This window comes from Butyricimonas synergistica DSM 23225 (genome assembly GCF_000379665.1).
GTDB lineage: Bacteria > Bacteroidota > Bacteroidia > Bacteroidales > Marinifilaceae > Butyricimonas > Butyricimonas synergistica.
In genome coordinates this window covers 230,687-288,357 of record NZ_KB903367.1, presented here as the reverse complement: position 1 = coordinate 288,357, position 57,671 = coordinate 230,687, and the positions used below count along the sequence as shown (strand labels likewise).

42 protein-coding genes and 1 riboswitch (2 of these 43 running past the window's edge) are annotated in these 57,671 nt (G+C 45.9%); of the genes, 16 read left to right on the top strand and 26 right to left on the bottom strand.

Features of this window, described 5'->3' with window-relative positions:
- The 3 genes from A3CY_RS0113635 to A3CY_RS0113625 all read left to right on the top strand — a co-directional run.
- Positions 1–506: the 3' portion of an indolepyruvate oxidoreductase subunit beta gene (locus tag A3CY_RS0113635; protein ID WP_026207664.1), read on the top strand. 82 nt of this gene lie to the left of the window's left edge; only the last 506 of its 588 coding nucleotides appear in the window; its start codon lies off the left edge, out of view; its stop codon occupies positions 504–506.
- A 274-nt stretch (positions 507–780) separates the two neighbouring features.
- Positions 781–1,083, top strand: coding sequence for a GNAT family N-acetyltransferase (locus A3CY_RS0113630; RefSeq protein ID WP_018338486.1), 303 nt, complete (start codon positions 781–783; stop codon positions 1,081–1,083).
- Positions 1,084–1,094: 11 nt separating this feature from the next.
- Complete coding sequence (locus tag A3CY_RS0113625; protein ID WP_018338485.1) at positions 1,095–1,310, top strand: (4Fe-4S)-binding protein; 216 nt, start codon at positions 1,095–1,097, stop codon at positions 1,308–1,310.
- 72 nt (positions 1,311–1,382) lie between these two features.
- Here the strand turns inward: A3CY_RS0113625 and A3CY_RS0113620 are convergent, their stop codons facing one another.
- The 9 genes from A3CY_RS0113620 to A3CY_RS0113580 all read right to left on the bottom strand — a co-directional run bounded on the left by A3CY_RS0113620 (position 1,383) and on the right by A3CY_RS0113580 (position 9,669).
- Positions 1,383–2,183, bottom strand: a complete 801-nt coding sequence (locus tag A3CY_RS0113620; protein ID WP_018338484.1) for a metal ABC transporter permease — start codon at positions 2,181–2,183, stop codon at positions 1,383–1,385.
- A gap of 60 nt (positions 2,184–2,243) precedes the next feature.
- A complete protein-coding gene (locus A3CY_RS0113615) occupies positions 2,244–2,999 on the bottom strand; it encodes a metal ABC transporter ATP-binding protein (RefSeq protein ID WP_018338483.1) in 756 nt (251 codons plus the stop codon).
- Between the two features lie 3 nt (positions 3,000–3,002).
- The gene (locus A3CY_RS0113610; protein ID WP_018338482.1) at positions 3,003–3,881 is read right to left on the bottom strand and encodes a metal ABC transporter solute-binding protein, Zn/Mn family; all 879 of its coding nucleotides are present in this window, start codon (positions 3,879–3,881) and stop codon (positions 3,003–3,005) included.
- On the bottom strand, positions 3,878–4,360 hold the full coding sequence (locus tag A3CY_RS0113605; RefSeq protein ID WP_018338481.1) for an S-ribosylhomocysteine lyase: 483 nt from the start codon (positions 4,358–4,360) through the stop codon (positions 3,878–3,880). Before A3CY_RS0113605 ends, A3CY_RS0113610 begins: the two co-directional genes overlap by 4 nt.
- Positions 4,361–4,363: 3 nt before the next feature.
- A complete protein-coding gene (locus A3CY_RS0113600; protein ID WP_018338480.1) occupies positions 4,364–5,059 on the bottom strand; it encodes a 5'-methylthioadenosine/adenosylhomocysteine nucleosidase in 696 nt (231 codons plus the stop codon).
- Positions 5,060–5,065: 6 nt separating this feature from the next.
- A complete protein-coding gene (locus tag A3CY_RS0113595) occupies positions 5,066–5,704 on the bottom strand; it encodes an MBL fold metallo-hydrolase (RefSeq protein ID WP_018338479.1) in 639 nt (212 codons plus the stop codon).
- 100 nt (positions 5,705–5,804) lie between these two features.
- The gene (locus tag A3CY_RS0113590; RefSeq protein ID WP_018338478.1) at positions 5,805–6,878 is read right to left on the bottom strand and encodes an MBL fold metallo-hydrolase; all 1,074 of its coding nucleotides are present in this window, start codon (positions 6,876–6,878) and stop codon (positions 5,805–5,807) included.
- Between the two features lie 186 nt (positions 6,879–7,064).
- Positions 7,065–7,961, bottom strand: a complete 897-nt coding sequence (locus A3CY_RS0113585; protein ID WP_018338477.1) for a YitT family protein — start codon at positions 7,959–7,961, stop codon at positions 7,065–7,067.
- A gap of 4 nt (positions 7,962–7,965) precedes the next feature.
- Positions 7,966–9,669: a glutamine--tRNA ligase/YqeY domain fusion protein gene (locus tag A3CY_RS0113580; RefSeq protein ID WP_018338476.1), complete on the bottom strand. Its 1,704-nt coding sequence runs from the start codon at positions 9,667–9,669 to the stop codon at positions 7,966–7,968.
- Between the two features lie 80 nt (positions 9,670–9,749).
- Here A3CY_RS0113580 and A3CY_RS0113575 point away from each other — a divergent pair, with 80 nt between their 5' ends.
- Positions 9,750–11,732 carry a putative porin gene (locus A3CY_RS0113575; protein ID WP_018338475.1) on the top strand — a complete coding sequence of 661 codons (1,983 nt, stop codon included), beginning with the start codon at positions 9,750–9,752 and terminating at the stop codon, positions 11,730–11,732.
- Between the two features lie 192 nt (positions 11,733–11,924).
- Here the strand turns inward: A3CY_RS0113575 and A3CY_RS22750 are convergent, their stop codons facing one another.
- The 8 genes from A3CY_RS22750 to A3CY_RS0113540 form a co-directional block, all read right to left on the bottom strand.
- Positions 11,925–12,908, bottom strand: coding sequence for a hypothetical protein (locus tag A3CY_RS22750; protein ID WP_018338474.1), 984 nt, complete (start codon positions 12,906–12,908; stop codon positions 11,925–11,927).
- Between the two features lie 36 nt (positions 12,909–12,944).
- Positions 12,945–14,975 (bottom strand): hypothetical protein, encoded by a 2,031-nt coding sequence (locus A3CY_RS22745; protein ID WP_155828336.1) that lies wholly within the window; start codon positions 14,973–14,975, stop codon positions 12,945–12,947.
- A gap of 6 nt (positions 14,976–14,981) precedes the next feature.
- A complete protein-coding gene (gene fimD, locus A3CY_RS0113565) occupies positions 14,982–17,267 on the bottom strand; it encodes a fimbrial tip adhesin FimD (protein ID WP_018338472.1) in 2,286 nt (761 codons plus the stop codon).
- 38 nt (positions 17,268–17,305) lie between these two features.
- Positions 17,306–18,772 (bottom strand): hypothetical protein, encoded by a 1,467-nt coding sequence (locus A3CY_RS0113560; protein WP_018338471.1) that lies wholly within the window; start codon positions 18,770–18,772, stop codon positions 17,306–17,308.
- 11 nt (positions 18,773–18,783) lie between these two features.
- Positions 18,784–19,653 (bottom strand): FimB/Mfa2 family fimbrial subunit, encoded by an 870-nt coding sequence (locus tag A3CY_RS0113555; RefSeq protein ID WP_026207661.1) that lies wholly within the window; start codon positions 19,651–19,653, stop codon positions 18,784–18,786.
- 99 nt (positions 19,654–19,752) lie between these two features.
- Positions 19,753–20,835, bottom strand: coding sequence for a hypothetical protein (locus A3CY_RS0113550; RefSeq protein ID WP_018338469.1), 1,083 nt, complete (start codon positions 20,833–20,835; stop codon positions 19,753–19,755).
- 57 nt (positions 20,836–20,892) lie between these two features.
- A complete protein-coding gene (locus A3CY_RS0113545) occupies positions 20,893–22,164 on the bottom strand; it encodes an OmpA family protein (RefSeq protein WP_018338468.1) in 1,272 nt (423 codons plus the stop codon).
- A 10-nt stretch (positions 22,165–22,174) separates the two neighbouring features.
- On the bottom strand, positions 22,175–22,717 hold the full coding sequence (locus tag A3CY_RS0113540; protein WP_018338467.1) for a DUF3575 domain-containing protein: 543 nt from the start codon (positions 22,715–22,717) through the stop codon (positions 22,175–22,177).
- An 841-nt stretch (positions 22,718–23,558) separates the two neighbouring features.
- Between A3CY_RS0113540 and A3CY_RS0113535 the strand changes: the two genes are divergently transcribed.
- The 7 genes from A3CY_RS0113535 to A3CY_RS0113500 all read left to right on the top strand — a co-directional run bounded on the left by A3CY_RS0113535 (position 23,559) and on the right by A3CY_RS0113500 (position 35,561).
- Entirely contained in the window at positions 23,559–24,950 is a 1,392-nt protein-coding gene (locus tag A3CY_RS0113535) for an MltF family protein (RefSeq protein WP_026207659.1), read from the top strand.
- 48 nt (positions 24,951–24,998) lie between these two features.
- Positions 24,999–25,201, top strand: a riboswitch (cobalamin riboswitch).
- Positions 25,202–25,324: 123 nt separating this feature from the next.
- Positions 25,325–26,434 carry a YncE family protein gene (locus A3CY_RS0113530; RefSeq protein ID WP_018338464.1) on the top strand — a complete coding sequence of 370 codons (1,110 nt, stop codon included), beginning with the start codon at positions 25,325–25,327 and terminating at the stop codon, positions 26,432–26,434.
- Between the two features lie 13 nt (positions 26,435–26,447).
- The gene (locus tag A3CY_RS0113525) at positions 26,448–28,175 is read left to right on the top strand and encodes a PKD-like domain-containing protein (RefSeq protein ID WP_018338463.1); all 1,728 of its coding nucleotides are present in this window, start codon (positions 26,448–26,450) and stop codon (positions 28,173–28,175) included.
- Between the two features lie 8 nt (positions 28,176–28,183).
- A complete protein-coding gene (locus tag A3CY_RS0113520; RefSeq protein WP_018338462.1) occupies positions 28,184–30,241 on the top strand; it encodes a TonB-dependent receptor in 2,058 nt (685 codons plus the stop codon).
- Positions 30,238–32,250: a hypothetical protein gene (locus A3CY_RS0113515; RefSeq protein ID WP_018338461.1), complete on the top strand. Its 2,013-nt coding sequence runs from the start codon at positions 30,238–30,240 to the stop codon at positions 32,248–32,250. The genes A3CY_RS0113520 and A3CY_RS0113515 overlap by 4 nt, the downstream gene beginning before the upstream one ends.
- A gap of 10 nt (positions 32,251–32,260) precedes the next feature.
- Entirely contained in the window at positions 32,261–34,540 is a 2,280-nt protein-coding gene (locus tag A3CY_RS0113510; protein WP_018338460.1) for a leucine-rich repeat protein, read from the top strand.
- Positions 34,541–34,808: 268 nt separating this feature from the next.
- Positions 34,809–35,561: a hypothetical protein gene (locus tag A3CY_RS0113500; RefSeq protein ID WP_018338458.1), complete on the top strand. Its 753-nt coding sequence runs from the start codon at positions 34,809–34,811 to the stop codon at positions 35,559–35,561.
- Positions 35,562–35,583: 22 nt separating this feature from the next.
- Here A3CY_RS0113500 and hydG read toward each other — a convergent pair whose 3' ends face one another.
- Both hydG and A3CY_RS0113490 read right to left on the bottom strand, forming a co-directional pair.
- On the bottom strand, positions 35,584–37,089 hold the full coding sequence (gene hydG, locus A3CY_RS0113495) for a [FeFe] hydrogenase H-cluster radical SAM maturase HydG (protein ID WP_018338457.1): 1,506 nt from the start codon (positions 37,087–37,089) through the stop codon (positions 35,584–35,586).
- 165 nt (positions 37,090–37,254) lie between these two features.
- The gene (locus A3CY_RS0113490) at positions 37,255–37,704 is read right to left on the bottom strand and encodes a GatB/YqeY domain-containing protein (RefSeq protein WP_018338456.1); all 450 of its coding nucleotides are present in this window, start codon (positions 37,702–37,704) and stop codon (positions 37,255–37,257) included.
- A gap of 138 nt (positions 37,705–37,842) precedes the next feature.
- On the opposite strand from A3CY_RS0113490, the gene A3CY_RS0113485 reads away from it, so the two are divergent.
- The 5 genes from A3CY_RS0113485 (at position 37,843) to A3CY_RS0113465 (ending at position 43,456) form a co-directional block, all read left to right on the top strand.
- Positions 37,843–39,174 carry an MATE family efflux transporter gene (locus A3CY_RS0113485; protein ID WP_018338455.1) on the top strand — a complete coding sequence of 444 codons (1,332 nt, stop codon included), beginning with the start codon at positions 37,843–37,845 and terminating at the stop codon, positions 39,172–39,174.
- A gap of 82 nt (positions 39,175–39,256) precedes the next feature.
- Entirely contained in the window at positions 39,257–40,183 is a 927-nt protein-coding gene (locus tag A3CY_RS0113480; RefSeq protein WP_018338454.1) for a lytic transglycosylase domain-containing protein, read from the top strand.
- A gap of 59 nt (positions 40,184–40,242) precedes the next feature.
- The gene (locus A3CY_RS0113475; RefSeq protein WP_018338453.1) at positions 40,243–41,913 is read left to right on the top strand and encodes a nucleoside kinase; all 1,671 of its coding nucleotides are present in this window, start codon (positions 40,243–40,245) and stop codon (positions 41,911–41,913) included.
- Between the two features lie 172 nt (positions 41,914–42,085).
- On the top strand, positions 42,086–42,928 hold the full coding sequence (locus A3CY_RS0113470) for a helix-turn-helix domain-containing protein (RefSeq protein ID WP_018338452.1): 843 nt from the start codon (positions 42,086–42,088) through the stop codon (positions 42,926–42,928).
- A gap of 66 nt (positions 42,929–42,994) precedes the next feature.
- Positions 42,995–43,456, top strand: coding sequence for a DUF4405 domain-containing protein (locus A3CY_RS0113465; protein ID WP_018338451.1), 462 nt, complete (start codon positions 42,995–42,997; stop codon positions 43,454–43,456).
- Positions 43,457–43,522: 66 nt separating this feature from the next.
- Here A3CY_RS0113465 and A3CY_RS0113460 read toward each other — a convergent pair whose 3' ends face one another.
- The 7 genes from A3CY_RS0113460 to A3CY_RS0113430 all read right to left on the bottom strand — a co-directional run.
- On the bottom strand, positions 43,523–44,941 hold the full coding sequence (locus A3CY_RS0113460) for an alkaline phosphatase (RefSeq protein WP_018338450.1): 1,419 nt from the start codon (positions 44,939–44,941) through the stop codon (positions 43,523–43,525).
- A gap of 331 nt (positions 44,942–45,272) precedes the next feature.
- Positions 45,273–47,933 (bottom strand): zinc-dependent metalloprotease, encoded by a 2,661-nt coding sequence (locus tag A3CY_RS0113455; RefSeq protein WP_018338449.1) that lies wholly within the window; start codon positions 47,931–47,933, stop codon positions 45,273–45,275.
- Positions 47,934–47,955: 22 nt separating this feature from the next.
- Positions 47,956–50,574, bottom strand: coding sequence for a zinc-dependent metalloprotease (locus A3CY_RS0113450; RefSeq protein WP_018338448.1), 2,619 nt, complete (start codon positions 50,572–50,574; stop codon positions 47,956–47,958).
- Positions 50,575–50,584: 10 nt separating this feature from the next.
- Positions 50,585–53,164: a zinc-dependent metalloprotease gene (locus A3CY_RS0113445; RefSeq protein WP_018338447.1), complete on the bottom strand. Its 2,580-nt coding sequence runs from the start codon at positions 53,162–53,164 to the stop codon at positions 50,585–50,587.
- Positions 53,165–53,292: 128 nt separating this feature from the next.
- Complete coding sequence (locus A3CY_RS0113440; RefSeq protein ID WP_018338446.1) at positions 53,293–54,231, bottom strand: hypothetical protein; 939 nt, start codon at positions 54,229–54,231, stop codon at positions 53,293–53,295.
- Positions 54,232–54,259: 28 nt separating this feature from the next.
- Positions 54,260–55,741: a RagB/SusD family nutrient uptake outer membrane protein gene (locus tag A3CY_RS0113435; protein WP_026207657.1), complete on the bottom strand. Its 1,482-nt coding sequence runs from the start codon at positions 55,739–55,741 to the stop codon at positions 54,260–54,262.
- A gap of 11 nt (positions 55,742–55,752) precedes the next feature.
- A protein-coding gene (locus tag A3CY_RS0113430) for a SusC/RagA family TonB-linked outer membrane protein (protein ID WP_081619470.1) crosses the window boundary here: on the bottom strand, positions 55,753–57,671 show its 3' portion. Its footprint extends 1,744 nt past the window's final position; 1,919 of the gene's 3,663 nt are visible here — the last part of the coding sequence; its start codon lies beyond the right edge, outside the window; its stop codon occupies positions 55,753–55,755.

Sequence of the window (57,671 nt, the reverse complement as noted above, 5' to 3'; positions counted from 1 at the left end):
ACAATAACCTGTACATGAAACAAGCGGAAACTCACGGAATGAGCCAACGCGGAGGTGATGTACAGTCTTTCATGAGAATCTCCGACAAACCGATATTCTCTGACCTGATCGCCAAAGGAACTGCCGACATCATCCTTTCGGTAGAGCCCATGGAAGCGTTGCGCTATTTGCCCTTCCTGAAACAAGGCGGATACGTGGTAACCAACTCTACCCCATTTATCAATATCCCGAACTACCCGGAAGAAGCTACTTTGATGGCAACATTAAAAGCACTTCCCCACCAGGTAATCATCGACGCAGACAGTATCGCTAAAGAGGCTGCCGGAAACGTTCGTGCCAGCAACTTCGTGATGTTGGGTGCCGCTTCTCCTTTCATCGAAATTCCTTTCGAATACCTCGAAAAAGGTATTACTGCCATCTTCGAACGCAAAGGAGCCGATATAGTGGAAATGAACCTCAAGGCATTGCGTGCCGGACGTGAATTCGCACAAAACTACATTAAATAATCGGATCAATGATGGGGTGCCAAATCAGTTTGACACCCCATCTATTTTACAAAAGCCCTCCCCCTTCCCGGTTAGCAACATTTTTTCTTTATCACTCCTGCTTACAGGAAATTTCAGTTGTCGCAAAATTTGCACCAACCGCTACTGACGGTAAAACATATCAGGTAGAACACTATACTCTTGAGATGTCAAACACCATAAATTCGCAAGCGAAACTAAAACAAAATCCACATCTCACACGTTTAATTTACATTAAACATTAAAATTCAAGGTTATGACAGAGGATTATGAATTAAAAGATGATGTACACCGTCAACAGTATGAGTTCCGCATCGGTAATTATACACCCAAAATAGAGTATATAAAATCAATCAACGGAGAAATTTATCTCACCCACACGGAAGTACCGCACGAACTGGAAGGCAAAGGCATTGGAAGCCAGCTTGTAGAAAAAACGCTTCAAGATATTGAACGCCAGGGATTGCGTCTGGTACCACTTTGCCCCTTCGTGGCTGCCTATATCAAAAAGCATCCCGAATGGAGGCGCATTGTCATGAGAGGTATAAACATCAAATAAATCAAAACAACATGGACAAGAAAATTGAATACACGAACGGAGAGTTAACTATCATCTGGCAACCCAGTATTTGCCAACATTCAGGTATTTGCGTCAAAACACTACCCAAAGTATATAACCCGCAAGAACGTCCCTGGATAAAAATTGAAAATGCAACAACGGAAGAACTAATCGCACAAATCAAAAAATGTCCTTCCGGCGCATTGAGTTACCGGATGAATAAATAAGGTGCCAGAAGTCCATAAAGTCTATTGTTCAAAGCCATAACAACACGATAGACTTTATAATCTAATTCAGAATTATTTACGTCGCCGCAGGACATAACAAACAATAAAAATCAACAGGAAGCAAAGAACAATCGTTGCCCCAGAAGGTAGTTTCAATGCCGCAGATGCAAAAAGTCCGATGATAGACCCCCCGCAACTGACGATCGTGGAGAGTACCAACTGCTTCGTGAAGTTCTTGTAAAACATTCCGGCTATCGCTTGTGGCATTGTTAAGTAAGAGATCACAAGAATAATCCCCGCCAATTTCATGCATACTACAATACACAAAGCTATCAATGCAGTTATACCAACCTCCAATCCATTTAAAGCTACAAAATGAGTCCGGCTGTATTCTTTATCAAAAGCGACATAAAACAAGGGGCGATAAAACTTCGCAAAAAACAAGATAATCGCCAAGCATAGGACTCCGGACAAAATCACCTGTTCTCCCGTCACCGTGAGTATATTACCGAACAAGTATGATAGTAAATTAGGAGCGTATCCCGGAGTTAAATAAATGAACAACACTCCTATCGCCATTCCTGCCGACCAAAAGATCCCGATCAATGAATCTTCTTTAAACCGCTTATTATCCGAAAGGTACAATATACAAAATGCGGCAGCTAAAGCAAACACGGCAGCCCCAAAAAGAGGTGACAAACCCAAGAAATAAGCCAAGCCCAAGCCCCCAAAAGAAGCGTGCGTGATTCCCCCACTGATGAAAACCATACGTTTCGCAACAATATACGTCCCGATCAATCCACAACTCACCCCGATCAATATCGTGCACAATATTGCATTCTGAAAAAAATCGTATCTTAATAATTCAAACACTTTGGTAATTTTAGATTTACAATTTTAGATTCCTATCACACGAAAACCTGCTTTTCTTTTTCAATTTTCAATTGATTTATCGTGATTCAACAGCACCCTATGTGGTACCGTTCCATGAGAGATCAGTTCTATCGGGCAGTTGTATAACTTCAACTGTTCCGGAGTAATCAAATTCGACTCGTGGTAATGCAATCCCCGGTTCACGCAAGCAATGGTCTTCACGTAAGAACAAATAGTTCCCAAATCGTGCGAAACCATCACGATGCTCATTCTCTCATTCAATTCTTTTAACAAAGAATAAAACTCAATCTCGAAATTAGAATCCACGTAAGTGGACGGCTCATCCAATATCAGTATTTTCGGGGAGGATATAATCGCCCGACACAAGAACACCCGCTGCATCTGTCCCCCGGAAAGTTCCCCGATCGATCGGTTCTTATACTCTCCCATTCCATACTTTTCCAGAATCTCTTCCACCTTCACCCTGTCTGCTTTCGTGTAAGAACGAAATATCCCTTTCTCGGACATCAACCCCGACATCACGACTTCCTTCACGCTGATCGGGAAACGGGCATCAAACTTACTATTCTGGGGCAAATACCCAAACAGTGATTGTTTTGATGTATGATAAACAATTTTTCCGGAAAAAGGTTTTATCAACCCGAGTATAACCTTCAATAACGTTGTTTTCCCTCCCCCGTTCGGTCCGATAATCCCGATAAAGTCTTTCTCCCGAATCGCCACATTCACTCCCTGCAACACGGTTGTCTGCTCGTACCCCGCCGAAATATCCTTCAATTCCAGAATTTCTTTCATCGGTTATTTCATTTTTTGTTCTATAATCTGAAGCAACGATTCCATCTCTTTTTTCCAATCCGCATTCAACGGATCGATAGCAATGACCTCTCCATCAATCTCCCGGGCAACCGATTTAGCATTTGCCACGTCAAACTGATTTTGAATAAATACAATCTTTATGCCTTTTGCCCGACAGGTATCGATCACCGATTTGAGATGTGTCGGGTTAGGTTCTTTTCCTTCATCCTCGATTGCGATCTGTTCCATCCCGTAATCTTTAGCAAAATAGGTAAGTGCCGGGTGGTATATCAAAAAAGTCTTATTCTGCTTTGCCGGAATAATCCGCCGGGCTTCTGCGTCAACGCTGTCAATCTCTTGCTTGAACTGCATGAGATTCTTCTCAAATTCAGCCTTCTTCTCCGGGAACTTTTCAGACAATACTTTACATATCGTCTGAGCCATCATCTCCGCGTACTTTGGCGACATCCACACGTGAGGATCAAAATTAGCCGCGTGGTCATGCTCATGGCTACCATGATCGTGGTCGTGGTCACAAGCCCCTTCTTCCAGATTCATCCCTTCGGATTGCTTCACAAGTTGAATATGTTTCTCCTGCTTCTCCAAAAAAGGATACAAGTTGCTTACCTCGAATGGCAGGTATCCCACGGCAAAATAGATAGAACTATTATGCAAAGCCTTCAATTGCTCGGTATTCAGGTCACTCACGGCAGGATTGGCTCCTGGGGGAATCATCACGTTCACATTCACGAGATCCCCCGCAATACGCTCCACGAAATAACGCTGAGGCAAAATGCTCACGCTGATCGTTTTCTCCCTATCCTTGTTCTCTCCACAAGCCCACAACAAGACTACCGAAATCAAAAATATTCCTATTTTCATTCTGCCGGGTATATCAAATTTTTCTCCTCAATCACATCCAGTACCTCTGTCAGGTATTTTGCCGCCTCGTATTTCGCCATCGGCAAATTATGTAACAAATAATTTCCACAATCCTTTGCTGCCACACCGGGCACTTCGCCTTCAAAATCACGAATAAAACGGAAGGTCTCCCGCATCAATTCCACGATATCACGAGAGGTCAAATTCCCTTTCATCAAAAAATAATTGCCCGTGCAGCATCCCATTGGTCCCCAGAAGATAATCTTATCGCCCCACGTCGGGTGATTTCGCAAATAAGTAGCGGCAAGATGCTCTATCGTGTGCAACTCACCCTGCCCCAGCACGGGTTCCCGGTTAGGTTCTTTCATGCGTATATCAAACGTCGTGATCACGTCATCCCCCACGTAATCTTTACGGGACACGTAAATTCCTCGTAACAGGCGAAGGTGGTCTATTGTAAAACTAGGTATCTTTTTCATATTCTATTCTTCAGACAAAACGGTAATTAGCTTTCTGATCATCTCGAAAGAACGCTTGGGTGCCTCTTCCCAGAAATTCAAGTATTGATTGTAATGATCTTTCACTCCCGGCGTGTCGCTGATAATACGATAACTCAAGAACGAGACACCACACAAGTAACACACTTGCGCGATAGATGTCGATTCCATGTCTACCGCCAGACCTTCCGGGAAACGCTTTTTAATTTCGATCAACTCCTCCTTGTCCGTCACGAAGCGATCTCCACTGCAAATCAATCCCCCGTAGACATTCCCGTCATGCTCGACGGATAAAGCCTGTTCGTACAACTTCTTATCCGAAACAAAACGAGCTGGCAATCCCTGCACCTGCCCGTACTCGTTTCCCTCGCCGCACCACACGTCGTGGTAAACCATATTCTCCCCGATCACGATATCCATTACCCGAGTCAACGGATCAATTCCTCCGGCAACTCCAGTGTTTACAATCACATCCGGGGCATATTCCCGGATCATCTCTATCGTCCCGACTGCTGCGCATACCTTACCGATACCGCTTTTCGCCAGCACAACTTCGACCTCTCCCATACGTCCTTCCGTGAAAGGGATACCCCGCAGTAAACGTTCTTTTCCCCCGCTAAGTAAAGATTTTACCAGACCGTATTCTTGGGTCATGGCTACAATTATACCGATCTTCTTCATCTTCTTTTATTGAAAAAATGGATTCATACGCTTCTCTTCTCCTATCGTGGTAAAACCTCCGTGTCCCGGAATTACCCGAACATCATCCGGCAACACGAACAATTTCTCCCGGATGCCATTGAGCAACTCGTTCATATCTCCCCCGGGCAAATCTGCACGTCCTATACTTCCCTGGAACAGTACGTCTCCGGCTACAAGCAATTTATCCCGCTCGCTATAAAAACAAATCCCGCCCGGGGAATGTCCCGGCACGTGGATCACTTTCAAGTCCGAATGTCCGAATTTCACGGTATCCCCGTCACGCAGGTACTCGCCCAATGCCGGAGGAGGCGTTATACCCCGTATTCCTAACATGGCAGCATACTTCTCCGCATCTTCCACCCAGAAAGCATCTGCCTCATGAGCCCGTGCCGACAACCCGTACTCGTCCAGCATAAAATTATTCCCGAAAATATGGTCTATATGCAAATGCGTGTTCAACAACGCCACCGGCTTCAAATGATTTTCTTCCAGAAAACCTTTCAACCGTTGTCCTTCCTCTTTCGTGAAACAACCGCAGTCAATGACCACTGCTTCCCCCGTCTCGTCATATAACACAACCGTGTTCTCCTGCCATGCATTATTAGCAAATACTTTTATCTTCATCTCTCGTGTATTTTATCTATGCAAAAATAGTACAAAAACGCGAGATAGAGAAAAAAATGCAAAGCTCAGTAATCATGAAATATACATGATAAACTTGCCATCATTCCACGTCAGAATCCCGGATAATTTCCCCGATCGTCGGGACAATCACCTCGCTAGAAGTATGCTCTTTCATTTTCAAGGCATTCTTCACGGGTTCATCCCAAGGGTGTTTCGCCAGAGCGTATTTCGAATGATGTACAGTCAACACTTTTTTCGCTCCTAAATCTTTGGCAATCTGCGCCAAGTACAACGGCATCACGTGAATATACTTCCAATCTTCATTATACTGCCCGTTCTCGATAACGGCGAGATCGATTCCCGGGAAACGCTTGCCAATCTCGGCAAAATGGGTATCATATCCCCCATCCCCGCCCATGTATATCTTCCGCGACGGACTTTCCACGAGAAAAGATGCCCATAGCGACTGGTTGGAAGACATTCCCCGCCCCGAGAAATGGCGTGCCGGCAGACAATGAATCGTAAACCCTTCGTCCAACCGGGCATCTTCAAACCAATCCAGTTCCACGATACGTTCCTTGTCAAATCCCCAGTACTCGAAATGTTCCCCAACTCCCAACCCGCAAACCACCTTTCCAATCCGGTCTTTCAACGCCACCACGGTATGGTAGTCCAAATGATCCCAGTGGTCATGCGAGATTACCAGATAATCAATATCCGGCATATCTTCCGGTTTATAAATATCCGTTCCTTGAAAAGGCTTATTAATAAACGACACGGGCGAAGCCATACAAAACACCGGGTCGACCAATATTCTTTTCCCGTCCGTTTGAATAAGATAAGAAGAATGCCCAAACCACACAACCACGTTCTCCTCCAAAGGAATAGCCCGCAATTCTGTCTTCACGGCTGGGACTGCTTTTTCCGGTCGCAACCCCTCTATTCTACGGAATAAAAAATCAATCATCGCCCCGACACGTCCATTGTCGGAGGTAATCATAACGGTTTCGTGCAAATTTTGGAACTGCCCGTCCCGGTAATGAGGCGAACGCTTGATCCGTTCCAAACGTTCTCCCCGGGGAAGCCTGCCAAAACTCGGTTGATTCACGAAAACCAATACACCTGCGACAATAACCGCAATAACAACCAATACAATCCAAATTATCATACGCATTCTATATCTTTTTAATGACCTCATATCATCCCTTCTGAACTACAAACAATATGCCATTTGTCATTCTTCCCCGACAATCTCCACCTCCTCTAGAAAAAGAGTATAAAAAACAAGGTCCATAAAGAAGCTTCTCCGCAAAGGCAGCCACTTTATAAACCTTATGAACCTTATAAACTTTACGAACTCCTACGTTCGCAACGTGTCGAATCCCCGACCGTACACTCCCATAACGGTATTCATCGTGAGGAAGGCATCCGGATCTGCCAATTTCGTTACACGCATGATATTTTGCATTTCACTCTTTCGAGCCACCACGATCAACATCTTGCGAGCCTCTCCCGTGTACCATCCCTGGCAATCGACCACGGTAACACCCCGCTTCAAATCACGAGTAATCAAATCGGCAACTTCCTTGTACTTCATCGAAAAAATTAAAAACTGCACGGACTGCATTTGTCCCGTGAACACGAGGTCAATCGTGTACGAGTTGACTCCCATCACCACGTAACCGTAAATGATCGTGGCGATCTTTGCCGTCGGGTCTACCGTCGTATTTTCCCCGATAAAATAACTACAACCGATAATAAACACGTCGATGTACATGATAATCTTACCGGGACTGATATTCCGGTATTTGTTGATAATCATTGCCACGATATCCGTACCCGCCGTACTGCCTCCGTTGGTAAGCGAGATACCGATACCCGCACCGCACATGATACCGGAAAGCACCGCGCACATGAATTTATCTTCCAGCAACGGCTCGTGTATCAAATTCTGGAACACGCTCAACAGGAACGAACTCATGAAGATCGCGTATATCGTCTTGAAGCCAAACCGGGGTCCCAGAATCTTAATTGCGATCGCCACCAACAGAAAGTTGATCACGAAATAGCTATACCCGATAGGAATCACCTCCCCGGAAAGGAAATAAATAATTGTCGAAATACCGGTCACGCCACCGCCTACCATACGGTGTGGCGCTAAAAATGCGGTAACGGCAAAAGTATAAATCAGCAAACCGAACGTGATCAACAAATACGCCCGGACTTCCGCTGCAAACTTATCCCTAGTAATTTTCATTGTATTAATTATTTTGCTTTGCCCATGTATCCTTTAACCCCACTGTCCGGTTGAACACCAGCGCGCCGAGCTTAGAATCCTTATCCACACAGAAATATCCCAAACGCTGGAACTGGAAACGATCGCCTTCTTTGGCATCCTTCAAACTCGGTTCCAACTTACACCCTTTCAAAACCCTCAATGAATTCTCGTTCAGGAACTCCTTGAAATCGATATCCTTGTGTCCGGCAGGATCCGGGTCTTTGAACAAACGGTCGTACAAACGTACCTCCGCTTCTATCGCATCAGGAGCAGACACCCAATGAAGCGTTCCCTTCACCTTCCGGTTACTTGCCGCACCGGTACCACTACGAGTTTCGGCATCATACGTGCAATGAATCGTGGTGATATTCCCATCCGCATCTTTCTCCACGCTCCCGCACTTCACGATATACGCACCTTTCAACCGTACCTCGTTACCAATCGTCATCCGGAAGAACTTCTTCGGGGCAACCTCCATGAAATCATCCCGCTCGATATACAACTCCCGGGAGAAAGGCACCATTCTCGTTCCGGCAGCCTCATCCTCCGGGTTATTCTCGATCTCCACCTGCTCGGTCTGTCCCTCGGGGTAATTATCGATGACCACTCGAACCGGGTCGAGCACAGCCATGACACGAGGAGCGATCTTGTTCAAATGCTCCCGCGCACAGAATTCCAGCAATGCCATATCCACCACGATCTCCCGACGCGCCACACCGACCTTCTCGGCAAAAGCACGAATGGATTCCGGCGTGTACCCGGCACGGCGCAAAGCCGTGATTGTCGGCATACGGGGGTCATCCCACCCGGCAACAATACCTTTCTGCACCAACTCCAACAAACGACGTTTGCTCATCACCGTGTAACTCAAATTACGGCGGGCGAACTCGATCTGGCGAGGACGATAGTCTGTGTCAAACAACTGATCCAAAAACCAATTATATAACGGGCGATGCACCTCGAACTCCAAAGTACAAATAGAATGGGTAATTCCTTCTAAATAATCGCTTTGCCCATGTGTAAAGTCATACATCGGGTAAATACACCATTTATCTCCCGTGCGATGATGTGCCACGTGCATAATCCGGTACAGGATAGGATCGCGCATCAACATATTGGACGAAGCCATATCGATCTTGGCACGCAACACTTTCTCGCCTGCCTGAAACTCGCCTGCCTTCATCCGGCGGAACAAGTCCAAATTCTCTTCCGGCGTCCGATCCCGGTAAGGACTGTTTACTCCCGGCTCTGTCGGTGTCATACGCTGCGCACTAATCACCTCTGCCGGCTGATCGTCCACGTAAGCCTTCCCGTCCATAATCAACTTCTCCGCCCAATCATACAGCTGCTGGAAATAATCTGAAGCGTAATGCGTCTCGCCCTCCCACTGGAAGCCCAACCATTGAATATCTTGTTGTATGGAATCGATATACTCTACATCCTCCTTCGAAGGATTTGTATCATCAAAACGCAGGTTGCACTTGCCGTTGTACTTGGCAGCCAACCCGAAATTCAAGCAAATAGAGGTCGCGTGCCCGATATGCAAATAGCCATTCGGCTCCGGCGGGAAACGCGTGTGTACCCGACCGCCGTTCTTTCCCTCGGCCAACTCCTCCTCAATAATCTGTTCGATGAAGTTCAACGATTTACCTTCACCTTCTTCTTCCACGAGATAATTCTTATCCATACTGAAAATTTTATAACATATTCGGCTGCAAAGGTAATTAATTTATGAGAGTTTTAAAAGTTTCCGTATATTTGCACGCCATGAAATATATATTTTACACCATATTATGCTGCTTCATATCGCTCACGTCGTTAGCACAGAGCGATTTTGGCTACGAGAATCCGGACGAAGAGGATCCCCGGCGTAGCGTTTTTGACCAAGATAGCACGAGAGGAGAACAACGATACGTGAAACCGCAACGGGTAGCCTGGAAGTGGATGCACGACGGGGTATACAAGAAATATATGCCTATGACGGACACCCTCACGGACGGCATTCACAACACGAATCCCATATTCAAACACAGCGTGTCCAACACCTACCTGGGAAACCTGCCCTCGCCTTATATTTCCAACATTTTTATCCTTCGCCCGCTAGGAGAAGATTTCCTGCCGCTCGACCGGATTCGGGATTACATTTTCCGTCCCGAGGATGCGTTGGACTACAATACAGCCACGGCTTTCACCCAAATAAGCTACTTCAACGGTGGTGGTCGGGGCAAAACGGAAGACCGGGTAGACCTGTGGTATATGCAAAATATCAATCCCTTTTGGAACGCCGGATTCCGGTACAACCTCATGTCCGCGGACGGAGCCTACTCTTACCAGAAATCAAAAGCATACAACTTCTCCGTCTTCAGTTCATACGAGAAAGAACGGATTGCCGTTTCCTTCTTTCTGAACCAAAACATGGCACACTTTACCGAGAACGGAGGTATCGAGAACCTTGCCGACATCCGGGACACAGTCCTCGATGCCAAAATCGTCAGTACCAACCTCGCCCTTACCCCCCGCAACAACCTCATGAATTTCAACTTCAGCACGCTGGCACAATACAACCTCGGGAACCCCAAAGCGGTCGTCACCCCGATAGATTCCGTTAAATTCGATACCACGTACACCTACCCGATGAAATTCGCCGTCGCCTTGAAAATAGAGGACAACCGCTACCGTTTCCGGGAAGAAGACGGGGTGGAAACAGCTTTTTGGGATACCACGTATTTGAATTCCTCGAAAAACCAGGACATCATTAATAATCAAAAGTACGAGATCGACGCTAAATTCGTGTTGAACGAGCATCCAAAATACAAATACCTACCGGGCGTGTATGCCGGGTTGAAATTCAAATACCTGAAATACGACCAGCGTGTATCCTTGGATACTGTCAACAACCGGGCAACAAACCAATACACGGGTACCTACCTCACAGCGGGCACGTTCAACATGGATTCGACTACCCTATTTAACTTTGATATCTGGGGAAGTTTCTGTCTGGCGGGAGAATATTCTGCAGACTATGCCCTAGAGGGAAGAATAATCCAATACCTGAGCCGGAATAGAAATTCATCCGTGACGGCATATGCCCTATTGGAAAGCACTACCCCAAACCACTACTACAACCAATACGTGGGAAACCATAATAAATGGGAAACAAATTTTTCCAAGGTACACGCCTACAATATAAAAGGACATTACAACAACAAACGCCTCCGCACGGAAATCGGGGTAGCCTTGAATAACACCAAAAACTATATTTATTTCGACACGACAGCTTATCCCCGCCAGTACGACGGCAATTTAGTGGTTTTCACGGCATGGGCAAAACAAGTCTTCAAACTGGGAAACTTCTACTTTGACCAAAAAGTGTATTACCAGATCTGTAACAAGGACGAGATATTGCAACTCCCACAAGTAGCCTTGTACTCGCACAACTATTACCAAAACCGTTTGTTCAAAAAAGTACTGGGTCTGCAATTCGGTATAGACTTGTTCTATAACACCGCATTCTATGCCAATGCTTATGACCCGAGTATTATGCAATTCTACAACCAGGATATCGAGAAAACTGGTAATTACCCCAAACTAGACGTATTCCTCACGTTAAACATCAAACGAGCCGACCTGTTCGTGAAATACGAGCACTTTAACGACTTTTTGGGAAGCCGCAACTTCTTCTCCGCCTATACCTACCCGATCAATCCCGCTAAAGTGAAATTCGGTATCCGGTGGAATTTCTTCGATTAAGGATTCCTTATCTATATCCCGATCATTTCCGCGTCACTACCCCATCATCACCTCGCACATACGGTAATGATGGGGTAGTGACGCGGAAATGATCGGTTTTCAATCAAGCCTATATCCCCGTAAAAAGGCTGTGCCGTGAATCCTTAATCACGGCACAGCCTCTTTACATTAATAATGTTTACAAATCGATCGTCACTGTTCCTGCACCGCTTTCAAATCCGGATTCCGGAACAAATCGGATAAACTTACCACATCGGCATGGTAAATCTTGCCCCCCTCCGAACGGTAATGTACCCAAATTCTCGTTCTCTCCCAGTCGTAACGATACTCCTTGCGCAAACGTAACGTGTATTGCCCGTTCTCCCCGATGGTCATGCTACCGATACGCGGCGAACCGCCCTCCACTTCAAACGTCACGAAAGCGCCCGCCGGGACATTAGCGTACGAGATGCCGTCCTCGCTGTATTGAATCCTTCCCGTGATCGGCTCGTTGTCAATCGTGAAAGACTGTTGCTCGAAAGCCACCACATCAGCCTCCGCCGACAACGTGATCTCCCCGGCACTCACGATAGACTTCGTTTTAAAAGCCAACACCTTGTGTTCGCCTTGCTGGTCTGCATCCGGTTCGTCGGGATTCAACGTCACGTTCGGGTTACGGACATCCTTGATGGCCACTTCATCCGTTCCGATCCGGTTATCATCCCGATCGGCTTTCACGACCAGCACGAAGCATCCCGCTTTCTCGTCGTAATAGAAAATATCCCCGGTGTAAGCACCTCTCCGCTCCTCGTCGATCTCTAGCATCGGGGCATCGATATATACCTTGAATTCGGTACCGAACGGATCTGCCGATTTATTATCCGTCCCCCGGAAACTCGTCACGTCAAACTCCACGTTTACGGGCTGCCCCACCTCGTAAGTCCAACTTTCCGACTCCACGAAATTTCCAGCGCCATCGCCAATCGAAACCTTGCCCGAGAAACGGAACGGGTTATAATTTGCCAACTCGAAAGTGATTGAACGGTAATGGTTGCCGTTGTACTCGTAATGCTCCTCCGGGTTTGCCTCGTTCGAGGCTACTCGAATCACCTCCGCACTATTCGCCCGGTTGGTTTTCAAGTATATCTTATATTCGCTCCGGTTCTTTTTTCCGTCTATCGGGGTGAACGAGAACACGCGTCCGCCCGTGCCCCAGCTGCTTGCGCCCGCTTCTTAGAAATCACACTCCTTATTGCCGGCACCCCCGGGGATCTCATCGTCATCCAAGCGGGTCAGGTACTGCGAGTAAAGCAAAAACGCATCGTCATTGCCGGATGCCACCGGCTGTCCCGTGCTCCCGTCCCTCAACTGAATTTCAAAATTCACTGGCGCATTTTTTTTCTGCGGTACCAGACAATAGTAAACCGTCTCGCCATTAGGCATCTCGTCGTCCAAAGTACTGCCATCCACGCTAATCAACCCGTCAAGCGTGATGTAGTAATTATTCTCGCTAAAAGGGAACACTTTCTCCAGCCGCGTGAAGTTATCTGCCTCTATCGTGATCGTGCCGCTCTTGTACCCGCCTTGCCCGTCGCTCTCGGGTTTTAACACAGTATTAAAATACACCCGCTGTACCCCCGTGTGCGTAGCCTCGTACACGAACTTGAAATTCCAATCGTCCTCCCCGTTGAAATCGCCCGGGCTATTGATCGGCGTGACGGTGGACAATTGCTGTCCGGTGGATTGGCGCACGTTCAACCAATCGGCACCGATCTTCACGCGTAACGGGAGCAATTCCCGCGGGAAATCCTCCGGGATTGAGAACATCAAGGTCACCGGTTGCCCTTCCATGTCGGCATAAATCTGGGTGGATACCCACGCCGGCGAAAAAGTAAAGTCGCGCAACGTGATCACTTTAATCATACGCTGCAATTTACCCGCTTTCACCCGGATAATCCCCTCGCGTTTCGCCTCATTTGCGCTCAACTGGTTCAACGAGATGGTCAAGGTACCCACGCCCGTGTTTCCGTCATACTCGGTGCGAATAGTTTCCCCGGCTACCGTCGTGGCTGTCACCCATTGCACGTCGGGTACCTCGCTTGCGGACACCGGCTCATACACCCCGCTTGCGTTCTTCTTCTCGTATTTGTAATTCACCGTCACCGATTGCGGCATCGTTCCCGGGAATACCACAAAAGTTTCGTCCACGCTCAAGCGGTACGTCCCATCCGAAACCTCGTTAATATCATCGGGAATGGAGATCCACACGTTGTTGGTGGGCGTACCCTCCAACGCCTCCCCGAAAGTCGCGTAACCGTTTGTGAGCGGTCCCATGATCGTGATATTATACGAGTGGTTGCGACGCACCGGAAGCGTCTCGGCATTATCATCCAACAACAACACGCGGTAATACAAGGCGTTCCCGCCTCCCGCGGGAATCCCGTGCAATATCACGCTCAACGGGTTGGAAATATCATTCAGGCACTCCACGGCATACTCGGGGTTCAGGTTCAACGAACCGTCCTCTTCTCCTTTCAGCGTCTGTTGTTCTGAGGCAGAAGGCAAAGAAAGATACCCGTCCGCTCCTCGCGACCACTCGAAATTTCCGGCTTCCGCGTTGTAGGGAGCCACAGTCCCGAAAGCGTTCGTGTTGTGCAACGTGTAACCGAGCACCTCGACATACCCGTTGTTTTCCGGGTCCATGACTTGAATCCGGGCTTGATTGCGCACCATCTCTATCTTGTCGCCCAATCGCCCTAAAGCCGCAGCCATATCTTTTTCTCCCGGCTGACACTCCACGCGCTGCCAATAGATCATGCGTCCCGGAGAAGCCACCAACGTCGCCATCAACTCCGTCTCGTGCTTGCCTCCCATTTCTATCTCGTTGAAACCTGTCAAGTTCTGGTTCGCCACGAAATGAATGATCCGCGTATAATCGGGCACATTCGCCGAGAACGTTCCGGTCAGGGAAGCGTTCACGCCCGGATCCACAACCCCCGGCACGATTTCCGCCTTTACCGTCGAGATAAAAGCCCCCGATTCCGAGAAACAAAAAAGATACATGTCTTGAATACCTCCCCCGTCCGAGTCCACGCTCCGGGAAACCACTTGCTGCATCTCCGGCACGTCTGTCCCGAACCGGATTGCCACGTACCCGTCAGGCACGCGTGCCCCGCTATCCCCGTCCAACTCGTCGCGGGAACATGCCGTCGCCAGCAACACCAGCAGGCTCACGACCATTCTCCATATCAATCGTTCTGTCATAACCGTTTATTTTTTAGTCTCTTTATTTTCATAATGGTCTCGCACGCAACGGATAGCTGTTGAGCTAGAACTTGTGCTATAATAAGGATTAAATACTTTTCCTTCCGCACTCATATAATATCCCCAGTTCAAGAGATAATCCATTGCATCGGTACCCTGGTTCGAAGTCCCCTGGTAACGCATAATAATCAACAACTCTGCCTTGGTCGGTAAACGCCAGTCATCTAAAACGACAGCCGGCAATAAATCTCCATTCTCGTCTCTCAGCCTGTTCCCTTTTTCATCCCGGGGATAGTACACCTCCACGTACTGTTCACACTGGTCTGCCGCAATTTTATAAGCCACTTCATCAGAATAATTTGACAAATTTCCAGAAACAGCCCCCAAACGCGAAGCAATCATAAAGGACGGAGATACCAATTTATTATTCGCTTCATCCCTTGCCGTAAGCCCGTTCTCTTTTCGAGGAATACCCAATTCATATGTAAAATCTTTATATTCCGCATCAAACTTAGCATCTGCCGGAAATTCCGGTAAAGCAGAAGAATTTATCTGCACATGGTACATTCGAGGATTAGCCGTTTCACTTCTAGTCGTTCGCATACCATTATACAACCAATAGTAGTAGTTTATAGGATAGTCCGTTGTATTATCATAGCTACTAGGCTGATTTTCTACTACTTTAGATGTAAAAAAACCACCTGTTGATGTATTGAGTGTTTTATTTCCGTTGCGATCATACGATACCGATACATTTCGAGGGGTTTGATTCCGATTCTCGTAATGGAATCCGAAATCACTCCGGTAAGAATAATACCCAAAATACGACGTGATATACTCCTGCGGATACTGCTTGACAGTCACGGTAATCGGATCGCACTCGTCATCACCGTTCCATACCTCGAACTCGATATACCGGATCAGGTTATTGGTCGGGACTGGGCTGTAAATATCGAGCTTCCCGTTTAAAGTCTCATCGGGAGTAATCTTGATCTCGTTTGAAATATTAGTCGGGACCGCCGTTTCTACCCCATATTTATTATAGAAATAAGCTCTTACATTACGAACCTGCACCTGGCTCGAGGAAGAAAACATCAACGAGGTTCCATCTTCCGCCAAGTTAAACATCTCCAGTTCGTTCTCGTTCAAGGTCAAATAGTGCGGCTCCACCGAACCGCCGATTTCCAACCCAACCTCTTCCCACGGCACCACGGAATAGTCGATATCTTCCAAAGGCGTTTCCCCGCCGGGCGTGTCCGCTCCGGCACCACGTAAAGTCACCCTCACGCGGTAAAAGTAATTCGGTTTCAAAAGCGTGCCGTTCGTCACGGGAATCGTGTAATAATTACTTACCGTCGGTTCCGTCGCATAGGAGCGCGAAGCATTGTCGTAAGCCAAGTAAGGCACTTGCACCACCAAGTGAGTCATGTTCCCGTACAAACCTCCCCCGTCAGTCCAGTTATTCGAGTAAGAATACGTTGTGAGCGTGATGGTACGGGCATCCCCTTCCCCTGTCGGTCCGAAGACAATGTTTCCCGCGTAAGGCGCCGCTTTCCGGGGTGTCGCCCCGGCGGGCAAGGTAGCGGCATTCACCTCCGGAAACACAAAAGAGGTCGCCAACCAATTGTTCAATCGAAAAGTATTAGAAGACGAGCGGTCGGCAAACCGGAAACGGTAATCATCTCCCTCGTCATCCGTGCCATTCGTATTCATCCCCTCCACCAGCGTAACCTCGATCTTGGCTGCGGCACGTGCTAAACCGATCTCCACCACGGTATTCTCGTCCGATTCATCGTTCAAGACCACACTCTCCGCTTTGCCACTCATCAAGAAAGAACCGTTCTCCCCCAAGGGGTCGAGCTGGTACAAGAGACTGTTCCCCGCCGAAGTCTCCGTCACGCGCAACAAGTCGGACAACGTCGTCACTTCATTCAACGAGGTACTCGGGTTCACGCTGTTTGCCACCAGGTAAATAGAATACTGCTCCCTGACGCCGAAGTCCGACTTCGCCTTGTCCAACACCGCCGTGCCTCCCGCGGGAGCCACCGACTCGTGGTAATCCCGTTTGCCGTCTGCCGTGAAGATGAAGACATCCAGTTTTTCCAACTTGCTCTCGAGAGACGTGCCCTCCTCCTTCACCGCCCGGGCTATTTGCTCTCGCTCCGAGGCTATGCGCAGGACGATTCGGTCCCTGCCCTCGTCCGGGACAGCCAATTCACCATCCCGGCTACATCCAGCCAACAGCAACACTGCCAGCAGTACTCGAATGATACGATTATTAATTCTATCCATATATCTTTCCTAATTCGTCATACACTATCATTGTTATCCTACGGCTGCTGGGATACGCGTTTTATCGTGATCTCGGACTGGCTATCATCAGTCGCTGGCCATTTTCTTTCCGGGTTTATTAATAACGGTTCAAACTCCCCGGTCAAAGAACGCGAGGTGACCTGCAACGACACTTCATCTCCCTCTCCGGATTGGTCCGTCGGCCACACCGTGATATAATACGTTCCTTTCGGGAGCGCCCCGCTCGGCATCACCTCGTTGTCGTCTCTACGCATTACCGCCATCTCGAACTTGTTGCCCCCGCCCACCAGTGTCGGCGTCCACGAGTGGTTGCTCTGCATGTCGAACACGAATGTTACGGACCCTTCCCGCTGGTAGGGATAATTCACCTCCACGTCCGAATACCACACGTCCGTGCTATAGTCGCCTTCCGTGTAGGGTGCGCTTGAATACGTGGGATGCGCCCCGCCGTCCAACTCGTACACGTCCTCCGCATTCCACGGCAACACGCTATACGCGATCTCTATCACCCCGCGGTAATCCACCCAGCAGAATACCCGGTAATTACGCCCTCGCTCAACCGGCGGCAAATAAATGTCTTTCGTCTTTTCTGTCCCCCCGTTCACGGAATAGACCACACGCACCACGTTGCCCCCGGCATCACCTTGCACATCGGGGTTTTGGGATCCCCGGTTATTCTCGAACAAAAACACGTTATCGTTCATCAAGTCGTAATCGCCGGCGTCGGTCGTCCGTGCCGCTAAACTTTTTGTCACCTTCCCCTCGTTCAATAACTCGACCGGCATATCCGTGCCGAAAGAAGGAATATCTTGCAATTTACCGGGTTCAGGCGGGAACACGTAATTCTTCTCCAACAACCCCGCTCTCAACAACGTGGCGGAACGTACGACCAGACCGTCCGCCGTTACGTTAGGTCCCTTGGCAAAATAAAGCTCCAGTTTCCCGCAAGGATACTTCAGCAGAAAGGGCGTGTTGTCCCGAACGAGCCAATGCCCCTCGTGTCCCGGGACCGTATTCTCTTCATAATCGTCCATGGACAATGTCCTGCTATCCTTGCAAACCATAGGCAATTTGTTATTATTCACCACAAGCCCGAAAGCGATATCGTCCAACTCCCCAGCGGTCATTGTTTCTCGAAAATTCAACGGACGATTGTTCATCGTCACGGCACCTTCATCCGCAACCAAGTAATACGTCATCGTCTGCTCCCCGCCTACCACGACTTGCTTGATATCCACCAGACAACTCCCGGCGGCGATCTCTTCCCCCGTGAATTGCTTGTAACCGATCCTTTGGCCCGCGGCGGAAAAAACATACACCCGCAGCGATTCAAACGCCGTTCCATCCGGATGGGCGGCACGCGTCCCCACGTTCATCTGCACGGTCACGTCACGAGTCTCCTTACCTTCCGGCTCCTCGTCCGCGCAACCGGAGAAGATACCAGCGAGCAACGCCGCTAAAAATATTCGTTTCATATTCTGCATAATCGTCTCGTTTAAAATTCAGGTTTCACCATCTCGATATACCACTCTGGTACACTCACTTCCACGTCGGCATTCTTAAACTCGAAGCGAATGGCTATCAGTACCTCGTTCCTCGTGCAATCGATCATGAGATTGGCAGCCAGGAAGTCGGCGAGATTCACCTTCGCCATCTCTTTCCCCCCGGCATTGCGCACGCAAACGTCCACCTCCGAGTGATCCTTGTGGCGCATTATATGGGATAGAGCACTTTGCAGCCCGTCTTTATAATCACAGTCCAACACGTAAGTTGTCGCTTCACCTCCCGCCACGTTCTCGAAAGTCGTGTAAGGCAAAACATTGCACAACTCAATCGTCAAATTTGATTCGGCAGGAACTCCCGCCACTTCCACCGACACTTTGTAGTGAGCACTCTCGAACTCCTGTGTCCAGTGTTGATCCTCCTCCGTCACCACCACTTCCAGCGACGCGTAATAAAGCGGATCATTCCCGGAAATTGTCTTCCGGGTAAAATACTCCTCGGCAGCGCAATACATCTTGTCGCAATCACCGCACGTCAAATCATTCGTTTGCGTGTTCCGCATATTTCCGAAACACACCACGCGATACCTCCCCGGAGCCAAGTCCGGCATCGTCACGCCACGTTGAGCAACCTCCTCTTTCGTCAACTCCCTCGTCGTTACAAGTTGTTCGTTCTCGTCGAAAACATACATAACCACTTTCTCGATCTTCTCGTTGAAGATCTCGGTAGTTCCGTCGCCCTTGTAACTCAACGACAAGGTGTTCACGCTGTACTTCGGGCAATCATCCAAATCCTCCTTGATACAACTACCGAACATCCCTACCGCCAGTAGCATGAATAAGACATCCTTTATTAATTTCATACCTGTATGTTTTTCTTTTTTTAGTTGGAGAGAACGGGAGGAGTCTTTACCTCCCGCCTCTCGCCATCAATTATTATTTCCGCTCTCGAAAGAACTTTATCAGAATGCCGGGGTTACGGGAACGATTTCCCACGCAACAACATCAACTGTCACGTTAACGCATTTTTGCGGTTGCTCAAACACGGTATCATCAAAAGTGAAATTTAACTTGTAAATCTTTCCGGCAGCGAAGTCGGTCAACACCGCATTCTCTCCATTTTTTATAAATCCTTTGGTTACAACAAAAAGAGGCATATTGTCACCCACAACCTGCAAAACGAATTCCGGTTGGACATCACCATATACATGATAGTAGAACGGGGCATTCGCATGATCATCCGTGTTGCTCGTCGAAGTCAACGTTGCAGCCAAGACATCATGACTCCATCCCGGTCTGGTTCCGTCTACCAAGAATTTCATGATATTCCCCTCATCCGTATCTGCTTTGGACAAATCAGCAGATGTAATTGCACCCGAGATTGTTGCTTGCTTGTAGTAATTATTAACTGCAATTTGTTTCAATTCGATTGCAGAATACTTCGCCGGATCACTAAAGTTACAAGTAAAACCGGCTATCTCGAAACGAGCGATCAACGGTACCACATTTACGCTTGCCTGATACAAGTTTCCATGGTCTTCGTTGTTCTTGAAAGTCAATTCTTCTTCTCCCCATAAGATCAATTTCTCAATATCTTGTTGGTCATCAATTGATTTTTTCAATGCGGTCAAATCAGCATAAGTTTTCACGTTCGTGAAATCCGAACTATTAGCTTGCGCATTACCAACAACAATCACTTTATTCACACTGTAAGGCAAAAAGTGAAATTGTATATTCTCCGGAAGCTGGTTATTTGTAATAGTAAAGGCATGTTCCGTAGTTTCTCCCGCACTTGATTTTCCTTCATACAAATTTATACCATCCGTGAAGAACACGTGAAAATCACTAATTGTTGCTTTCACGGTACCTCCTTCCGGGGCTACAATAGGCTTTCCGTCTCCGGATCTCGCTGAAATGGCTTTCACGTTCGCCAATTTCAAACTCACACTTTTCGGGGCTTTACTCGTTTCTTCCCCGTCATTCTTGTCACAAGCGACAGCTCCTAGAGCCATCAATGCAACCAGCACTAACTTGTTCAGTTTCATAGATTTTAATTTAAAATTTTGGACTAAAAGTTAATTCAAACTATTTATGTTTAACAATTATTTGATTTGTTGTAGATTTTTCTCTGCTCCGGCATGTCCGGCACGGATTGCTTTTTCGAACCACTCGATGGCAATTTCTTCCTCTTCCATCATCATGTAGCAAACCCCGATAGAATTGAAAGTGCGATCGTCATTCTTGTAAGGCTCCAGCATCTTCAACGCCTCGGCGTACTTCCCGGCACGGATCAACTCGTTGGCGGCATTCACGGCGTCTGCCGCCTTGTCGCCCAACACGTCATAGAATACCGACACGTAGCAAGCGTTGCGCAATCCCGGGTAGAACTCCTTCAACATATAGCGGTAAGGTTTGCCCCCCGCCAATTTCATCAACGCGGTTTTACGCCCCGCGCCTAACGATGCATCGTCAAGGATACCCAACACTTCGTCACGATATTCCATGTCTGATGCCGCCACCAATTGTCGCAATCCATCCCAGTTCTCGACACCGTTGACCAACACGAAATCCTCGTCACGCAAATCCGGTAACTCTTTTTGGACATAATCTTTCAACGCCCGGGCACGCCCTTCTCCCAAACGCGTATTTAATGCTACCCCTCCCTCGGGCGAAGCGAATCCCGTGATTTCCACGCCTTGCAAACGCAATTTTTCCCTATCGCCAATCTCACGAATCCCGGCTATAATATCATCCAACGTTTTCTGGTTCCCGTACTTGTCGGCGTGCAACACAGTCTTCGACACGGGGAAAAACACTTTCATTTCCTCCCTGAAGTTCCAGCGTTTCTTCGCTTCCAGCACTTCGAAGTTTTTCGCTGCCGGGGTAACAGGAATTACTTCCGGTTCCGGGGCAACGTATACAGGACCAACCGGAACTACTTGATCGCCATCACAACATTCACATCCACACCCTTCCAAGTGATAAGCTATTCCCAAACCCGCCGATTTCATCCAACGCTCGTAACGTGCCGACTCGGCATACACCAACGTGGCGCCTTTCAATTTATTATACCCCTCCAGAGTCCAATCACGGTTTCCCGCCAGTGTTTGTTCCTGCCGCTCCCGTTTGTAACGGATTTTCCCGTATAACTGTGCAGGCGCCAACCACAGAGTGTCCACGCCCGAGTACAAGTAAGGGCGAAGCACCATTTTCTGGCGGCTACGGACATATCCCGGCGTTTCGCGTATCTCGAAACGCACCTCAACATCCCGTTTCTGTTTCTTCACCGAAGAATTTTCCACCTTCACCTGGGAGAAAGCCTCTCCCGACAAGAGTACCAGCAAACAAGCCGGCAATATATTTCTCGTTCTCATAATTTTCCGTCTATTTTATCATGTAAACTAATGTAAGCCCCGCCTTTGTCAGGTTCCAACGCCCTTTCGTGTTGTTGCCTCGGAAAGAACCGCATTTCTCGCAATCGTACGCGTCATAGTCGAAATAAATATAACCGCCGCCGACTGTCGCCTCCAAGTTCCAGCGCTTGCCCAATATCCACGAGTAACCGTAAGAAATACCACCCAATAACGCCCAACCCTCGTAACGATGATCTTTCACACGTTTAGGCAAAAAAGGAATCCGGTAACCACTAAAATTAAATTCAGAGAACCCGGCATGAATACCGAAAAAATGCCCTTGAAACTTCTCGCACAGCCAATACCGCAACTCAGGTTGTACCAAGTAATGCTTAATTTTTTTATTCTTGCCCTTGTTTAAAGTCCAAGGGTTATAATTTCCCGACAAATCAAACGTCCACCGGGGAGCAAGCCCGAATTCCACTCCTAGATTAAATGTAGTTGTCACGTCATACAATAAATTCGTTTTTACCCCCCACTTCTGGGCAAAAGCAAAGGTTGTCATTCCGCTCATGAACAAGAGCAATATACATTTCCTGACAACCGAACTTGAAAAAACATCATGTGATCTTTTCATATTTCGCACGTATAATTATTTGTTTATTTCATTACAAACGCCAATAAATTATTGTAGATAAACATTTTCCAATATTTACAATAAACACATACAATTCCACTGTAAATCAAAACGAAAACATTCTTTATGCAAAAATCCCCATATTTACATATGATATCGACTCAATTACGTGTCATAAAAAACGATCAATTAATGATCGTTTCATGAAATTAAATCAGATTAACTTGTTTTTATTGTCAATATAATGCAAGTGCTTGATTTCTTGAACAAAAAAAAGCACATAATAATTTGCGGAAATTGGAAACTCACCATATATTTGCATATCAATAAACGATCGTTTATTGATATTTTTATAGTATATATTTTTCCTTCAAATACATAGCTACACAGTACAATATACACTCACCACAGATACACAAAATATATTCGTTTTTCCTGTTAAACTTAATATATGTATAAAAAACAAATAAACTGGAAATTTAAAATAACCATTTTTTTATATAGCCAAATTATATCACAAATTCATAATGATATCTCCCGGCATATCCCACCGATAGTTAACCGATACCCTACCTCATGAACGTAGCATGGACGTAGCATAAACGTAACATAAACGCCCTCGAGCGAAATTGCTTCGAAGTTGTATCGAAGAAACTCCGTAATTAAGCTAGCCCATCCCCTTATTTACCATAGATTTACCCGGGATCTTTCCCGTGTGACTCCCCTCTCTCGAAATCGCCCTTACACGATTTTAATTTTTATTTCGTATCTTTGCATCATGTATATAATAAGAATTATTACATACACGTGGTTGTTCTTGCTTTGTTTGTCATCTTGTAAAACAGAACAAGAAGAAGTTCCATTCATTATACCCGAAGACGGCACGTTGGAGAAAATCGAGCAACGGGGCGTTCTAAATGTATGCACCTATTACAACACAACGGACTACTACGTGTATAAAGGAGTTCCCAAGGGATTTCATTACGATCTGGTAAAAGACTTCGCCGATTATCTCGGTGTCAAGTTGCACATTGACGTCAATGCCAACGTGGAAGAAAGTCTGCGGGAATTGAACGAAGGCAAATACGATCTCGTGGCGATGAGTCTTTCGGTCACGAAAGACCGCAAAGAACAAATCAATTTCACGTCCCCGTTATTCAGCACGAACAAAGTGTTGGTACAAAATAAAAAACAAGATTCCTTGATTCGTGACGTACATGACTTGAAAGGGAAAGAAATTTTCGTTCAGGAAGGCACCACGTACAAAAGTTTCCTCCGGGAACTGAGTGATTCCCTTCAGCTGGATTTAAAAATCACGGAAGTAGAATACTTGACTTACGAAGATATTCTCCTGCAAGTAGAAAAAAGTGAACTCCCGCTCACCGTGATAGACAAGAACATCGCACAGATAGCAGCCCAATACATGACACATATAGATTACTCGTTGGAACTATCCGACTTGGAACCCGTAGCGTGGGCTGTATCCGGGAATACAAGATACCTGCTTCAAGAACTCAATCAATGGTTGGAGGCAATGAAGAAAACAGAAAAATTTCCCGTACTTTACAATCGTTATTACAAGAGCAATTATGTCACATCACTCCACAATTCCAAGTATTACAAGCTGAAAAACGGTGTCATTTCCAGTTTCGACCCGATCATCAAAAAGGAAGCCCAAAAAATAGGTTGGGATTGGCGTCTATTGGCATCCGTGATTTACCAGGAATCCGGTTTCGATCCCGAGGCAACCTCCAATTACGGGGCGGTCGGGTTAATGCAAGTCATGCCGGAAACCTCTCTCCAACTCGGATTCGAGGATTATATAGAACCGCAGGATAATATCCATGTCGGGGCTTATTACTTGAAATACCTCGAAAAAATGTTTGCCAAATACGATCTCGATTCCTTGAACCGCATCAAATTTACCTTGGCAGCATACAATGCCGGAGCGGGGCACGTGTTCGACGCCATGAGATTGGCAGAATCCTACGGCAAGAACCCCAACGTGTGGAATAATAACGTGGATTATTTCATCCGATACAAATCCCGCCCCGAAATATACCGGGATTCCCTGTCCCGCAACGGTTACTGCGACGGTAAACAAACTTTCAATTTCGTGAACAATATTATCGAGAATTATACCCACTATAAAAATACGATTCCCCGATAAAAATCGAAAAAAGTAAACGGTTCTACAAACAATAATTATAAAAAACACTATTTTCGCGACGTCAAAAGTTCAAGGCTAAATTTTTATAGCCTTTGATTAAAAGGGAATCAAGTGAAAATCTTGAACAGTCCCCGCTGCTGTAAGTTCTATCTCGAAAGAGATCGTGTTTTGATATTCTTTGCCACTGGATTACTCTGGGAAGGCATCAAAATGGGACAAGTCAGAAGACCTGCTTTTGGTAAATGATAGTGGATTTATACTCCTGCGCGGGTTACAGGATTGAATCGAATTGATATTCGCATCGGTTGGTGTGTATATGCTCGCTTTGAGTTATTTTCCACGTAAAATATTAATATTAACTAACAATTAGTACTATGAATTACAAATGTTTTTTGAGCAATCTCATGCTGCTTCTTCTTCTTTTTTCAGGAGGGTGTGATAACGTGGGCGATAACGAGGAAGAAGAATTTTCCGTTTCCGGAGACGGAGTATTCATCTTGAACGAGGGAAATTTTAACGCGGGAAACGCGACCTTGTCGTATTACGATCCCGTCACAAAAGAGGTGGAAAATGGAGTTTTCTACCGGGCAAACGATCGCAAACTGGGCGACACGGGGCAATCCGTGATCATTTACGATGGAACTGCTTACATCGCGGTGGAAAACTCCGGTATAGTCTGGGGAATTGACATAAATACCTTTAAAGTACAGGGACAACTCGAGACAGAAGGCACAAAGATGATCAATCCCCGGTTCGTGCATATCGTGAATGAAAACAAAGCTTACGTGACGGATTTATATTCGCCCTACGTGAATATTTTTAACCCGAAGACATTCAAGTATATCGGGGCAATACCGACAAAACAACCTTCCAACCGAGGATATAGTTCCACGGAAGAGATGGTGCAGTACGGGAAATATGTCTTTACCAATTGCTGGTCATACAGCAACAAAATTCTGGTGATCGACACGGAAAAGGATGAAGTCTGCGACAGTATCACATTGAGCAGTTGGCAACCTAAATCCATGAAAATAGATAAATACGGAAAATTGTGGGTGATCACCGATGGCGGTTATGCCACGTCCGAAGATGTTTACGGGGATAATATCCCATATTTATATAAAATCGACGCCACGACCCGGAGAATTGAACAGGAGCAAGCTCTAGATACCGATGAGGCTAATGTTCAAATAGCATTGAATGGCGGCCGAGATACACTTTATTTGATCAATAACGATGTTTATCGGATGAGCGTGACGGATGCCCACTTGCCCGTGCGCCCGTTTATCACGGCCGAGATCGACGCAAACGGGAAAAAGCATAAACTTTACGGTTTGAACGTGAATCCCGTGAACTCGGATATCTATGTGGCAGATGCCGTGGATTACTCGCAATCCGGGGTAGTTTATCGTTATTCCTCGCAAGGCGTGTTAATTGACAAGTTCCGAGTAGGAATTAATCCGAATTCGTTTAGTTTTAAGTGATAATAGAAAAAACATGAGATTTAGTATTTTTTTTAAAGTATTCTTGGGAATGTTGCTCTTCATTTCGTGTGAGGACGACAAAGAATCAATCATGAAAGAGAGTCCGGTGATTACACTGGATGCCGAGTCTGCCCGTTATCGGGTGAAAGTAGGCAGAGATCTTGTGATCTCACCCACGTATGATTACGTGGACGAAACTTCTTCTTACGTGTGGAAGTTAAATCAGAAAATAGTCGGACGCGAATCTTCTTACACGTTTAACGAGGTCGAAACGGGAGAATATTTCCTAAAACTGCAAGTAATGAATGATTACGGGATTGCCGAAGAGGAGTTGAAGATCACGGTACTGCCGTTGAATGCCCCGATGATTTCTCTTTATATTCCAGAAGAAGGGTTCAAGACCATTCAGAACCGGGAATTGTCTTTTGTCCCTGAAGTGGAAAACGGAGAGAATGCTACTTACGCCTGGAAAGTGAACGGTACGTTAGTTGCTTCGACGTTGGAATACACGTTCAAACAGGCTGAAACTGGTAGTTATCAGGTCTCCTTGACAGCAACTTCCAATGACGGAGAAGATCATGTGGAGTTTACTGTAAACATTTGCGAACCTTCAGAATTACCATTCTCGTGGAAATTCCCGCAAACGGAGTTCAATTTGTCGGTGGGACGTTCCGTGAAAGTGAAAAGTTATTTTATAGAAAATGATTTTGATGGTACTTACACGTGGACATTAGACGGGAAAGTGGTAGACGAAAGTAACGCCACGGAATATGTTTTCGAAGGTGAAACGCAAGGAACCCACCAGTTGGTATTGACGATGAAGAATGAATACTGCACTGTAAGTCAAGAGTTCACCATGAATGTTTGTCCCCCGGAAGGTACTTACAGGCGTTTCCCTTCAGCCGAGAGCAGGGCCTTGATCAACCGGGTATATGAATTTATGCCGGCACCGGGTCACCAGGTAAATGGTTACATGTACGGGGCTTCATACCCGGCCAACATCACTCATGCCGCAGTATGCGACACCATCATAAACCGTTTCGAACGCGGACTTTCTGAAGGTCAATGGTGGAGCATCTCGCTGGGAGCTTGTGGAGGTTACGTGATTGTCGGTTTCGACCATAGCGTGGAAAATAGCGATGGTGGGTATGACTTAATCATCGGAGGTAATCCTTACGGGTATCAATCCGAACCAGGTATCATTTGGGTAAGTCAGGATGAAAATGGCGACGGATTGCCCAACGACACGTGGTACGAATTGAAAGGTTCCGAGTATGGCGGGGAAAATCAAATCTTAGAATACGCCATCACCTATTACCAACCGACGAAAAAACAGGTTGCCATCAAATGGACAGATAACTTAGGCAAAAGTGGTATCGTTCCTCACATGACCTATTGGAATCCCTCGGATTCTTACTATCAATCGTGGTTACCCTCAGGATCAGTCACGTTCTATTGTTCCCGCTTAGTGGATCATTCCACTTACGAGGACGGCGCCTCTTTAATGCCTGCTTATCCCTGGGGTTACACGGATAATCTAGGGTCTGACTATGTTAAAGATATTGCCGGAGAGACCGGGTATTTCAAAATTTCCAACGCGGTGACATTTGACGGGAAGCCGGCGAACTTGAAATATATCGATTTCGTGAAGGTTCAAACCGCACCGGTGGGTTATACGCCCAACTTGGGAGAAATCTCCACGGAAGTGAAACCTATATTTGATTATCATTTATATAAATAAAGGTGATTATGTGGCGTGTTGTCGTGAATATACTGCTATTGGCGGGGATCTCTTCTGTAGTGAAAGCCCAGCAAGAAAAGGTGGCTTATAGCTTAGAGTTGGATTCTGTTTCTATCGTGGGGAAACGCCCGTTGAAGAATACGGGGATCCAGAAAACCCGTCTGGATACGGCTGTATTACACGACAACATAGCTCTTTCACTAGCAGATATATTATCCGTGCATTCAACAGTATTTGTCAAAAGTTACGGCCGTGCCACACAATCAACGGCAGAATTCAGAGGGACCTCGGCATCACACACGCAAGTAATGTGGAACGGTATGAGGATCAATTCTCCGATGCTCGGGACCGTGGACTTTTCCATGATTCCCTCCTATTTTATCGATGACGCGACCCTTTATCATGGAGCCTCGTCGATCGGTCTGACAGGAGGCGGTCTGGGAGGTGCTATCGACTTGCAGACAAAACCTTTGCAAAAAGATGGAATCCAAGTGAAATACATTCAAGGCATCGGTTCTTTTGACACTTACGATCAATTTTTACGGTTAACGTACGGAAATTATCATTGGCAAACCTCCTCCAGAGTAGTCTATTCCACGGCAAAGAATGACTATAAATATACCAACTATGACAAAAAAACGGATGTTTACGAAAATGACATTCTAGTGAATTCCTATCACCCGAAAGAACGGAACAAGAGCGGTTATTTCGATGACTTACATGCATTACAAGAAATATATTACCGCTCAAACCGAGGTCATCGGTGGGGAATATCAAGCTGGTACACGGCTTCCAAACGAGGATTGCCTTTTTTAAGCGTAGATTACAAACAGGACTCGGAATTCACGAACGAGCAAAAAATTCATACTTCACGCACAGTCTTGTCATGGGATTATCTTCAAGACTGTTTCAAATGGAGCGCAAAAGGAGGATACGTCTATTCCGATATCGCTTATGATTACTTCACGAAGCGACAAGATGCGGTGTCCACGGATATCACCCATTCCCGTTGCTACGTGAACACTTGGTACGGGCAATTGGCCGTGGAATATTCCCCCGTTCCCCGATTGTTCTTTTCCGCTGATGTGAATATTTACGAGAATCAAGTGAAAAGTAAAGACAAAAGTCCTTATCACATTGGAAATAATTACGACAAGAAACGCTTTGAAATGACGGCCTGCTTATCCGCTCGCTGGAAACCTGCAGAGCGTTTGGCCATAGCCGCTTGTCTACGCGAGGAAATGTACGGGAAGAATACAATTCCTGTTATTCCCGCATTATTTCTGGATTATGTCATTTCCGAACGCTGGAATTTAGTGGCAAAGGCTTCCATCGCCCGCAATTACCGTTATCCATCATTGGATGACCTGTATTTTCAGCCGGGTGGTAATCCTGAGCTGGAGGCAGAACATGGTTTTACCTATGATGGAGGCGTAGAGTTCCAACTTGCCCAGAAACATTACTTGTTGAAAGGTAACGCAACTGTATTCAACTCCTACATCGACGATTGGATCCTTTGGACTCCGAACACAAAAGGATTCTGGCAACCGTCAAATGTACGGGAAGTACATAATTACGGGGTGGAGATGACGAGTGACAACATGTTTTTTCTTTCGAAAAATACCGTGTTGGATATTTCGGGTAATTTCGCATGGACACCCTCGAAGAATTACGGGGAGCAAATCAATTCCAATGATGCCTCTTACGAGAAACAGTTGTGTTACATACCGGAATATTCAGCGGCTGTAACCACCCGCCTGTCATGGAAGAATTGGAATTTTTCATACAAATGGAGTTATTACAGCGAACGATTCACCACAACCAGCAATGAAGTCTCGTATATCACCGGACGATTGAAACCTTACTACATGAGTGATTTCTCCATAGAGAAACGCTTCTCGTGGAAATGGACGGAATTATCCGTGAAGACAATCGTAAACAATCTACTCGACTCGGAATATGTTACCGTACTGTCACGCCCCATGCCAAGGCGCAATTATGAATTATTTTTAGAGATCAGTCCCAAGTTCGGGAGAAAAAATAACAATCTAAATCAATTGAAATGAAGAATATAAAATTATACCTGTTAATGTTACTCGGAACGTTGCTCGTTTTCAGCTGTTCCGATGATGATGACGAGCTTCCTTTCAACGGAAGCGATAACTCGATTATCTCGTTTTCTTTAACTGTTCCCAATGGGGATTGTTACCCGGGAGCGATAACCGGTAATAAAATTGTAGTTACAGCCCCGTTAAACGTGTCACTTACCGGTGCAAAAGTGAATTTTTCTCTTTGTGAACAAGCTTCGGTTACTCCCGACCCGACAGAAATCACGGATTGGGATACGGAACAAGCATTTACAGTAACAGCCTATAACCAGGAAACAAAAAAATACACGTACAGTGTGACACGTACAGAAGTATCCAGTGAAGGTGAAGTGATTTTAATCACCCAAGCGGACGTAGATGCATTAGCTGCCAGTGGAATAACCATTATTGAAGGCGATTTGATCATCGGTAACAACAACCTGGAAGAAGGAATTGATACGATTAAGGACCTTTCGGCTTTGAGCAACCTGATTGAAGTAAAGCAGAATATCATCGTGAACAATTCCTTCGCCGGAACAAGTTTAAGGGGACTAGAAAAGATTCGTTCTGCAGCGGGACTTTATTTAGGAACCACCTCCACGGCATTGAACTGCCTAAATGAATTCGACGTAGAATTATCGGCATTGAAAAATCTGGGACAATTGGTGGTAAACTCCACAAAAGTCAAAAGCCTGCATCTTCCGGCATTACAGGAAACCGGATGGTTGTACCTCTCTGCCAGTAAATTAGGAAGTATTGACTTCTCGTCTTTAGTGAATTGCGTTACCAATTTCACCATGAAGACGAGTGCCAACACGATGCTTACAAGTATCGCTTTACCTGTCCTAGAGAGCATCGGTGGAATATTTACGCTACAATATTACCAAGGCGTGACAGAACTTTCCTGCCCGAAACTGGAAAAGATTAATGGAACATTGATCGCAAAAAATCTAACGAAATTACATGCACTTGCTTTCCCGGAATTGAAAGAAATCTCCGGAGATATAGATGTGGCTTACACGAATTCATTGACTTCGTTCAGTATGCCTAAAATAGAACAATGCAATCAATTCAGTCTTAATTTGAATTTCTCGAATCCTCAAGTAGCTTTCCAATCACTGAATTTACAATCTTTAAAGAGCGTGAATGGAGACTTTAAGTTTACCGCAAACACCAAGAATGAAATGGATGTAATGGAATTCCCGGCATTGGAACGGGTTTCCGGGACATTAAACATTCAACATTATTACGGGCCGACTTTCTCTACACCCCAATTATCGGAGTGTGCTACGATCATGATATACTATATCCCTGAAGTAGAGAAATTGGATTTTACCGCTATAGAAAACTTGCAAACTTTAACAATTGGGGGATGTTCTAAATTGACCGAAGTGGAGAGTCGCCCCTCGATTGTGAATTTGACAATTAATGCCCTTTCCGAAGAACTACCTCCATTCCCGTTCAAAGATTTACAAGAAATCACGGGAACTTTTGAGTTAGACAATTTCAAAAACAATCCGACTTATGAAATAACAGGGATTAAAAAAATCAATGTAATATCCGGTATGGGAGGAAGTGTTTTCTCTGATCTCGCATATCCTGATTTAGAGGAAGTGGGTTCCGCAACTTTTCAAATGTACTTGTTGAATTACTTGCGGCTTCCAAAATTAAAACTAGTACGTGAAAATTTCACCTTTTCATCTTTAAGAGATCTGGAAATTCTAGAACTACCGGTATTGGAAAAAATCGGAGGAAAATTCACTTTAAGCGGCATGACTTGGCTGCCTAGTGATTTCACACAAATGGATCTCCCTATGCTAACAGAAGTGGGGAGTGTCTCCATCACCGATTTGAGAGACTTATCAAATTTTTCTGCCTTGAAAAATGTCGTAGAGGCTTTAAATGATTCACAATGGAAAGTTTCCGGTTGTGCCTACAATCCCACTCTGGATGATATGAAGGCAGGAAGATATACCCCGGAAAATTAATTTTTAAACAATGAATGATATGAATAACCTGAAAAATAAATACTTTATTTATGCACTCGTCTTGTTCACGAGTGTCATGATGGCGTGGGGATGCTCGGATAACGATGAGGATTTACCTTATTTGGGAACAGACGCACATTTTCTTTCTTTATCACTTACCTCCGCGGAAGGCGAGATTTACGAAGCTGCCATAACGGATAGCACATTAATACTCCACGTACCAAGCAACATTTCTTTGGAAGGTGCCAAGGTCACTTACGAAATCTGTGAACAAGCGAGCGTCCTTCCCGATCCGGCTACAATTACCGATTGGGACTCGGAACAGGTTTTCCGTTTAATAGCTTATAACGGTTCCGTGGGACATTACACGTTGAAAATCGTACGGGAAAATGTCTATTCGGAAGAGAGTGTATCTTTGAATACCCAGGCAGAAGTGGCTGCTTTTGCCGAATTGGGCATAAATATTATTAACGGGAATTTGGTTATCGGCTCCACATCCATCGAGGATGATCCAATTGTAACTTTATCTCCCCTACAAGAATTAACTTGCGTGAAAGGGGCCATTATTATCCGTAACACATACACCGGGAACAGTTTGGACGGATTGAAAAACTTGCGTGAGGCGGGAGCTATCATGATTGGAACACAAGAGAATAGCAGCGATATTACCACGAATATGAACATCGATATGCCAAAATTGGAAAAAGTCGGGGATATCATCATGAACTCCAATTGTGTACAAACCTTAACATTGCCTACATTAAAACGTATCAGCAAATTATACATGAACAGCAAAAGTCTGGAGGAGATTGACCTACCGGAATTAGAAGTGTGTACAGGCGATATAGAACTGGGAACTTCCGCGAACAAGAATGATAATCTTGTACGTTTACTTTGCCCTAAATTACAACGGGTAGGAGGAAAATTCAGCGTACAATACATGTCTGAGTTGAAACAAATAGACATTTCTTCGTTACAAGAAGTAACCAATGAACTTTCATTTTCAAATTTGACGGCATTGGAAGCCTTGGAAGCAAAGGAACTGGTAAATGCCGGGGAAATTAAAATTACCAGCTTCTACACACCTACCCGTATCGCTTTCCCCAAATTAACGACGGTAAATACTTTTGATATTTCAGGTACCACAAACAACCATGAAATGGAGGTCTTGGATTTTTCCAGTTTAGCTCAAGTGACGAAAACTTTTACTTTATCCGTAAAAGCGGTTAACTTACCCGTGATTTCTTTCCCAAGCTTAACAACGATCGGAGAAAACGCCACGATTAGTTATTTGACAGCCTCCACGGATATTCTGTTTCCGGAATTGACTACGGTAAATAAGTTGACATTCCAACAATTGCCAGAAGTCAAAGAACTTTCATTACCCAAATTGAGTTCTATGGGAGATTTGACTATATATACCATGACAAACTTAACCTCACTGTCTTTACCAAATCTAACCACGTGCGGAATCATTTCGTTGAATTCTTCTGTTCTATTGACAGATATCAATATTCCTTCATTGACGGATTGCCAAGGAATTTCACTAAACGGTTTGAGTGAACTGGAAGAATTTCAGTTTCCGAAAGGGTTTGACAACTCATTCACTGGCTCTGTAACTATTTCTAATTGTGCAAAATTAACTCAATTATTCGGTCCTAGCGAGTATGAAGGGGACATTACTTTTACCCTTATAAAGGGGGCAGAAACACTTATTCCCCAATTGGTAGCTGCAAACAATACCCCTGTGTCTCTAAAAGGAAATCTTAAGATAAGCACAAAAGAACGTACCGGTGACATCGAAATTAGCAATATACAATCCGTGGGAGGGACTTTGCAAGTAACAACTTCTTCCAGCAAACCCCTTACACCTTTCCAAGTATCTTTCCCCGATCTGGAAAAGGCAGGCTCTTTATCAACTACCGATTATGGCGGTTGGATCGAATCTTTCGAGTTCCCGAAATTGACTCAGGTTACAGGGAATATATCTTTTTCGCAAATGAATGCCATAAAAACATTCAATTTCCCGTTGTTGACGGAGATTCAAGGAAATCTTACCTTAGGTGGAACTACTTATCAAAAACTTCCTAATTTGAAAGACTTGAATGGATTTAGTGCATTGCAAACTTTGGGAGGCACTTTGAGTATCACCTATTGCACGGCTCTCACTGATTATTCGGGCTTGAAAAACCTGATACCAAACTTGGATTTCACGAAATGTACTATTAGTAACAACGCTTATAACCCTACGTTAGAAGATATTGAAGCAGGACGATGGGTTCAAGAATAAACTAAATTAACGACAAATATTACTTGCAATCAGAAGAGGCTCTTCATTCCTGTCGAGCCTCTTCTTTATTCTAAACCGCCCACATTGTATGCAGATTCAAGATTAATCCATGAAGCTACCGGCAATAAATATTCTATTTCTCTCACGAAGAATTCTGAAAGCTAAAACCATAAATGAAAATTTCTCGAGAGCGAATATTGATTTACTTTTATTTTTTTCATACCTTCGCATTTGAATTTTGATCATTATTCCATAAATTGTTAAATGTATGCCTTACAGAAGATTACCGAACACAGATGCAGCAAGGATAAGGGCATTGGAAACGGCTTTAAACAAAGAAGACTTTTCCGACATCAATAATTTACCGTTTTCATTGACCTTAAGGCAGAAAATTGAATTCTTTTTACCGAAATTCAAAACGGCGATCACAAATTCACAATGTGCCCGAGATAAACAAACGGTAAATAGCCGGAAATACGGAGAATACACGAGAAAAGCGAAACTATATATATCGCACTTTTTACAAGTACTGAATTTTACTATTGCACGAGGAGAATTGAAGCCTATCGCCCGTACCTTCTACGGTATAGCGGAAGACGACACGAAACTTCCCCCGCTCATTTCCGATCAAGATTTGCTGGAATGGGGTGCAAAAGTAATTGCCGGAGAACAAGAACGCACCCGTAACGGCGGCGGCAACCCGATATATAGCCCTTCTATCGCATTGGTCAAAGTGAATTACGAGAATTTCAAACAAGGCTACGCTTCCCAAAAACAGTTTCAACAAAACTCCGCCCGTTGCAGCGCGGAAGTAGCACAATACCGGGCTGAAGCTGACGAATATGTCCTTTCCCTGTGGAACGAGATCGAGGCTCACTATGCCGACATCGAGGATGAAGAAGAACGCCGCCAGAAATGCGAACGCTTCGGACTTGTCTACGTGTTCCGCAAAGGCGAACGGGAAGAAATAAAAAGAAAAAAGGAAGCCGAACGGATTACGCTCAAACTCCCTTTTTCATGATTCAGTGATTTCCATCACCTAATTACATATACAGATCTCTCTCCCCTCTCGCGATCCGGTCGTAATAGGAACGGAAGGTTGGAAGTAATTTCTTATCGCTAAAGAAGGGGGTTGCCTCAATCTCACGCAACTCCTGCTCGATCAGTTTCTCCCCGATTTCACGGGTTGCAGGAGAAGCGTAATCATTCAGGTATTCCCGGAAAGTCAACACGGCATTCAACTTACAGAACTTGCCCTCGACTCCTTTTTCCAACAGATTCATGATCTTATCGCCCGTACGTCCGCAGCGATAACCGGCTGTACAGAACGAAGTAATCATTCCGTCGTTAGCCAATTCCCGGATCACTTCATCGAGAGAACGCTGGTCGCCCAACATGAATTGAACCTTCTCGATATTCTCCTCTTGTTTCAACTTCTTGGAGTATGCCCCGATTCCCAGTTTAGAGGAAGCATCAGTTTGCGTGCAACCGTAATGGGTCAATAAATCTCTTTTCAGATTTGGCTCTTCCCGTGCCGTCACGATCAACCCACTATACGGGATAGCCAAACGCAACACGGCTACCACGCGCCTCATGGCATCATCACTAACCAAGTAAGGAGAATTCTCGCTCAGGAAAGATCCCGGAGCCGGTTGCATACGCGGGAAAGACACCGTGTGCGGTCCGATACCGAACTGCCGCTCCAAATCCAACGCATGATGCAACAATCCCATCACGTCAAATTTCCAGTCATACAAGCCGAATAACGCCCCGATCGCCACGTCGTCGATTCCAGCATCCATGGCACGGTGCATCGCATAAAGACGCCAGCGGTAATTTCCCTTCACCGTGTTAGCCGGGTGCAATTCGGCATATCTTCCCCGGTGATACGTTTCCTGGAACACCTGGAACGTCCCGATACCCGCTCTCCACAATTTTTTCAAATCGGCGATCTCCATGGGAGCCGCATTCACGTTCACCCGGCGGATATTGTTAAACCCGTTTCCCGTGGGAGTTTCCCGCTTCACGGAATAAATCGTGGAAATAGACTCCGCAATATAGTCTGCGCCATTCTTTGGATGTTCGCCATACACGGCAATCATCCGCTTGTGTCCCTCGTCGATCACGGCAGCGGTTTCCTCCCGCACCTCGTCCATGGACAACACGTGGCGTATTTCTTCCTTATTTTCCGCACGGAAACCACAATATTTACAGCTGTTCACGCACAGGTTGGACAAGTACAAGGGGGCAAAGAAAACGATACGATTGTCATACACTCTTTTCTTCACCTCCAAAGCAGCCTCCTGCATCTCGTGGAAAAGCTCGGGGTCTTCCACATTCAACAAAGTAGCCGTTTCATCCGGCGTTAATATTTTTATTTCCAACGATTTTTGTAGAATATCCCGTACACGTTGCTTGTCGGGATTCTTCCCTTTTTCGATTTCCTCAAATATCTTTCCCTCGTCAATAAAATCCTTTCCATCCACCAGATATTTGTCAATTTCTGCCTGCTTAATCACCGCGGCAGCCCAATCTTTTACAGTAGCCATTTCTTTATATTTAGTGATTCATTAAGTCCATGCACAATCTCCATTCCTATACAAAGGTCGGAATTATTTACTCAATCATTCTCTATTTCTGATACTTATTTTCAATCACGATATAGACGAAATCAATCACACCCAGCGTTTCCCCATGGACTTACCTGCACATTATTATGCCAACAATTCTTTTACAATAGCAGAAATCATTTTACCGTCGGCAATACCAGCCAATTCTTTGGTTGCCACGCCCATGACTTTTCCCATTTCTTTGGCAGAAGTAGCCCCCACTTTCTCGATAATTCCCTTCAAAGCCACACGCAACTCGTCTTCAGTCAATTGTTTGGGCAAAAACTCGTTCATCACCTCCACTTGGGCAATCTCGTGGGCGTACAAATCCTCACGTCCCTGTTGCTTGTAGATTTCTGCGGATTCACGTCCCTGTTTCGCCAATTTCTGGATGATTTTGATACTCTCGCTGTCGGCAATCTGCTCCGGGGCTCCCGCCACGGATTTAGCCTCGATAAAAACCTTCTTTATATTTCTTAAAACCTCCAGGCGGATTGTATCTTTCGCTTTCATGGCTGCCATGATGCCTTTACTAACTTGTTCTTCTATTGTCATTTTTGCTTGAATTTAAATTTAAAACCCACGAAGTTACGATTTTTCCTGCAATTTTCCGCCCTCTTTATAAACTTTCAATACCCCACACGTAAGTTTATAAAGTTTATAAGTTAATTTTGCAGTCTAAAACAAGGACACATGACAACAAAGATCACGAACAAAACGATCTGGAATATAGCTTATCCTATCATTCTAGGAAGTTTGGCACAAACACTCATCACCTTAACAGATACCGCATTTTTGGGACGAGTCAGCGAGATCGCCCTCGGGGCTTCCGCCATGGCAGGTATTTACTACTACGTGTTTTCCACGCTAGCATGGGGATTCTCCATCGGGATTCAGATCATCGTGGCACGCCGTTTAGGTGAAGGGCGTTTGAACCGGATCGGGGTTGTATTCGAACACGGGTTATGCTTCGTGTTCCTGTTGTCCATGGCACTATTCCTTATACAACGCTATTTCAGCGACGTGCTTTTAGGGGCTTCCATTCAGTCTCCCAACATCTACGAGGCAGCTATGGAATATATGTCTTACCGCCATTACGGGATTATCTTCGTGTGTTTCAACTTTTTGTTCCGGGCTCTGTATATCGGGCTTTCCAACACGAAGATCATCGGTTATTCGACGGCAGCCATGGCAACGATCAACGTTATTTTCAACTACCTTTTGATCTTCGGGAAATTCGGTTTCCCCGAGATGGGAGTCGGCGGAGCCGCCCTCGCGTCCGTCATGGCAGAAATATCGGCATTCCTGATTTTCATTTTTTACACGTTGCTTAAATTACCCATCAAGCAATACGCCCTGTTCTCTTTCCACAAACTGGAAGGATGGCTCATGCTGACCGTACTCAAAACGGCGTTTCCCACCATGTTGCAGAAACTTTTATCTTTCGGGACATGGTACATCTTTTTCATGCTTATCGAGCACATGGGTGAACGTCCCATTGCCATCACGATCATCGTCCGGAGCGTGTATATGCTGATCCTTATTCCCGTTTTCGGTTATGGGGCTACCGCCAACACGCTCACCAGCCGTCTTATCGGGGAACAACGGCAAGCAGAGATCACACCCACCTTGCGGCGAATCATGAAACTCGCCATGCTGAGCGTGCTTCCGGTGTTATTGATATGCTATATTTTTCCGCAACAAGTGCTATCCATCTATTCCAACAGCGGCGACCTGATAAGCGCTTCCATTCCTTCCCTTTACGTGGTCGGACTGGCAGCACTCGGCTTCTGTTTCGGGATCACGTTCTTTGAAGCCATATCCGGAACGGGCAACACGACTCATGCCTTGATTCTCGAATCGTTTGTGCTCGTGTTTTACACCTTCCAAACCTGGTTGCTTACCACCGTCGTGCAAGCCAACGTGGAATTCGTGTGGACAGTAGAAGTCACCTATGGCATTCTTATCGGTATCGTTTCCTGGCTTTACCTGAGACACGTGAAATGGCAACAGAAAACCTTATAGTATTTATAAACTCTTTTTCTCTATTTTTGCAACAAAAAGCAGAGAAAAAAACGTATATTCGAAAAATATAAATTCATTAACCGTGCAAAAAAATATTATAATTACATTATTGGCAATTCTTGTATTATTGAACAGTGCCGCTATCGGATATTACATCTATGAACGTGAAGTTGAACACGATGAAGGAGAGGAGTATATACCACACTTCCTGCTACCGTCTGACGTATTCTGCCCCGATACATTTTACCTGACAGGAGAACGGGTTCCGCTGGAAAGAATAGACATTGTCGAGTCCTTTAAAAAAGAACTCATCGTCAACATGAACCTTCATTCCCACACGATACAGGTTATCAAAAACTCCCCCCGGTATTTCCATATTATAGAACCGATATTAAAAGAAGAAAAGATTCCCAACGATTTCAAATACCTTGCCGTCATCGAAAGCAGCCTTAACCCGATAGCCGTGTCCCCCGCGGGAGCTGCCGGAATATGGCAATTGATGAGCGGTACGGCAAAAGAACTCGGGCTGGAAGTCGATAAAGACGTGGATGAACGTTATCACATCGAGAAAGCCACCCGTGCGGCTTGCGCTTACTTGAAAAAAGCATACGACAAATTCGGTTCATGGACTTCGGCAGCCGCCTCGTACAACGGGGGGATGAATATGCTCACCCGCCAAATGGATCGCCAGAAAGAAAAGAAATTCTACGACCTGCTGATGGGTGAAGAAACCGGACGCTACGTGTACCGCATGATGGCGTTGAAACAGATCATGGAGAATCCCCACTTGTACAATTTCCACGTGGGCATAAAATATCCCATCGAGGAAACTACCCAAATTAAAGTAACCAAGCCGATAAAAGACCTAGCGGACTTCGCACAGGAACACGGGATAACCTATAAAACATTGAAACGTTTCAACCCCTGGTTAAGACAAACCTCATTAAAAGTTGGGAAAAACAAAACCTATTACATTGCTATCCCGAAAGACAAGGAAGCGTACAAATAAAGTTTACGGCACGTTATTTGCAATCTTTGTCAATATGAATCACATAAATGACTCGAAACATGGAAAAAAATAAAATAATCGTATTTTGCGAAAATACGCAAGAAGCCTATCAGATTCCGACAGGTTCCAGTTTAAAAGAATTCAAAAAGATAGTGTTCCCCGATAACCACCAAAGCATCCTGGGTGCATTGGTCAACAACGAGGTACGCGACCTTCACTACGAGATATACAATCCCAAATATGTCAATTTTATAGATGTCAGCACTTTAGACGGGTACAGCGTGTATATGCGTTCACTGGTATTCGTGCTTTACAAAGCGGTAATCAATCTTTTCGGCAAGAAAACATTGATCGTGGAGTATCAACTCTCCAACGGGGTTTTCTGCCGCCTAGCAAATAAGGACATCGTTCTCACGAGCGAGCGGATTGACTCTATAAAAGCGGAAATGCAACGCATTATCGATCATGATTACGAAATCATGCGAACGGAATACCCGACAGAAGAAGCCATCAAATTGTTTAAACGCCAGGGACTGAAAGATAAAGAACTTTTACTCTCGTCCCGGGGAAAACTATTTACCTCCGTTTATTCAATTGACGGCACATGCGACTATTTCTACGGGACATTAGCACCTTCTACCGGATGCCTCAAAGTATTCGACCTGATGGACTATAAAGACGGGATGTTGCTCTTGCTTCCCGACCGGATGAACCCGAAGGAGATTCTTCCATACAAACCGCAAGAAAAACTATACAACACGTTCAGCGAATTCAAACGCTGGGGCAAAGTTCTGGAAGTCACTCAAATCGGGCACTTGAACCAAGCCATCGAACACCACCACGCCAGCGAAATGATCAAAGTCAGCGAGGCGCTCCACGAGAAGAAAATCTCCTTGATTGCCGACATGGTACGGAAAAGAAGGAAAAAACTAAAAGTGATATTGATCGCCGGTCCTTCCTCGTCCGGGAAAACTACTTTCGGCAAACGGCTGGCAATCCAGCTTCTGGTGAACGGGATCAAACCGGTGAACCTCTCTCTGGATAACTATTTCGTGAACCGGGATCAAACCCCGAAAGACGAAAAGGGCGAATACGATTTTGAAACCATCGACGCCTTGGACATCAACACGTTCAACGACAATATCGTCCGCCTGTTAAACGGCGAGGAAGTAGAGATTCCCAAATTCTCTTTTGAAACTGGCCAACGCTTCTACGACGGCGAGAAACTGAAAATATCGAAGAACAACGTGATCATCGTGGAAGGCATTCACGGGTTAAATCCCAAACTAACCCAATACCTCCCACAAGAGAGCCTGTTCAAGATATTCATTTCAGCCTTGACCGCCATCTCTATCGACGACCACAATATCATCAATCCCTCGGACAACCGTCTGATTCGCCGTATGGTGCGAGATCATAAATACCGCGGTTACTCGGCTCTCGATACCCTGAAAAGATGGGAAAGCGTGCTCTCCGGTGAACAAAAGCACATCGTCCCCTACCAAGAGGAAGCCGATGTCATGTTCAACTCGGCATTGGCATACGAACTCGGGGCATTGAAACAACAAGCCGTACCCCTGCTGGAAGAAGTTTTGGTGAAAAACCCGGAACACTCGAAAGCAACCCGTTTGCTGAAATTCTTCTCGTACGTCCAAGCCGTACCCACCCGTGAAATACCTCCGACTTCCATCCTTCGTGAATTCTTGGGCGGAAGTTCGTTCAAATACTAATTTAAAATAAACAAGCGAAATAGAACAGAGCGTAACAAATCGCCCCAAACGACGTTCGTTACGCTCTGTTACTCTTTTACCCGGAAACTAACGTAACATGATTTCGATGCCAAACGGATACCACACGTACACGTTATCGGGCATTTTTTACTAACTTCACAAAAAATATCGAATGACGGATATTCCAATACATAAAGCAACACAACAATCCGATTTCGGGATATTTGCAAAGGAACTTTCTCCCGTTTCGCCGACCCGGTCTATCGATTACATCCACCGGGACGACTACTATATATTCGCCATCATAGAGAGCGGCACGTGTACCGTCAGTATTGACTTCAAAGACAGCTACCTATCAGCAGGCTACGGGATTTGCGTTCAACCGTACCAAGTGCATCGTGTTATCGATACAGGAAATGCAAAAGCGTTTCTTCTATTTGTAGACGGGGCATTTATAGATACACGGACCAAACATACGATTGCCGAATACGCGCTATCGCCTACCCCATTTAGCATAAGCGACATCTTGTATGCCGAGCTGATCCAATTATTCTCTATGATTCTCCGCAGAATCGACAAATTGGGAAACAACAAGCCGAAAGCCGTTTTGCAGCACCTGTCATGTGCCGTTGTGGGTATAATAGCAGATTCCATGCAAGAAACTATCGGACAAAAATCCCAAAACAAAAGACACCTTGAAATAACACTGGCTTTCAAGGAATTATTTTCAGAAGAAAAACAAATTAACAGGAATGTATCTTATTACGCGGAAGCGTTACATATATCACCGGTATATCTGAATGAGGTGATCAAGGATATTACGGGCATGAGCGTAAGCAAATATATTCAAAACGAACTCATGCTGAGAGCCAAGCGAATGCTGGTATATACTTCTTTGAGAATAAGTGAGATTTCCATTCATTTGGGGATAGATGATTGTGCCTATTTTACCCGATTGTTCACAAAAGCGGTGGGAATGAGCCCTACTTGCTTTCGAAAAAAATACCTCGAATAGTGCAATCTTAACCATATATCGTCTATTCTTCTGTTCGTCAATCCGCTGTAACTTCGCATAAAAAAAATGGACAGAAGCAGATTTATTTACTTGACAGATTTGATGTTAGTTCCCGTGTTCGTTTTATCATTTTACACGGGCATCGAGTTACATATCGCGGGACATGGCACAGACCATGAGGTTTGGCATAATTGGGCTGTATTTCACGTGGTTACCAGCCTATTGTTTATGCTATTGGGATTTATACATATGAAAAGCCATTGGAAATGGTATAAAGGTCTGGCTATCACAGGCAGGAAGAACAAATGGAAAATCGTAATGTTACTTTCCATTGTTTTCATATCACTTGTTGCCACGGGAATAGGATTATTTTTTGTTCACGGGGCTAATTCGCCGCTAGGACTTTTCCATTACCAAAACGGACTTATACTAAGCATCCTGGGACTTCAACATATATTTAAACGAAGACAATTCTTGTTTCGGGGATTTACACCCCATATATTTGGTAAAAAGAAAGAGCTGAAATAATTTTCTGCTCTTTCTTTTTCGATCAAATCCGGTTGAATAATACATCATATTCCCTACTTTATAGTATCAATATCCCGCCACCTCCTCTATTATTCCATGAATTTCCGTGTTATCCGAGATTCTGCCGAATTGTTCCGCACCGACACCTATCGCGTACACGGGGACAGCCCCGGCAGAATGCCCGCCACTCGCCCAGCGGATCAGGGCTTTACGATTCAATATTTCGATAGCCAATTGGGCAACCGGGTCTACCATAGCGTGCTCACTTTTCAGAAGTTGTATTCCTTTCGAGGCAGTAGCTTTCAAACAAGCCTCTCTCACAAGTTGCTCTTCTTCCGGAGATAACTCAACAGTTTCGCCGAAACCACATTCACACGTTAACAATCCTCGCAAATCGGCATACGCCAGTTTCAGCCCCCGGCTCTCTTTTAATTGTTTTATCTTTCGGGTCAACCCGATAATCGAACTTTTTTGGTTAGCCAAAACTTTCAGGTTCAACTCATAAGGCCCACAGCCCAACGCTAATCCTCCGGTTTCATGATCGGCGGTCACGATAATCAAAGTTTCATCGAGATGAGTCTTGTAAAACTCAAGCGCCACCTGTATCGCATCCGAGAAATCAACAATTTCCCGGAAAGCCGCCCCCGCATCATTCGCGTGGCAAAGCCAGTCAATAATTCCCCCTTCTACCATCAAGAAGAAACCTTCGTCATTTTGTTCCGACAGAAATCGGATAGCTTTCCCGGTAATATCCGAAAGAGTCATATCTCCCGCGCCCCGATCGATTGCCGTTGGCAGGCTCGACGGGTTGACGCAATCCTCCGATTGCACGTAAACCACCCTTTCCCGTCCGGCAGACAATGCACGAAAGTCACTGGTATGATCGATCACCACGTAACCGGAATCACGCAACAAAGAATAAAGGTCTGTTGCCGAAGAATCACGAGAAGAGAAGATTTGCTTCCATCCCGCACCCCCGTAAAAATCAAAACCCGTCTTAGCGGCATCCGTCCCGATCTCGTAATACATCTGCCTATCTAATTGATGGGCGTAGAACACGGCAGGCGTGGCATGATTGACCGCCACGCTGGTCGTGATTCCCACCCGTTTCCCGGCTTGTTTCGCTTTCCACGCGATACTGGGTAAAGCCCTCCCGTCCCGGTCTGTCCCGATGCGCCCGTTTTGTGTTTTTACACCGATAGCCAAAGCTGTTCCGGCGGCAGCCGAACAAGTCACGGCATTCGTGCCAGAGTAAGTTGTCAGGTGATTGCGAACCGGGAACGTGGTAAATGACAGCGATTTGCTCCCGATGCGTCCCTCTTGCTCCGCCAAATACATCTCCGTCCCGATCACTTGATTCACACCCATGCCGTCGCCAATAAAATAGAACACGTATTTCGCCTTTCCCGGCTCTGCCTTACCCATACATCCGGATAAAAAAACGGATAAAAAAACGATCCGTAGGATCTGATTCATTTGCTTCATAAGTCTGTTATATTCTTTTCTTTTCAAATTTCTCACTTGAATCGCTTCGTTCCTTTGAAAAAATACATTTAGAGAGTCGCTGCCGGGCATCACAAGGCAGCTTCTACTTAAAATAGACAAAACTCGTCATTGTCTCACCGCAAGGGATAAAACTTCCCTTCCATCAGACTGCCAATTCATCTGCGGGACTTATTTTCTGCGCACGTTAAAAAAGCATATTTTTCGTAAAAACGTGGGCGAACTATAGGCGACCAGTAGGCAATGCCGTCTATTAGCCGCCCAAAAGTCGCCTATTTGTCACTTAGTACCCCGACACCGGCGTAGTTTATCCCTATTTATTCCCTAGCATTTGTTTCACAGTGTACAGCATTGCTTGATAATGCGGTCGGTCGATAGCGTTGGCCGAGGCTACCCGGTGTTCCAGCAAGGAAGCAATCTTCGATGCCGTTTCGTAATAGTAAACAGCCGACTCGTCAATAGCCGTGGAACGTACCCAACTCTGCCAGCCGTAACCATAGCCGAATCCGGTTTGCTTCATCAACTCTACCATATAGGATTTGCCTTCCCGTTGTTCCACGTCTTTCAAGTCTTTGGCATATTTGTCGATCATGCCGCTCTCGTCCAAACCGTACAAGCAAATCTCATCGATCGTGGGAGCGTATGCCACTTCTGTCGAGATGCTGCCGGCTCCCGTCAACCCGATCTTATTTCCCCCGATGGAAGCCACGGAACGGGACATCATATCCAACATGGCTTTCTGCATGATCTTATCCCCGTGCGTGAGTTTTCGGTTGCGTATAGCGGCATCCCATGCTCCGGTGTAGAAATCGTCAAAGAATTCCCGCAACGTGTAAGGATTCTTCTCTGCCAGATAAGACGACAAGGTCACGTTCATGTATATTTTCGTCAAAATCCCGGCAACAGAAGCATTCAACTCGGACGAGGCTTTCGTGTTCAACTTGAATTTCGAGCATACTTCCCGATCGTCCAGCCAATCGTTGTTCTGCATCTGCCGGGTCACCCATTTCATCGCCGCCTTCTGCCGGTCACGCGGAACGGAACGGAAACGCTTGTCGGGACTGCCGTCTTTGGCTTCCGTCAGATAGATACCCCCGATGCAGTAAACCACATTTTGCAGGTAACGCCCGTATTGTTTCACGATCTGGTTGTAAAGTTCTTGGCGATATTCTGCCGACTCGTCATCCTGTATCCAGTTATTCAAGTTCTTGAGAATATATTTCAAGTTCTTGATACCGTAATCGCCCGCCTTGATCGGGTCGTCGCCCAAGTCTTCCTCCAAAGCACTCGGATCATAACGGCTTGCCATCTGCTGCTTCCCGTAGCGGAACAAAGGATCGCCCGCCTTCTCATCAATCCACGACTCGGTAATCTTAGCCTCCTCGAAAATATCTTTGGCTTCCGGGACGGGGGAGTACAACCACTTGATAGCGTACTCGTCATATATACCCAAATCGGGAGGAGTAAGCCGCACGCCTTTATCGCCGGGCTGAGCCACGTAATTGAAACGTGCATAATCCATGATGGAAGGAGTTGTGCCATACTTTTGCGTGAACGTGGCGGAACGCAAGGAATCCACCGGGAACGCAGCAGATGCCGCCATATTGTGCATCAGTCCCAAGCAATGTCCCATCTCGTGCGCCAACACGTAAGCCATTGTTTCTTCCAACACATCTTTCGGCAACTTCTTGCCTCTCACTCTCGGGTCTACCTGTGCCGTTTGCACGAAACGCCAATAGTTCAACATCTTCACGATATCATTATAAACTAAGATCGAAGCGTTCAATATTTCCCCGGTCATCGGGTCTACCCAAGAGGGACCCATGGCATTCTGCGTGCTGGAAGGCACGTAACGGATACACGAGTATTTCAAGTTATCCGGGTCGAAATCGGGATCATTCGTCGGGAAATCCAACACTTGTACCACGTTCCGGAAACCTATTTTCTCGAATGCCTTGTTCCACCGTAACACTCCCGTACGAATGGGTTGTTTCCATTCCTCCGGGAAAAGGTTGTCCAAGTAAAAAACAATCGGCTTCACGGGTTCCACCTGTTCGCCCCGCTTGTAAGCCGCCATGTCTTTCGGCTCCAAACGCCAGCGATGAGCCAGAGAATAGCGTTGCAATTGGTCGGCATCGTTAGCAATATATTGCTTATTTGTCAGGAAGATACCGATACGGGAATCCGATATCCGGGGACGCATCCGGTCTTCCGGCAAAAGAAGCAGCGTGCGGGTCACCTTGATCGACACGGGACGGTTCTCGTAGAGTATCGTGTTCAGATACTTGGCACTCACGTTGTAGGAAAGCGACGACTTGATTGACACGTTATCCTCGAAAGCCTTTATCCCGTCGATCGCCGACAATGATTTATTGATAGAATTCCGAAATGCCAGCGGGAATGCCTCGTCCACCATGGGCGTAACCGAAGCATCACCCCCGGTAAACAAAGCCGTCATATCGAAGACCACGGCTGAACTGTCCGGACTGTAAGCCAACACCTTATATCCCTCAATAATCGGGTTGATAAAGTTCGACTCGATCACCCGCTGCACACGGGCATCATTCTTGTCGTAACTCACGTAGGAGTTCACCTTCCGCATATGCACGAGGCTATCCACCAGCGTGAAACAGATGTGCATGGGGGCTTTGACTTTATACCCGTTCGTGGACACCGAGTTGTCGCTTGTTTGTGTAGTCGTGGAAGCCAGCAGCATATCCCTGCCCATCACGGCAAGCGGCATCTCGAAATACAGTTTCCCGTCCACCTTGTGGATCGTCATAAAACCACCCTTTGCCATCTCGTGTGATTTTCCCTTGAACAATCTCTCGTATTTACTTAATTTTTTCACGGGCGGCTTTGCCACCGGTTCTTCTTTTTTCGTTGTCTTTTTCTTCCTCTCCGCGGCATCGACCGTCAGAAAAGAAGCATTCACCATCACAACAGCGATCAACAATACAATCCAATTTTTCATACTATATTTTATTACATTCATACTACTTTTTTTCCATCAATATTTTTCGTGTCATCAAGAGCATTGCCCGGTAATGGGGACGATCCGCCTCGGGTGCCATCCGGACTTGTTTCTCCAGCATATCCCGGCATTCCCGAACCATCTTGTAGAAGTAGACGTCCTCGTTGTTCAGCACCTTGCTATTGACTTCGCCTTGCCAACCGTAGCCATGCCCGAAACCGGTGTGTTCCGTTTCCGAGGTCAACGTTTCCAAAGTTCCCGTGCGCTCCATATCCCACAATTGTTCCATGACCTGTTCCGGCAAGCCGCCGGGTTCCAAGCCATACGCCCAAATCTCGTCGAACGAAACGGCATAGGCGGAAGCCGCCGATTGCAGCCCGAGCCTGTTGCCCCCGACATATGACACGGGCATTCTGGATTTATTCAAATACGTCCGTTGCATCAACCGATCAGTCCTTGTCGAGGCTCTGCCTTCCAGCGCACTCGCCCAAATTCCCCGGTAGACATCCCCTGAGAACTCATCCATCGTGTACGGGGAGTCGGAAAGATGCGAGGACAAGGTGACACAAGCCCCGCGGGCAAACAAGGCGTTCAACACGGCTGTCCGTACCCGCCATGAAGCCGGAATACCCAACCCGAAACGGTCTACCAGATCCCGGTTGTCCAGCCACTCGCTATCCCGTAACTGCCGGAGCAACCAGTCCACGGAAGCCTTCTGTACTTCTCTCGGCACGGGAGTGAACCGCTCGCCGGGGGTCCCGTCCTTTACCTCGTTCAGATAAATGCCCCCGATATTATACAACACGTTCATCAGGTAACGCTCGTATTGCTTGGTCAGATTGGTGTACAATTGTTTACGATGATCCGCCGAAACGTCTTCCTGTATCCAATGATTGATATTTTCCACGATATACTTCAAATTAGCAATCCCGTAATCCCCGGCTTTCAAGGCATCATCCCCCAGATCTTCTTCCAGAGCCGAAGGATCATAGCGAAACTTATCCTGTTGCCGCCCGTAACGGTACATGGGATCGCCGGCTTTCTCGTCGACCCAAGCCTCCAGGATTTTCGCCTCTTCCCGCACGGAAGCCGCGTCCGGGAAGGGGGTGTACATCCATTTAATCACGTACTCGTCATACACGCCCAAGTCCGGCGGGGTCAGCTTCACGCCTTGGTCACCGGGTTGAGCCACGTAATTAAAGCGGGCATAATCCATGATGGAAGGTGTCGTCCCGTATTTTCGGGTGAAAAAAGCCGAACGCAACGAATCCACGGGGAAAGCGCTGGATGCCGCCATATTGTGCATCAATCCAAGACAATGTCCCATCTCGTGGGCAACGACGTATTCCAGCGATTCGCCCATAATATCGTCGGGCATCTTTTTTGTTCTCACGGACGGATCGATTTGCGCCGTTTGAAGGAAACGCCAGTTATTCAACGCCCACGTGACATTGTTGTAAATAAATATTCCGGCATTCAATATCTCTCCCGTCACCGGATCGACCGAGGTAAGCCCTTCCGCGTTTTCATGGGTGTAAGGCACGTAGCGCACGCAGGAGTATTTCAGGTTATCCGGGTCGAAATCGGGGTCGTCCGTCGGGAAATCACGCACTTGAATCACGTCCCGGAACCCAATTTTCTCGAATGCCTTGTTCCACCGCAATATCCCTTTTTTAATGGGTTCTTTCCAACTCTCCGGGAAATCGGTATCCACGTACATCACGATCGGCTTCACGGGTTCGGTCAACACGCCCCGCTGATAGGCTTCCGCATCCTTCGGCTCTATCCGCCAACGATGTATGTAAGAATAAGGTCGAATATCACTTCCCTCTTCCGGGATATAGCGTTTGTTCGTCAAGAACGTACCCACGCGGGAATCCGACAAGCGGGGACGCATCCTCTCCTCCGGCAAAAGCATCAAAGTACGGTTCGCCTCCAAAGTTACCGCCACCTGCCGCAACACGGGAATGATGGAATACCACACGTTCACCGTGTATAACAGGGTCGACCGTATCGAAACATTGTCCTCGAAGGCTTTCACCTCACCCAAGCGGGATTGCGCCGGTTTCATATGCCCCTGCACCTCGTAGCGTCCCGTAGTCTTTGCCAAAGGTGACAATTGCGCGATGTCCGTGTGAAACAGACCGGTGCCATCAAACACCACGGCTGTACTGTCGGGCGTGTAGGCAAGTACCTTGTAGCCGAACAAGACCGGATCACCGTAGCCTTGCCCAAGTACTTGTTTCATCCGCTCGTTCTCGAGGTCGGCAGTGACGGTTGAAGCCACCGAACGCAATTGCACGGTACTGTCCTGCAACACGAAACGGATGTGCATCACATTCGGAGTATACCCCACGACCGCCGCCATATTGTTACTGGTTTTTGAAACCGAAGAAGACAATAACATCTCCCGCCCGAACAGACGCAAAGGCATCTCGAAATAAAGTTTTTCGTCCACTTTATGCAGAGTCATAAAGTCGCTCGAAACGGTAGTACACGTCTTACCTTTAAACAGTTGTTCATATTTACCCGGTCGTTTTTCCTCCTGCTTGTTCTTCTTCGCCTTTCTCTCACCCGCCAACGTGCAGAATCCCGACAGAAGTAAAATGAAAACCATATTCGGTATTATCCATTTTCTCATATATCTTGTTTTATTTGATTTGTGCCTGTTTACCCAACATCTGTTTCATGGCGAAAAGCATCGCCTCGTAATGCGGCAAATCTTCAGCATCGAAACTTTTCATCTTAGACTCCAACAAATCCCGGATACGCAGCACCATTTGATAATAATACGTTGCCGACTCGTCGATCTTTGCCACGTCAAGGGGTCTTTGCCAACCATAACCGGAACCGAAATCCCGTGTCAGAAGGAACGCATCCAAGCCATAACACTCCGCGTCAAAAGCCGAAGGGGCGTATAGTTCATTCAACACTTCCCCCGGGTTCCCGGAAGCGATACCCAACCGATTGCCCCCAACCGCACGTATCTGATCGTTCAATTGATTCAACAGCAAGCGTTGTAGCACCATGTCCCCCGTGGTCAGTTTCCGGTTCTCGAGAACGCTCGACCATATCCCCCGGTACAAGTCGTCGAAATATTCTTCCATGGAATAAGGTTCATCCGATAGTGAAGACGATAACGCCACTCTCGGGGCTGCCGCCATCAGCTGCTTTCCGACCGCCTCAACAATGGTCGGGGAGGACATGATGCCCAAGGGAAACTTTTTCAACAACGCCGGATTATCCCACCACTCGCAATCCCGCAACTGTGCCATCACCCAAGCCACGGAAGCCTTCTGACGTTCCCGTTCCACCGGACGGAATCGCTCGATGGAAATGTCTTCTTTCGCATCCGAGAGATAGACACCGCCGATGTTATAAATCACGTTCCGGATATAACGGTAATACTGGTTGACCATTTGCACGTACAAGGCACGCCGGGCGGTGGCTTCCGGATCATCCGCAATCCATTCGTTCAGGTGGGGTAATATGTATTTCAAGTTCTTTATCCCGTATTCCCCCGCTTTCATGGCATCGTCCCCAAGGTCTTCTTCTAGAGCCGTGGGGTCGTAACGCCCACCTATCTGTTGCCGCCCGTAGCGGTACATCGGGTCTTTCATCTGTTCGTCAACCCACGTTTCCAGTACTTTCGCCTCATCCCAAATCGTGGCAGCCTCATACACCGGGGAGTATAGCCATTTAATCACGAACTCATCGTACACACCCAAATCGGGAGGCATCAACTTCACGCCCCGGTCTTCCGGTTGCGCCACATAATTGAAACGGGCGTAATCCATGATGGACGGCGTCGTCCCGTATTTCCGGGTAAACGACTCGGAGCGTAACGAATCTACCGGGTAAGCGGCAGAAGCCGACATATTGTGCATCAACCCGAGACAATGCCCGATTTCATGTGCGATCACGTATGCCAATGATTCGTTCACTAACGCCGCCGGTAATTCTTTATTTCTCACGGCGGGGTCAACCTGTGCCGTTTGCACGAAACGCCAGTTCCTCAACATTTGGATCACGTTGTTGTAAACCAATACACAGGCATTCAATATCTCTCCCGTGGTCGGGTCTACCCACGAGGGGCCCATCGCGTTAGCCACGCCCGTGGGAACGTAACGCACGCAGGAATATTTCAGGTTATCAGGGTCAAAAGCCGGATCGTCTTTCGGGAACTCACGTACCTGCATGACATTCTTGAACCCGATTTTCTCGAAAGCCCGATTCCATTTCAATATACCTTCCCGGATAGGCTGCTTCCACGCCTCGGGGAACAGGGTATCCACGTAGAAAACAATCGGTTTTACGGGTTCCGTCAATTCTCCCCGGCGATAAGCCTCCACGTCACTCGGCTCCAACCACCAACGATTGGCGTAAGTGTACCTTTCCGTGGGTTCTCCTTGATCCGAAACATATTGCTTCGAGGTTAAAAATACCCCTATCCGCCTGTCGGACAAACGGGGAGGCATTTTTCGTTCCGGTAGTAAAAGCAATGACCGGGTAGCCAACACGGTCAAAGGCTGATCGGTCACCACTCTTGCCTTGTTGTAAGTAACACTATATTTGTAGACCAATTGAGATTTCACTGACATATTATCCTCAAACGCCTTTACCTCGCGGATGGAAGAAAGATCTTTATTCAATGACTTCGTCACCTCCATTAACCCGCTACCCTTGGGTACTGGAGATAATGCCGCCTCTTCATCCAGGAATATCCCTGTCATATCAAAAACCACGGCAGTACTATCCGGCGAGTAAGCCAACACCTTGTACTTCGCCATGATGGGATCGCCAAAATTCTGTTCAATGATCCGATCCATCCGCTCTCCCGCAGATTTTGCCGCAATCACGGCATTTACTTTCCTCATCTGCACGGTACTGTCTTCCAGCGTAAACCGGATGTGCATCGGGGTATTCTCCTTGTACCCGTTCGTGCAAACCGTATTATCCGTGGATGCCGTCGAAGCTGCCGCCAATAACAACTCCCGCCCCATGTACTTCAAAGGATACTCGAGATACACCTTTCCATCCACCTTGTACACCGCCACAAATCCCCCCCTCGCCGTTTCACTCCTTTTTCCTTTAAACAATTTGTCATACTTGCTCAATTCTACCTTCACTTCTTCCTTCCCCTTTTTCTTCTTCCTCCCGGAAGCCTCCACGGAAAGAACTGTCGGCAGCATCCAAAGCAAAGTCAGACTACATACAATCCATTTGTTCATACATACTGTTTTAAATTATACTAAAATCCCTGTTTTTCAGACCATACGATTCCTAGTCTTCAGGATGAAAAGCTTAAAAAGCCTTCATCCTGAAGTAAAGATCAAACACTAAAACACACTTTGTACAGCTATTCTAAGACCGTTTTCAAACGTTCCATCACGGTCTTCATTAACTCGTATTTCTTCATGACGTACTCGTAAGAACCGTACTTTGCTTCAAACGTATCATCATCATCCGTCAATATTTCTGTCACGTAATCCAGCACATCGGCACGTTCTCCAACAGTTTTAACCTGACTTCTCGACGGGTTATAGGTTGTTTCCTTATCATAAGACAAAAAACCGTATTCTTCCAAATTAGCCACATAAGGCGGAGTCGAGGATGTAGTCAAACTCAATGCATACAAGTTGACACTCGTAACCTCGGCACGACATACATTCAAGAATGCTTCCAACAACGAAGAGGCGTTTTCCATCAAATAGGTCGTGTATTCCTCTGCCGCAACTCTACATGCCATCCGTTTGATTTCAGCATCGGTCATTCCGGCAATTTCTTCCACCTGACTCACACAAGAAGTCATCATCCCCCGGTAAGTACTCTCCTCATGACGATATGAAGCCGTAGTCGATGCGGCATTTAATGTCAATGTTTTCACTAACAAAAATGAACGAGGATATAATTTAGGAGAAACAAGTCTAGGGAAAATCTCATCCCGGATAAATTCAACTCCGACAGTGATAGCCTCCGGATTATCGGACAACTCGTACTGAGCATACTCAGTGGAACTCTCGATGGAATAATTCGGGTTCAAAATCTCATAATAAATAATCGGCACTCCTGCATTATCCACTCCCCTGTCTTGCCTCCCAATCGTGTCATTGTAAAAAATCGGAATACCATACGTTTCGTACACCGTGTACCGTAAATGATCCAAAGGATCTTCCGAGTCGGTCAGTACATACCAATCTCCATCCAAATCCGAGGGAGAAAGGTGATCATCATCGCCACAGCTCATCAGAGATAAACATCCCCATAAACCAATAATATATAACAATTTTGTTTTCATATCATACTCTTTTCATTGTTATTCATTTTTATCTCTCCGGACGGACATTATCTTCCAATTCTCCATCATTTGATTCCAACGCGTAAGACGGCATGGGCATCAGCCATCCTCCATCTTCCGGATATTCACCTAAAACGTAAGTTTTCGTCAATACTGCCGCACTACCATTCCACTCATAATAAGGATGTGTAATTATTGTCTTCTTCGGGTAGAGCGGATGTACCGCATAACGCCGCAAATCAAACCAGCGTTGCCCGGCGAAACAAAGTTCACGACGACGCTCATCCCGGATAAACTCCACCAAATCTTCTCCCGTTTCATTTATGGTTCCGGCATCACTCATTCGCTTATCTCTTAATTCCTGCAAAGTTGAAATCGCTTCAGACTCTCTCCCCAATAAAGCCAATGCCTCAGCTTTATTCAAGTAAACCTCTGAAAACAACAAACTAACTCCCGGTAATTTTGACGCGCTGTTCACTCGATAGCTTCCATAATACCCACTCGAGTATTGGAAAAAATACGAATTTTTCCCGGAAGCATACCTCAAATCGTTCTCCCCGTACAATCCTAATAAATCCTCAGAAGCAGCAAATGTCGAAACTGTCGTAATTTGAGTAATAGGGGAACTAGCATAACCTCCGGCAAATATAGCTTCACTACTTGAATTTGAACGAATTAGTGCATTATAGGAACTAGCCGTCGCATAAATACTTAGCGTAGTCGTATTAAAATCGATCAATGCAAGTCCTTTAGGTGAACTAAAAATAGAATCACACTGATTCACGACGGTATTCCAATCGCCCATGTACAAAGCTGTTTTAGCCAACAGCGCCCGGGCGGCGTTTTCCCCAGCCCGATAAGTTGTAGATGGTGTCACACCTTTCAGGTAATGTATTGCCTGTCGGGCATCAGATAAAATTTGCTGGTAACACTCTTCCACGGTATTTCGAGAAAATCCTTTCACTTCAACATAATCTGTCAACTTAACAGGAACCCCCAATTTCTCATTCGAGGTCGTGGCATCGTAAGGATGTCCCCAAAGATTTACCAAATAAAAATACCAGAAAGCTCGAATAAAATAAGCCTCACCTTTCACTCGCTCATATCCTTCCTCTCCCTCGAATCGGTCAATATCACCCAAGATCAAATTGGCAATCTCGATACATTCATAAAATCTAGCCCAAGGTTTGTTCCCTCCCAGACGATTAGGATAATCATCATCCCAAGGATAACTCGTCCAGTTAAAAAACATCCTCAAATAATTAAAATTGCCATTCACGGGCATAGTACCCGTCAACTTTTGGCGAACGTCATCATCCATTACATCTAACCAAGACATAATATAATAAGTTCCTCGCGCATTTTGTAAATATCCACTACCTACCAATAGCTCGTCTAAATCATCCACACTAGTCACATAAGATAATGTTTGAGAATCTTCTTCCAAAAAATCACCACAAGAAACACATCCAAGGACCAGTATGATCAATAAAGTATATATCTTATTCATAACCATACTCTTTAAAATGTTACATTCAAACTAAACGAATATGTCGGACGTATCGATTGCGTGATCGTCGACGAATTACCTGTTTGCGTAGTAGGATCTTGTCCCTTCAACTTTTTACTACTGAAAGTGTACAAGTTCGTTCCTGACAAAGAAATATATGCTGCCTTCATGTATAATTTCTTACAGATTTTATCCGGAACATTGTACCGCAATGCAATATTTTGAATCTTCAAATAATTTCCACTCACGACACGTTCCGTCGAGTAATCGTACATTTGCCAAATATTTTCAGCAATTACTTTACGATTTACCGTGCCATTATAAGCCGTTTTTTTCCACCATGGATTTGTACCTAATGTCGCCAAAAATTCAGAATTACTAAGAATTCCCGGGATGTTCGTGTGTGCCTCATCTCCCGATCGTTTCCAGCGATTTAGATATTCAGTACGCACATTCTCCATCGGATTAGGCGCCATTGTTCCATTATCCGAACTGATATTTGAATATAATTTCATCAACCGAATTTTAGAACCAAGGCTATAAGCCATATTGACAGACAACGTGAAACGATTATAGGTAAAAGTATTGTTCAAACTACCTTGCAATGTGGGAACCCGATTTCCGGAATATTTCATTACAGACATATAACGTTCCTCGTTAGACATCAATTTAAACTGCTCTCCATAGTCCACTTCTTCGCCATTCACCATAATCTTTTGTTCTAAATTCGGAAACATCGGACGTCCGTCTGCCGGATCAAGTCCCATAAATTTATAAGAATAAAAACCATTTATGGAACGATTAACCGTCTGCACGCTTCCGTTCAGGTAATCCGAATACGTGAGATCATCATCGTCCCTTAAACTTTTATCCGTAGAGGAAGTAGCTTTATCAATCAACTTATTAATAACTTGTCCCAATTGTGGATCAAATCTCCAGCGAAATCCTTTTCCATCCGCACCGACAGTATTTACAGGGATAAAATTCAAAGATAGTTCATACCCTTGATTCACCACAGTACCTTGGTTTACCTTATAGCTGGTCACTCCATTCACCTCTGACACGGATTTATCCATGAAAGCATCCTTTGTTTTCCGGTAATAGTAACTCACTGAACCTGTAATTTTCTTCTTCAATAATGAAAAATCAAGCCCCACGTTAAAATTCGCTGTCTTTTCCCATTTCAAATCCGGATTCGGATAGGCAGAAACCGTCGAGTAAAATTGATCAAACAAATCACTGGTCGAAGTTGACTTTTTAATAACGAGTCTTGATGGAACACTGGGGACATTCCCTTGATACCCGAACGACGCCTTCAATGCCAAATCATTAATCCAACGTACTTCCCTCAATACATTCTCCGTAAGATTCCAACGACCGGCTAAAGCCCATATCGGAAAAAATTTCTCGTTAGCCCGACTACCAAATTCATTAGAAAAATCTACACGTGCATTTATACTGAAATTATACGTATTTTTATAGCTATACCCTAAAGTCATATAGGCAGAAACATCATTTGTCAACTGTTGTGTATAGCTTCCTAACGCGGCAGAAGACTGTGTCCAGTTAATATATTCTTTATAAGTATAATTTTTCAAATCGTCTGTTGGTATCGCTTCTATCGCATTTCCCCGATCCCGGTAAATACCCCGAGTTGTCTTAGCATAAGTATTGTATTTCGTTGACTTTGTTTCAAAACCGACACTTCCATTCAGCCCATGATTCTCATCACGATCGACAGCTTGGCTATAATCCACTTGGAAACGAACAGTATAACTATTACGGTCTACCCGACTATCCTTCTGTTCTCCACCCCACGGCAACAAGGTATTCGTTTGCCACCAAGCTTCCGTCGCAGCCCCGTAAGATTTATTCAAACTCCGACTATAATAAGTATCCTCACCATGCCATGTTTCCGAATTAGAATTTG

Bases quoted from the DNA above. Each gene is read 5' to 3' on its own strand.
- A3CY_RS0113630 (WP_018338486.1), top strand. From the start codon at position 781: ATGACAGAGGATTATGAATTAAAAGATGATGTACACCGTCAACAGTAT.
- A3CY_RS0113625 (WP_018338485.1), top strand. From the start codon at position 1,095: ATGGACAAGAAAATTGAATACACGAACGGAGAGTTAACTATCATCTGG.
- A3CY_RS0113615 (WP_018338483.1), bottom strand. From the start codon at position 2,999: ATGAAAGAAATTCTGGAATTGAAGGATATTTCGGCGGGGTACGAGCAG.
- A3CY_RS0113610 (WP_018338482.1), bottom strand. From the start codon at position 3,881: ATGAAAATAGGAATATTTTTGATTTCGGTAGTCTTGTTGTGGGCTTGT.
- A3CY_RS0113605 (WP_018338481.1), bottom strand. From the start codon at position 4,360: ATGAAAAAGATACCTAGTTTTACAATAGACCACCTTCGCCTGTTACGA.
- A3CY_RS0113600 (WP_018338480.1), bottom strand. From the start codon at position 5,059: ATGAAGAAGATCGGTATAATTGTAGCCATGACCCAAGAATACGGTCTG.
- A3CY_RS0113595 (WP_018338479.1), bottom strand. From the start codon at position 5,704: ATGAAGATAAAAGTATTTGCTAATAATGCATGGCAGGAGAACACGGTT.
- A3CY_RS0113590 (WP_018338478.1), bottom strand. From the start codon at position 6,878: ATGCGTATGATAATTTGGATTGTATTGGTTGTTATTGCGGTTATTGTC.
- A3CY_RS0113585 (WP_018338477.1), bottom strand. From the start codon at position 7,961: ATGAAAATTACTAGGGATAAGTTTGCAGCGGAAGTCCGGGCGTATTTG.
- A3CY_RS0113580 (WP_018338476.1), bottom strand. From the start codon at position 9,669: ATGGATAAGAATTATCTCGTGGAAGAAGAAGGTGAAGGTAAATCGTTG.
- A3CY_RS0113575 (WP_018338475.1), top strand. From the start codon at position 9,750: ATGAAATATATATTTTACACCATATTATGCTGCTTCATATCGCTCACG.
- A3CY_RS22745 (WP_155828336.1), bottom strand. From the start codon at position 14,975: ATGACAGAACGATTGATATGGAGAATGGTCGTGAGCCTGCTGGTGTTG.
- fimD (WP_018338472.1), bottom strand. From the start codon at position 17,267: ATGGATAGAATTAATAATCGTATCATTCGAGTACTGCTGGCAGTGTTG.
- A3CY_RS0113560 (WP_018338471.1), bottom strand. From the start codon at position 18,772: ATGCAGAATATGAAACGAATATTTTTAGCGGCGTTGCTCGCTGGTATC.
- A3CY_RS0113555 (WP_026207661.1), bottom strand. From the start codon at position 19,653: ATGAAATTAATAAAGGATGTCTTATTCATGCTACTGGCGGTAGGGATG.
- A3CY_RS0113550 (WP_018338469.1), bottom strand. From the start codon at position 20,835: ATGAAACTGAACAAGTTAGTGCTGGTTGCATTGATGGCTCTAGGAGCT.
- A3CY_RS0113545 (WP_018338468.1), bottom strand. From the start codon at position 22,164: ATGAGAACGAGAAATATATTGCCGGCTTGTTTGCTGGTACTCTTGTCG.
- A3CY_RS0113540 (WP_018338467.1), bottom strand. From the start codon at position 22,717: ATGAGCGGAATGACAACCTTTGCTTTTGCCCAGAAGTGGGGGGTAAAA.
- A3CY_RS0113535 (WP_026207659.1), top strand. From the start codon at position 23,559: ATGTATATAATAAGAATTATTACATACACGTGGTTGTTCTTGCTTTGT.
- A3CY_RS0113530 (WP_018338464.1), top strand. From the start codon at position 25,325: ATGAATTACAAATGTTTTTTGAGCAATCTCATGCTGCTTCTTCTTCTT.
- A3CY_RS0113525 (WP_018338463.1), top strand. From the start codon at position 26,448: ATGAGATTTAGTATTTTTTTTAAAGTATTCTTGGGAATGTTGCTCTTC.
- A3CY_RS0113520 (WP_018338462.1), top strand. From the start codon at position 28,184: ATGTGGCGTGTTGTCGTGAATATACTGCTATTGGCGGGGATCTCTTCT.
- A3CY_RS0113515 (WP_018338461.1), top strand. From the start codon at position 30,238: ATGAAGAATATAAAATTATACCTGTTAATGTTACTCGGAACGTTGCTC.
- A3CY_RS0113510 (WP_018338460.1), top strand. From the start codon at position 32,261: ATGAATGATATGAATAACCTGAAAAATAAATACTTTATTTATGCACTC.
- A3CY_RS0113500 (WP_018338458.1), top strand. From the start codon at position 34,809: ATGCCTTACAGAAGATTACCGAACACAGATGCAGCAAGGATAAGGGCA.
- hydG (WP_018338457.1), bottom strand. From the start codon at position 37,089: ATGGCTACTGTAAAAGATTGGGCTGCCGCGGTGATTAAGCAGGCAGAA.
- A3CY_RS0113490 (WP_018338456.1), bottom strand. From the start codon at position 37,704: ATGACAATAGAAGAACAAGTTAGTAAAGGCATCATGGCAGCCATGAAA.
- A3CY_RS0113485 (WP_018338455.1), top strand. From the start codon at position 37,843: ATGACAACAAAGATCACGAACAAAACGATCTGGAATATAGCTTATCCT.
- A3CY_RS0113475 (WP_018338453.1), top strand. From the start codon at position 40,243: ATGGAAAAAAATAAAATAATCGTATTTTGCGAAAATACGCAAGAAGCC.
- A3CY_RS0113470 (WP_018338452.1), top strand. From the start codon at position 42,086: ATGACGGATATTCCAATACATAAAGCAACACAACAATCCGATTTCGGG.
- A3CY_RS0113465 (WP_018338451.1), top strand. From the start codon at position 42,995: ATGGACAGAAGCAGATTTATTTACTTGACAGATTTGATGTTAGTTCCC.
- A3CY_RS0113460 (WP_018338450.1), bottom strand. From the start codon at position 44,941: ATGAAGCAAATGAATCAGATCCTACGGATCGTTTTTTTATCCGTTTTT.
- A3CY_RS0113455 (WP_018338449.1), bottom strand. From the start codon at position 47,933: ATGAAAAATTGGATTGTATTGTTGATCGCTGTTGTGATGGTGAATGCT.
- A3CY_RS0113450 (WP_018338448.1), bottom strand. From the start codon at position 50,574: ATGAGAAAATGGATAATACCGAATATGGTTTTCATTTTACTTCTGTCG.
- A3CY_RS0113445 (WP_018338447.1), bottom strand. From the start codon at position 53,164: ATGAACAAATGGATTGTATGTAGTCTGACTTTGCTTTGGATGCTGCCG.
- A3CY_RS0113440 (WP_018338446.1), bottom strand. From the start codon at position 54,231: ATGAAAACAAAATTGTTATATATTATTGGTTTATGGGGATGTTTATCT.
- A3CY_RS0113435 (WP_026207657.1), bottom strand. From the start codon at position 55,741: ATGAATAAGATATATACTTTATTGATCATACTGGTCCTTGGATGTGTT.